This window comes from Enterococcus sp. DIV0703, from assembly GCF_051711065.1.
GTDB lineage: Bacteria > Bacillota > Bacilli > Lactobacillales > Enterococcaceae > Enterococcus_B > Enterococcus_B hirae.
The window spans coordinates 2316615-2374285 of record NZ_JBIOLX010000001.1 but is presented as its reverse complement, the minus strand read 5'-3'; the positions used below and the strand labels follow the sequence as shown (position 1 = coordinate 2374285).

The 57671-nt window shown below is 37.4% G+C and carries 56 protein-coding genes and 1 other annotated feature (2 of these 57 cut by a window edge); of the genes, 43 read left to right on the top strand and 13 right to left on the bottom strand.

Annotated elements, in window-relative coordinates; translation table 11 throughout:
* The 3 genes from IGK81_RS10890 to IGK81_RS10880 all read left to right on the top strand — a co-directional run.
* Window positions 1-260: the final stretch of a hypothetical protein gene (locus IGK81_RS10890; RefSeq protein WP_034699908.1), read on the top strand. The gene continues 487 nt to the left of window position 1, outside the view; 260 of the gene's 747 nt are visible here — the last part of the coding sequence; the start codon falls outside the window, past its left edge; its stop codon occupies window positions 258-260.
* A 24-nt stretch (window positions 261-284) separates the two neighbouring features.
* A complete protein-coding gene (queG, locus tag IGK81_RS10885; RefSeq protein WP_034699906.1) occupies window positions 285-1457 on the top strand; it encodes a tRNA epoxyqueuosine(34) reductase QueG in 1173 nt (390 codons plus the stop codon).
* Window positions 1458-2161: 704 nt separating this feature from the next.
* Window positions 2162-2761 carry a LysM peptidoglycan-binding domain-containing protein gene (locus IGK81_RS10880; RefSeq protein WP_010737115.1) on the top strand — a complete coding sequence of 200 codons (600 nt, stop codon included), beginning with the start codon at window positions 2162-2164 and terminating at the stop codon, window positions 2759-2761.
* A 134-nt stretch (window positions 2762-2895) separates the two neighbouring features.
* Here the strand turns inward: IGK81_RS10880 and IGK81_RS10875 are convergent, their stop codons facing one another.
* Both IGK81_RS10875 and IGK81_RS10870 read right to left on the bottom strand, forming a co-directional pair.
* The gene (locus IGK81_RS10875) at window positions 2896-4002 is read right to left on the bottom strand and encodes an NAD(P)/FAD-dependent oxidoreductase (RefSeq protein WP_034699904.1); all 1107 of its coding nucleotides are present in this window, start codon (window positions 4000-4002) and stop codon (window positions 2896-2898) included.
* A 78-nt stretch (window positions 4003-4080) separates the two neighbouring features.
* Window positions 4081-5454, bottom strand: a complete 1374-nt coding sequence (locus IGK81_RS10870) for an MFS transporter (RefSeq protein WP_010737117.1) — start codon at window positions 5452-5454, stop codon at window positions 4081-4083.
* A 213-nt stretch (window positions 5455-5667) separates the two neighbouring features.
* Here IGK81_RS10870 and IGK81_RS10865 point away from each other — a divergent pair, with 213 nt between their 5' ends.
* The 5 genes from IGK81_RS10865 (at window position 5668) to IGK81_RS10845 (ending at window position 9151) form a co-directional block, all read left to right on the top strand.
* Window positions 5668-6306, top strand: a complete 639-nt coding sequence (locus tag IGK81_RS10865) for a GyrI-like domain-containing protein (RefSeq protein WP_096708744.1) — start codon at window positions 5668-5670, stop codon at window positions 6304-6306.
* 72 nt (window positions 6307-6378) lie between these two features.
* Window positions 6379-6834 (top strand): arginine repressor, encoded by a 456-nt coding sequence (locus tag IGK81_RS10860; RefSeq protein ID WP_010737119.1) that lies wholly within the window; start codon window positions 6379-6381, stop codon window positions 6832-6834.
* Window positions 6835-6852: 18 nt separating this feature from the next.
* Window positions 6853-8388, top strand: a complete 1536-nt coding sequence (locus IGK81_RS10855; protein ID WP_034699900.1) for a phosphoglucomutase — start codon at window positions 6853-6855, stop codon at window positions 8386-8388.
* Window positions 8389-8390: 2 nt separating this feature from the next.
* Window positions 8391-8597, top strand: a complete 207-nt coding sequence (locus IGK81_RS10850; RefSeq protein ID WP_034699898.1) for a hypothetical protein — start codon at window positions 8391-8393, stop codon at window positions 8595-8597.
* 152 nt (window positions 8598-8749) lie between these two features.
* Entirely contained in the window at window positions 8750-9151 is a 402-nt protein-coding gene (locus IGK81_RS10845; RefSeq protein WP_010720840.1) for an organic hydroperoxide resistance protein, read from the top strand.
* Window positions 9152-9432: 281 nt separating this feature from the next.
* Here IGK81_RS10845 and IGK81_RS10840 read toward each other — a convergent pair whose 3' ends face one another.
* A complete protein-coding gene (locus IGK81_RS10840; RefSeq protein ID WP_010720838.1) occupies window positions 9433-10263 on the bottom strand; it encodes a manganese catalase family protein in 831 nt (276 codons plus the stop codon).
* Window positions 10264-10490: 227 nt separating this feature from the next.
* Here IGK81_RS10840 and IGK81_RS10835 point away from each other — a divergent pair, with 227 nt between their 5' ends.
* The 8 genes from IGK81_RS10835 (at window position 10491) to IGK81_RS10800 (ending at window position 18499) form a co-directional block, all read left to right on the top strand.
* Window positions 10491-11816 (top strand): ABC transporter substrate-binding protein, encoded by a 1326-nt coding sequence (locus tag IGK81_RS10835; RefSeq protein WP_034699896.1) that lies wholly within the window; start codon window positions 10491-10493, stop codon window positions 11814-11816.
* A gap of 40 nt (window positions 11817-11856) precedes the next feature.
* Window positions 11857-12768 carry a carbohydrate ABC transporter permease gene (locus IGK81_RS10830; protein ID WP_010737122.1) on the top strand — a complete coding sequence of 304 codons (912 nt, stop codon included), beginning with the start codon at window positions 11857-11859 and terminating at the stop codon, window positions 12766-12768.
* Window positions 12765-13619, top strand: coding sequence for a carbohydrate ABC transporter permease (locus IGK81_RS10825; protein ID WP_034699894.1), 855 nt, complete (start codon window positions 12765-12767; stop codon window positions 13617-13619). The genes IGK81_RS10830 and IGK81_RS10825 overlap by 4 nt, the downstream gene beginning before the upstream one ends.
* Window positions 13620-14234, top strand: a complete 615-nt coding sequence (locus IGK81_RS10820; RefSeq protein WP_034699891.1) for a DUF624 domain-containing protein — start codon at window positions 13620-13622, stop codon at window positions 14232-14234. It abuts the gene before it with no gap.
* 176 nt (window positions 14235-14410) lie between these two features.
* Window positions 14411-15085 (top strand): two-component system response regulator SapR, encoded by a 675-nt coding sequence (sapR, locus tag IGK81_RS10815; protein WP_010720833.1) that lies wholly within the window; start codon window positions 14411-14413, stop codon window positions 15083-15085.
* Between the two features lie 17 nt (window positions 15086-15102).
* The gene (gene sapS / locus IGK81_RS10810; RefSeq protein WP_010720832.1) at window positions 15103-16128 is read left to right on the top strand and encodes a two-component system sensor histidine kinase SapS; all 1026 of its coding nucleotides are present in this window, start codon (window positions 15103-15105) and stop codon (window positions 16126-16128) included.
* A gap of 88 nt (window positions 16129-16216) precedes the next feature.
* The gene (locus IGK81_RS10805) at window positions 16217-17083 is read left to right on the top strand and encodes a GRP family sugar transporter (RefSeq protein WP_034699888.1); all 867 of its coding nucleotides are present in this window, start codon (window positions 16217-16219) and stop codon (window positions 17081-17083) included.
* A gap of 36 nt (window positions 17084-17119) precedes the next feature.
* Window positions 17120-18499, top strand: a complete 1380-nt coding sequence (locus tag IGK81_RS10800; protein WP_010720830.1) for an APC family permease — start codon at window positions 17120-17122, stop codon at window positions 18497-18499.
* A gap of 222 nt (window positions 18500-18721) precedes the next feature.
* Here IGK81_RS10800 and IGK81_RS10795 read toward each other — a convergent pair whose 3' ends face one another.
* Together IGK81_RS10795 and IGK81_RS10790 are read right to left on the bottom strand one after the other, a co-directional pair.
* A complete protein-coding gene (locus IGK81_RS10795; RefSeq protein WP_010720829.1) occupies window positions 18722-19909 on the bottom strand; it encodes a toxic anion resistance protein in 1188 nt (395 codons plus the stop codon).
* Between the two features lie 169 nt (window positions 19910-20078).
* Window positions 20079-20744 carry a 5-bromo-4-chloroindolyl phosphate hydrolysis family protein gene (locus IGK81_RS10790; protein WP_010737126.1) on the bottom strand — a complete coding sequence of 222 codons (666 nt, stop codon included), beginning with the start codon at window positions 20742-20744 and terminating at the stop codon, window positions 20079-20081.
* Window positions 20745-20969: 225 nt separating this feature from the next.
* On the opposite strand from IGK81_RS10790, the gene IGK81_RS10785 reads away from it, so the two are divergent.
* From IGK81_RS10785 to IGK81_RS10770, 4 genes are read left to right on the top strand one after another with little or no spacing between them, the layout of a single operon-like run.
* Window positions 20970-21533 carry an NUDIX hydrolase gene (locus IGK81_RS10785; protein ID WP_010720827.1) on the top strand — a complete coding sequence of 188 codons (564 nt, stop codon included), beginning with the start codon at window positions 20970-20972 and terminating at the stop codon, window positions 21531-21533.
* Window positions 21534-21545: 12 nt separating this feature from the next.
* A complete protein-coding gene (macP, locus tag IGK81_RS10780; RefSeq protein ID WP_010720826.1) occupies window positions 21546-21830 on the top strand; it encodes a cell wall synthase accessory phosphoprotein MacP in 285 nt (94 codons plus the stop codon).
* A gap of 16 nt (window positions 21831-21846) precedes the next feature.
* The gene (locus tag IGK81_RS10775; protein ID WP_010737128.1) at window positions 21847-22539 is read left to right on the top strand and encodes a 5'-methylthioadenosine/adenosylhomocysteine nucleosidase; all 693 of its coding nucleotides are present in this window, start codon (window positions 21847-21849) and stop codon (window positions 22537-22539) included.
* Between the two features lie 11 nt (window positions 22540-22550).
* Window positions 22551-23099, top strand: a complete 549-nt coding sequence (locus IGK81_RS10770) for a cysteine hydrolase family protein (RefSeq protein ID WP_034699886.1) — start codon at window positions 22551-22553, stop codon at window positions 23097-23099.
* Window positions 23100-23347: 248 nt separating this feature from the next.
* On the opposite strand, the gene IGK81_RS10765 is transcribed toward IGK81_RS10770, so the two are convergent.
* Genes IGK81_RS10765 through bioB form a run of 3 tightly spaced genes read right to left on the bottom strand, consistent with a single transcriptional unit; the run spans window position 23348 to window position 25551 of the window.
* Window positions 23348-23932, bottom strand: coding sequence for a biotin transporter BioY (locus tag IGK81_RS10765; protein ID WP_010737130.1), 585 nt, complete (start codon window positions 23930-23932; stop codon window positions 23348-23350).
* The gene (bioD, locus tag IGK81_RS10760; protein WP_034699883.1) at window positions 23919-24596 is read right to left on the bottom strand and encodes a dethiobiotin synthase; all 678 of its coding nucleotides are present in this window, start codon (window positions 24594-24596) and stop codon (window positions 23919-23921) included. The genes IGK81_RS10765 and bioD overlap by 14 nt, the downstream gene beginning before the upstream one ends.
* Window positions 24586-25551, bottom strand: a complete 966-nt coding sequence (gene bioB / locus IGK81_RS10755) for a biotin synthase BioB (protein WP_034699881.1) — start codon at window positions 25549-25551, stop codon at window positions 24586-24588. The genes bioD and bioB overlap by 11 nt, the downstream gene beginning before the upstream one ends.
* 775 nt (window positions 25552-26326) lie before the next feature.
* Between bioB and IGK81_RS10750 the strand changes: the two genes are divergently transcribed.
* Window positions 26327-27010, top strand: coding sequence for a helix-turn-helix domain-containing protein (locus IGK81_RS10750; RefSeq protein WP_034700759.1), 684 nt, complete (start codon window positions 26327-26329; stop codon window positions 27008-27010).
* Window positions 27001-27909: an IS3 family transposase gene (locus tag IGK81_RS10745; protein ID WP_197538272.1), complete on the top strand. Its 909-nt coding sequence runs from the start codon at window positions 27001-27003 to the stop codon at window positions 27907-27909. The genes IGK81_RS10750 and IGK81_RS10745 overlap by 10 nt, the downstream gene beginning before the upstream one ends.
* 309 nt (window positions 27910-28218) lie before the next feature.
* Here the strand turns inward: IGK81_RS10745 and IGK81_RS10740 are convergent, their stop codons facing one another.
* Window positions 28219-30126, bottom strand: coding sequence for a M13 family metallopeptidase (locus IGK81_RS10740; RefSeq protein WP_034700650.1), 1908 nt, complete (start codon window positions 30124-30126; stop codon window positions 28219-28221).
* Between the two features lie 179 nt (window positions 30127-30305).
* Here IGK81_RS10740 and IGK81_RS10735 point away from each other — a divergent pair, with 179 nt between their 5' ends.
* The 4 genes from IGK81_RS10735 to IGK81_RS10720 all read left to right on the top strand — a co-directional run bounded on the left by IGK81_RS10735 (window position 30306) and on the right by IGK81_RS10720 (window position 33934).
* Entirely contained in the window at window positions 30306-31154 is an 849-nt protein-coding gene (locus tag IGK81_RS10735; protein ID WP_010720819.1) for a hypothetical protein, read from the top strand.
* Between the two features lie 81 nt (window positions 31155-31235).
* The gene (locus IGK81_RS10730) at window positions 31236-32210 is read left to right on the top strand and encodes a ribose-phosphate diphosphokinase (RefSeq protein WP_034700648.1); all 975 of its coding nucleotides are present in this window, start codon (window positions 31236-31238) and stop codon (window positions 32208-32210) included.
* A 176-nt stretch (window positions 32211-32386) separates the two neighbouring features.
* On the top strand, window positions 32387-33517 hold the full coding sequence (locus IGK81_RS10725; RefSeq protein ID WP_034700646.1) for a cysteine desulfurase family protein: 1131 nt from the start codon (window positions 32387-32389) through the stop codon (window positions 33515-33517).
* Window positions 33518-33592: 75 nt separating this feature from the next.
* Window positions 33593-33934, top strand: a complete 342-nt coding sequence (locus IGK81_RS10720) for a DUF1831 domain-containing protein (protein ID WP_010720816.1) — start codon at window positions 33593-33595, stop codon at window positions 33932-33934.
* Window positions 33935-34058: 124 nt separating this feature from the next.
* Here the strand turns inward: IGK81_RS10720 and IGK81_RS10715 are convergent, their stop codons facing one another.
* Window positions 34059-34835: a hypothetical protein gene (locus IGK81_RS10715; protein ID WP_034700645.1), complete on the bottom strand. Its 777-nt coding sequence runs from the start codon at window positions 34833-34835 to the stop codon at window positions 34059-34061.
* Window positions 34836-35041: 206 nt separating this feature from the next.
* On the opposite strand from IGK81_RS10715, the gene IGK81_RS10710 reads away from it, so the two are divergent.
* Window positions 35042-35653 (top strand): metallophosphoesterase, encoded by a 612-nt coding sequence (locus tag IGK81_RS10710; protein WP_034700644.1) that lies wholly within the window; start codon window positions 35042-35044, stop codon window positions 35651-35653.
* Between the two features lie 119 nt (window positions 35654-35772).
* On the opposite strand, the gene IGK81_RS10705 is transcribed toward IGK81_RS10710, so the two are convergent.
* Window positions 35773-37713, bottom strand: coding sequence for a YiiX/YebB-like N1pC/P60 family cysteine hydrolase (locus IGK81_RS10705; RefSeq protein ID WP_034700643.1), 1941 nt, complete (start codon window positions 37711-37713; stop codon window positions 35773-35775).
* Between the two features lie 664 nt (window positions 37714-38377).
* Here IGK81_RS10705 and IGK81_RS10700 point away from each other — a divergent pair.
* The 8 genes from IGK81_RS10700 (at window position 38378) to IGK81_RS10665 (ending at window position 46474) form a co-directional block, all read left to right on the top strand.
* Complete coding sequence (locus tag IGK81_RS10700; protein ID WP_034700642.1) at window positions 38378-38998, top strand: hypothetical protein; 621 nt, start codon at window positions 38378-38380, stop codon at window positions 38996-38998.
* A gap of 230 nt (window positions 38999-39228) precedes the next feature.
* Window positions 39229-40008, top strand: coding sequence for a hypothetical protein (locus tag IGK81_RS10695; protein WP_232622383.1), 780 nt, complete (start codon window positions 39229-39231; stop codon window positions 40006-40008).
* Between the two features lie 98 nt (window positions 40009-40106).
* A complete protein-coding gene (locus IGK81_RS10690; protein ID WP_010720808.1) occupies window positions 40107-40391 on the top strand; it encodes a hypothetical protein in 285 nt (94 codons plus the stop codon).
* A gap of 38 nt (window positions 40392-40429) precedes the next feature.
* On the top strand, window positions 40430-40693 hold the full coding sequence (locus IGK81_RS10685; protein ID WP_051641786.1) for a hypothetical protein: 264 nt from the start codon (window positions 40430-40432) through the stop codon (window positions 40691-40693).
* Between the two features lie 127 nt (window positions 40694-40820).
* Complete coding sequence (locus tag IGK81_RS10680; protein ID WP_141639402.1) at window positions 40821-41432, top strand: hypothetical protein; 612 nt, start codon at window positions 40821-40823, stop codon at window positions 41430-41432.
* A 1272-nt stretch (window positions 41433-42704) separates the two neighbouring features.
* Window positions 42705-43826: a tRNA 2-thiouridine(34) synthase MnmA gene (mnmA, locus tag IGK81_RS10675; RefSeq protein ID WP_010720804.1), complete on the top strand. Its 1122-nt coding sequence runs from the start codon at window positions 42705-42707 to the stop codon at window positions 43824-43826.
* Window positions 43827-44264: 438 nt separating this feature from the next.
* Complete coding sequence (locus IGK81_RS10670; protein WP_034700652.1) at window positions 44265-45392, top strand: aminotransferase; 1128 nt, start codon at window positions 44265-44267, stop codon at window positions 45390-45392.
* 380 nt (window positions 45393-45772) lie between these two features.
* Window positions 45773-46474 (top strand): hypothetical protein, encoded by a 702-nt coding sequence (locus tag IGK81_RS10665; protein WP_431393463.1) that lies wholly within the window; start codon window positions 45773-45775, stop codon window positions 46472-46474.
* Window positions 46475-46775: 301 nt separating this feature from the next.
* Here the strand turns inward: IGK81_RS10665 and IGK81_RS10660 are convergent, their stop codons facing one another.
* A complete protein-coding gene (locus tag IGK81_RS10660; RefSeq protein WP_010737145.1) occupies window positions 46776-48077 on the bottom strand; it encodes a multidrug efflux MFS transporter in 1302 nt (433 codons plus the stop codon).
* A 149-nt stretch (window positions 48078-48226) separates the two neighbouring features.
* Here IGK81_RS10660 and IGK81_RS10655 point away from each other — a divergent pair, with 149 nt between their 5' ends.
* The 3 genes from IGK81_RS10655 (at window position 48227) to IGK81_RS10645 (ending at window position 51299) form a co-directional block, all read left to right on the top strand.
* Window positions 48227-48793, top strand: a complete 567-nt coding sequence (locus IGK81_RS10655) for a TetR/AcrR family transcriptional regulator (RefSeq protein ID WP_034700638.1) — start codon at window positions 48227-48229, stop codon at window positions 48791-48793.
* 123 nt (window positions 48794-48916) lie between these two features.
* A complete protein-coding gene (locus IGK81_RS10650; protein WP_010720800.1) occupies window positions 48917-49294 on the top strand; it encodes a DUF1033 family protein in 378 nt (125 codons plus the stop codon).
* Complete coding sequence (locus IGK81_RS10645) at window positions 49227-51299, top strand: DNA topoisomerase III (protein WP_080704624.1); 2073 nt, start codon at window positions 49227-49229, stop codon at window positions 51297-51299. Before IGK81_RS10650 ends, IGK81_RS10645 begins: the two co-directional genes overlap by 68 nt.
* A 230-nt stretch (window positions 51300-51529) precedes the next feature.
* On the opposite strand, the gene IGK81_RS10640 is transcribed toward IGK81_RS10645, so the two are convergent.
* Complete coding sequence (locus IGK81_RS10640; protein WP_034700635.1) at window positions 51530-52015, bottom strand: prolyl-tRNA synthetase associated domain-containing protein; 486 nt, start codon at window positions 52013-52015, stop codon at window positions 51530-51532.
* Window positions 52016-52107: 92 nt separating this feature from the next.
* Window positions 52108-52338: a binding site (T-box leader), on the top strand.
* 203 nt (window positions 52339-52541) lie between these two features.
* On the opposite strand from IGK81_RS10640, the gene IGK81_RS10635 reads away from it, so the two are divergent.
* The 5 genes from IGK81_RS10635 to IGK81_RS10615 form a co-directional block, all read left to right on the top strand.
* Window positions 52542-53183 carry an amino acid ABC transporter permease gene (locus IGK81_RS10635; RefSeq protein WP_010720797.1) on the top strand — a complete coding sequence of 214 codons (642 nt, stop codon included), beginning with the start codon at window positions 52542-52544 and terminating at the stop codon, window positions 53181-53183.
* An 11-nt stretch (window positions 53184-53194) separates the two neighbouring features.
* Window positions 53195-53830 (top strand): amino acid ABC transporter ATP-binding protein, encoded by a 636-nt coding sequence (locus IGK81_RS10630; protein WP_034700633.1) that lies wholly within the window; start codon window positions 53195-53197, stop codon window positions 53828-53830.
* A gap of 16 nt (window positions 53831-53846) precedes the next feature.
* Window positions 53847-54665: an amino acid ABC transporter substrate-binding protein gene (locus IGK81_RS10625; RefSeq protein ID WP_034700631.1), complete on the top strand. Its 819-nt coding sequence runs from the start codon at window positions 53847-53849 to the stop codon at window positions 54663-54665.
* Window positions 54666-54937: 272 nt separating this feature from the next.
* Window positions 54938-56374, top strand: coding sequence for a glycoside hydrolase family 1 protein (locus IGK81_RS10620; RefSeq protein WP_010720794.1), 1437 nt, complete (start codon window positions 54938-54940; stop codon window positions 56372-56374).
* Window positions 56375-56670: 296 nt separating this feature from the next.
* Window positions 56671-57671, top strand: partial view of a DNA translocase FtsK gene (locus IGK81_RS10615; RefSeq protein ID WP_412003980.1) — the 5' end (the start) only. 1441 nt of this gene lie beyond the right edge of the window; 1001 of the gene's 2442 nt are visible here — the first part of the coding sequence; it begins with the start codon at window positions 56671-56673; its stop codon lies off the right edge, out of view.

The following is a 57671-nucleotide window of genomic DNA, read 5'->3' as shown; positions in this document are numbered from 1 at the left end:
AAGAAACATTATATTCCAGAGATTTATCCACTTTTTCCGCAGTAGAACAGGTTCGATTGCATGAATTGTTGCATACTAAGCCAGTATCGCTCAACTTTTTTCAAGCGCTAGATAACCAAAGAAAATGGTTGTCTCTCAACTATTGGGAAATCTTTGCTACTAGAAAAAGATGGATGGAAGAACGAAAGATCGCAGATCAACAGATCCAATTTGTCCAGCTAAAAAGAGATCGGCTTTATTACGGAATTTATAGTCGCTAGCAATTATTTGAATAGGTGGAAAAGATGACAAAAACCTTAAAAGAAGAAATCATTGAAGAAAGCAAACGTTTAGGTATTGATAAAATCGGATTTACGACGGCAGAACCCTTTGATTATTTAAAAGAGTCTTTAGAAGAACAAAAAGCCGCTGGACATACTTCGGGATTTGAACATCCAGTAATTGAAGAACGTTTATATTTAGAAAAAACTTTTGATCGCCCACAATCGATTATCGCTATTGCTTTAGCCTATCCAACCAAGATCCATGAAGAGGTCCCAAAAGATGAAAAAAGAGGACAATTTGCACGGGCATCTTGGGGAATCGATTACCATGATATTTTACGTGACCGTCTCAATCAATTGATTACTTTTATCCAAAGCAGAGCAAGTGTCTGGCAACAAGAAGAAGCTTGGCGGTTTGCCCCACAAGTGGATACTGGAGAATTAGTAGATGTGGCTGTTGCACAAAGAGCAGGACTAGGATTTATTGGTCGAAATGGGTTGCTGATCACAGAAGAATACGGTTCATTCGTGTATCTTGGAGAAATTGTCACCAATATCGTATTTGAACCTGATGAACCAGGTGTTTTTGGCTGCGGTGATTGTTCTCGTTGTGTGACAGCTTGTCCGACAAAAGCTTTGTTAGGCGATGGCAGGATGAATGCACAAAGATGTTTATCTTATCAGACCCAAACCAAAGGGCTAATGCCAAATGAGTATCGGAAAAAAATGCGAAATGTCATTTACGGGTGCGATATCTGTCAGTTAGTCTGTCCTTATAATCAAGGGAAAGATTTCCATTTCCATGAAGAAATGGAACCAAAAGTAGAAGAAGTCTATCCGAAATTAAAACCAATGCTTTCTTTATCAAATAAAGAGTTTAAACAACAGTTTGGGCATTTAGCTGGTTCATGGCGAGGGAAAAAACCATTGCAAAGAAATGCTTTGATTGCTTTAGCAAACCTTGGGGATACTTCGGCTTTACCTGAGATCGAAAGCTGTTTAAGTGATGTTCGACCGGTTATTCGAGCAACCGCTGCTTGGTCTATTGGGCGTTTAGGTAGAAAAGAACCAGAAAAATGGTTGGAAACTTTAGAGCAAATGAAACAACGCGAAGAAGACCAAGAAGTGATCACAGAAATTATAGAAGCGCAAGAAATGTTAGCCAAGAAAACGAAGCGAAAAAAGAGGACATGAAAGAAGCGGTCAGCTCCGAGCGAATAAGAGAAAATTTTATGTACAAGATTCCTTTCACTTCTATAATAAGAAAAAAATAGAGTATTATGTTAAAACAAGCGTAGTACGACAAAGAGACTAGGACAGTTAGTTTGTTCTAGTCTTTTTATTGATTAAAGTAAAATAATGGATCATAACTAAATAATAAAAAGAATCTGTATTAGAAAATTTCAATACTTAGAGTAGTATAATCCACTGAATGTTCGACTTGTTTATAATTGAAGCAGTTCAAAAAATAGAATACTATCGGTTTTTTTAGCAAAAAATCTAGAAATACCAGAAATTTCAAAAATATTAAAAAACTTATCCTAAAATTTTTTAGTAAAGGTTGTAATAATTACTCAATTTTCTGTCGTTTTGACACATAATTACTAAAAAAAGGGATAAATTAAACAAAAAAATCAAAAAAGTTAAAAAAAAATACTAGAAATATTACAAAATATAAGATTTTCTAAACTTTATAAGAAAATGTTAAAAAACGGTTTCTTTCTTATGAGATAAGGGTTCTAGGACTTTAGTCGTACTTTTTTGTCCAGAGTTATGTTACAAATGTTAAAAATTAGGATATTTTGTCATTAAATGTCATATTTCTTTTACCTATGAAATATTTCTAGATGATAAAGTTAATGACGTTGATAAATACATGGAAAAAAAAGGAGATAAACATGAATTCAATTAAGAAGATCGTTTTAGGAACAACTTTTGCTGCTGGTGCAACTGCAATGTTTGTAGGAACAACTGCTCATGCTGACGAAGTCTATACAATTAAATCAGGTGATTCACTATCAAAAATCTCACAAAAATTTGTTGGAGATAACTCATTGATCGATGCAATCGCTGAAAAAAATGGTATCAAAGACATCAACCGCATCTACGTTGGCGAAGAATTAACGATCCCGACTTCAAGTGATGCTTCAGCAAAAACAGTCGAAGCACCAAAAACAACTGAAACAGTAACGGAAGAACATACATATGTTGCTCCAGTTAAAACAGTTGAAGTAACACCTGCTGCTCCAGCTGCTCAAACAGCAACAGCTCCAAGCAATTCAAGTTCTGCAAAAGAATGGATTGCGAATAAAGAATCAGGCGGTTCTTACACAGCAACTAACGGCCGTTACATCGGACGTTACCAATTAGATGCATCATACTTAAATGGTGACTATTCTGCTGCAAACCAAGAACGCGTAGCTGATCAATATGTATCATCACGTTATGGCTCATGGGATGCTGCTCAAGCATTCTGGTTAGCAAACGGCTGGTACTAAGTCGATTATTGAATACTAATAAAAAGACAAAACCAAGAAATCGTGTCATTCGATTTCTTGGTTTTTTTGCTGTTTAGGGATGAGACGGTAATGACGAAAAATAAATGAATGAAATAGTTATCTCTTTGTTCATCTTAGGTTTTCTTGATGTAGTTATGGAGATCTTTTTGATAGTCCGTTCCATGCCACGTACCAGTATTTATAAATTCAGCTAAGAGATAACCGATATAAGGACCAGTCGTCAAACCAGAAGAACCGAGTCCACTTGCGACGATCAGATTTGGTTCATCGAATAAAGGACCAAAAAACGGAGCAAAATCAGACGTATATGCCCTCGTTCCTACTTGTAACTGATAAGGCTGTGAAAGTAATTTTTCTGGTTGTACAAAAAAAGCTTTTGTCTGTTCAGTCAACTGTAAAAACGCTTCATTAGTAGGAGTCAGATCCCATCCTTGTTCATTTTCATGTGTAGCGCCCAATAAGATTTTTCCGTCATTGAAGGGAATGAGGTCTGCTTCTCCATCTAGCATGGCAACAGGCCATTTTTGGCTTTGGAACTGATGAGTAGTAAAAGCGATCAACTGCCCTTTTTGAGGACGAAGATCGACCTGATAGCCTAATGGTTCCAATAAAGGCTTCAAGGAAGGTCCAGGAGTCAAAATGACCCGGTCAAACGGTTCTTCACCAAATTCTCCGAGGATCAGCCAATCATCATTCCTTTTTTGTAGGCGAATCTTATCGTTTATTACTGTTACACCAGCCCTTTTCAAGCGTGCCGTTAAATAATGAAGGTAAGCTTTTCCGTCTAAACGGCCACCACCAGTGATGAATAAAGAGGGGGTCGGTTTTAATAAAGGAAGTAAATCAGCTGTTTGATCCGCTTTTAATAAATGGATTTCTCCGATCTCAGGTGCCTCTTTTTTTCGTTCTTCTGCAAGATCAAGTAATTCTGCTAATTGTTCTTTTTGTCGAAGCAAGAGTGTACCGGAACGAGCATAAATGGTCGGATCAAGTGCGAAATCTTGCACTAATTTTGGGAAAAATGCCGCACCGTCTTTGGCTAAACGATACCATGTTTTATTTCTTCTTTTGGATAACCATGGAGAAATGATTCCCGCACTTGCTTTGGTTGCCTGACCGATTCCATGGTCAAATAAGGTGATGCTGTATTTTGTGGTATCTACATAATTGGCTAATGTCATACCGATGATTCCACCACCGATAATGGCGATTTTTTCCATGTTTGATTCCTCCTTTACTTACAAATTGTATTTTTGCACAAAAAAACGGCAGTTGCAAACGACTGCCGTTTCAATCAATCATGAATGTTTTGTAGTTAAACTATAACGAATAAATAAGATAAAGCTGATAACTAATAGAAGAAGTAATACACCTAAAGCAACTTGTGAACCGAATGTCGTGGCGACTTTATAGCTCAAATCAGCATGCGCTTGAATAAGGTTGATAATGATTGCCACTAATGAAGTAGCAACGGCACCAGAAAATTGTTGTAAGGTATTAAAAACAGCATTGCCATCACTTTGATAGTCATCCGTTAAAGCATTCATCCCAGTGGTCATCATATTGCTATAAGACAAACCAATCCCTATCATATAGATCACGTGGCAAGTAATCAACAATAGCAATGAAACATGTCCTAGAAGAAAGACTAGTGCGGACCAACCAACAAGAGCAAGGAGTAATCCGGCAAAAATCGGTTTTTTGGGACCGTGTTGATCAAGCAGTTTTCCAGAAAAAGGCGATAATACAGCGCCAATCGTAGCTCCTGGCAACATGGCGATTCCAGCGATGAAAGGGCTGTTTCCTTGAACAATCTGAACAAAATTTGGTAAGACAAAAGAAACGCCTAGCAATAAGAACTGGTAGATTAAAAAGCTAAATAAGAATAAACGAAATGTTTTATTAGAAAAAATGGTTAGTTGGATCAATGGATAATCGGCTTTTTTTGTTCGTTGATAAAAAAGGATCCCACCAATAATCGCTATTAGTAACGCAAACCAACTAAGCGGTTGTCCTAGCATACTCAAAAACGTTAAGCTACCGCTAAATAATAAACACAAACTAAATACACTCAACACATCCAAACGTCCACTTTTTTGAACGGGCATTGAAGGAATAGCAACCAAGCCGATGCCAAGAGAAAGAATCAAAATAGGAATCAAGAAAAGAAAGATATGATTCCAAGTGAAATTTGAAGTTAAGATTCCCCCATATGTTGGCCCGATAGCCGGAGCAATTGCTGTGGTCAGTGTTCCCACCCCCATCATCGCTCCGCGGCGGTTCATAGGCGCAAAGGTCAAAATAATATGGAACATTAGTGGTAAAGCAATCCCGGTAGCTGCCCCTTGTAAAAGCCGACCAAGTAATAAAATGAAGAAAGTCGGAGAAAAGAAGTCAACAATGATTCCTGCTAAAAAAAGCAGGTTTGAAAGTAAAAAGAGACTTCTAAGGCTGAAATTTCGTGTTAAATAAGTTGATAATGGCACGATGATCGAGATCATCAGCAGGTAAATCGTTGTCACCCATTGAACTTGTGCAGTCGTTAATTGAAACTGGTTGATCAACGTTGGAAATGTGACGTTCATTGCTGTTTCGATCAACACTCCCGCAAAAGACATCATGCCGGTTGCGATGACTGCAGGTACTAAGAGTAATTGTTTTTGTTTTGTCATATCCTCACCTCAAAAAATTTCGTAAAAAAAGAGAGTGATTTCTATTATAAAAATAGAAACCGCCTCTCTCTCGACACGTAATATACGTGTTATCTGTACGATTTATTTCCATCGCTTATTCTAGCATAGAGGTAAAAAAAGTGTCAACCAGGTTAGCCAAGTCTTTTGAAAAGAGTTATGATAGTAGAGAATAAATCATCGCAGGAGGAAAAAATGGCTACGATTGATTGGAAAAAAACGGAACCAGGTTATAGTAGTAAAAAAAAGCCACAGATCTTAACGTTATCCCCACAGAATTTTTTTAGCATAAAAGGAGTAGGGGATCCAAATGAAGACGATTTTCAGCGACGAGTGGCAGCTTTATATGCTGTTAGTTATGCGATCCGAATGGCCCCAAAGAAAAATTGGCAGATTCCTAACTATCTTCCTTACACTGTTTATCCATTAGAAGGACATTGGGGATTACAAGAAGCTTATTTGCAAGAAAAAGTAATGAAGAAGAGTCATTTTGCTTATCAGATCATGATCAAACAACCTGAATTTGTGACGAAAGAAGTTGCACATGAGGCTCTACTACGTGTAGCGGACAAAATTCCCAATGATTTGTTCGACCAAGTAGTATTTAGTAGCATGGATGAAGGATTAGTCGCTCAGATGCTTCACGTGGGACCGTATGAGGATGAGCCACAAACCTTTGAAAAATTAGCAACGTTTATCGAAGAGCAGGGGTATCAACGGATAGCTAAAGAACATAAAGAAATTTATTTAGGGGATCCGCGCAGAGCCAACCCAGAAAAACTGAGAACGATTTTACGTGTCAAGATTGCGCCAAAAAATCAACTAAAAAAATAAAAGTAAAAAATACCAAAAAAGGCAGAAAAACGATTATTTTTTTGCTATAATCAAAGACAAGAGGTGTCCGCTATGAAAAAAATCCAACGACAAGCATTGATTCGTCAGATCATCACAGAAAAACCAATCAGCACACAAGAAGAACTATTGCTTTGTCTTCAAGACGCAGGGGTGACAGCCACTCAAGCAACTATTTCGCGTGATATCCGTGAGCTGAAGTTAGTGAAGTCTACGGATGAAAATAAGCAAGTTCGTTACAATCTATTCAGTCAGCCTGCTGAAACGTTACATGAAGAACGACTACAAGCAGCTGTTAAAAGAGAAGTCTTGAAAATACAAGTTGTTCAATTTATGATCGTGGTGCTAACAGAAAAAGATGGGGCGGATGTCGTAACCAATTGGTTAGATGAAGTCGCTTATCCAGAAGTTGTTGCAACGATTGCTGGAGTGGATACATTCATTGTGATTTGCCGTTCGGAAGAAGAAGCACAAGATTTTGCAGAAAAATTAGAAAGAATGAGGGAATAAAAGAAGGGAGAATGATTTATGACTTTGTTGAAAGCGCTACAAAACGGATCTGATATTCGAGGGATTGCCATGACGACGGAAACACATTCAGCTAATTTGACACCAGCTGAAATCCAAAAAATAAGTTGTGGCTTGGTTAATTGGTTAAAAAGGGATCATCCACGCAAATATCAAGAAGGTAAATTAACGGTAGGAGTGGGGCGGGATAGTCGAATCAGTGGTCCAACGTTAGAAAAAGCGCTGATTGACGGATTAATCGAACAAGGCATAAATGTTCTTGATTTTGAGTTAGCTACGACACCGGCGATGTTTATGGCTACTCAGTTTTCTCAATTCCAGTGTGATGCAAGTGTGATGCTAACAGCTAGTCATTTGCCGTTTTACTTTAACGGCATGAAGTTTTTTACAGCTAATGGCGGCGCAGAAAAAGAAGATATCGCATTTATTTTATCAGAAACAACACCAAATAAAACCAATCATAAGGGGACAGTCCAAAAAGCTGATCTGTTAACACCTTATGCAGAAGACTTAGTTCAAAAAATCAAAAATGGTATTAGAAAGAAAGGAATGTCTGACACAAAACCGTTAGCTGGCTGGCGGATCATCGTAGATGCAGGAAATGGCTCCGGTGGTTTTTTTGCTGAAAAAGTACTACAACGATTAGGGGCAGATACGACAGGTTCGCAATTTTTAGAGCCAGATGGTCATTTTCCAAACCATATCCCGAATCCAGATAATGCTGAAGCCATGGCAAGTATCAAGCAAGCTGTTTTAGAAAGTCAAGCCGATTTAGGAGTGATCTTTGATACGGATGTTGATCGTTCGGCAGTAGTCAGTGCAAGTGGTCAAGTGATCAATCGTAACAATTTGATCGCCTTATTAAGTACGATCGTGTTAAAAGAATACCCTGGAGCGACGATCGTAACTAATTCACCAACGTCTAATCACCTAGAAATGTTTATTGAAGAAAAAGGTGGCAAACAAGATCGTTACATTTCAGGTTATCGTAATGTCATTAATCGTGCAATTGCATGCAATAAAGAAGGAATCAATGTTCCATTAGCGATTGAAACAAGTGGGCATGCAGCATTCAAGGAAAATTATTTTTTAGATGATGGTGCCTATGTCATTGCAAAAATTTTGATGCTTTTGCCAGAACTAAAACAAACAGAACAAACGTTGGAAGAGATTATCCACGACTTAAAACAGCCACAAGAAGTACAAGAAATTAGGTTAAGGCTTAGTGGAGAGGATCCGAAAAAACAAGGGGCAACAATTATTCAAGGGCTAGCGAACGAATTGAACGAAGAGGGACTGGTATTTCATCCGGAAAATGAAGAAGGAATTCGTTACGATCTAAAAGAACCATATGGGAATGGCTGGTTTTTATTACGAGCAAGTTTGCATGAGCCATTACTGGTGCTCCAGATCGAAAATGATGAAGTTGGAAAAAATCAACACGTTTTACAGCTACTTGCGGAACATTTAAAGAAATACTCAAATGTTGAACCACTGATAGTGGATACTAAGGAAGCGAAGGGAAATGAAAAGTAAAAATGGTTGCGAACATAGTAATTTTTTTGACTATATTAGTTTATGGTGTTAATTTTTTAGTTTTTCTTTATCTTAGAATCAATCATATCAAAAATTGTGTAGAGAAATTAGCTATTTATTTGGGAACAAATATGACTTTATTATTTACGAGTGGTATTTTTCTCTTTTTTGGAAAAATCATTGAAGATGGCATCCTTGTTTTTGAATAAGTAACTTTCATGAGAAAATAAACTAAATGCTCATGTTAATCAAGAAGTCCTCAATCGTTGCAGTATGAATCTAGGAGCAGAATTTTTGAACAAATTGCTAGATATGCTTACACTGGTAATAGACGAAGTGTCATATCGAAAGGAGCAGTACAATGAAAAAATTATACGAAACAGCGATGATTAATCATGGCGGACGAGAAGGCGAAGTAGCAGCACCAAATGGTTCGATGCAAATGAAGATCACTCCTCCAGGCATCCATGCTGAAGGAACAAATCCGGAACAACTATTTGCTGCGGGCTATGCCTCATGTTTCAATGGTGCACTGCAACATATGATCAAAGAAGCAAATTTGTCCGTAGATTCCACAGTTAAAGCACGAGTTTCCCTTTATACCCTTGATGAAGGTGGTTATAAAATCGGTGTGGTCTTAGAAGTACATGTTGACGATGTGAGCGAAGAACAAGCCAAGCAATTAGCGGAAGATGCCCATGATTACTGCCCTTATTCAAAAGCGACAAGAGGAAATATTGATGTTGAGGTAGTGACAGTTTAAACGATTTTTCTATCTAAGGAAGAAGTAAGTACCTTTAGATAACTACTTTTTTTATAAAAAACAGGACCGGTAGAATTTTCTATCGGTCCTAAAAATGATGTTGACGGTCTCAAACTATTCTTAGCTTATAAATGTCAATAGAAGCTAAAAAATGATCGACCAGCAAGCATTTCTACTGTCTTTAGTAGGAAAGTAATAGCTTGCTGGTCGATCATTCTTATTTTTATTCTGTTGAGTGGTAAGGACCCAAAGGATGTTGGACACAACTACTTTTGCATGTTTTATTTTTTACTTGGCGGTGTTCCATACATTTTTGGTGTAACCCGTTGTAATTTTGGTTTATCACCTTCAATTTTTGGTTCTGCTAACCATTGGTATTCGCCTTCACCATCTAAGGCTTCACCACTTGCCCAAGAACCTTTGCTGCTTTCATCACCTTCTGAGAAATTATAAAAGTCATAGGCGATATCTTTTCGTTCGTTTTCACGATTGAACGTACTTGGTACAAGAATGGATCCTTCGTTTTCTTCCAATTCTTTCACGGCACTTGCCCATAAGTTTTGATGATAACTATCTCTTGCAAGCAAGACTGCCAGTAAATCTTTGACACCACGGTCATCGATCATTTCATAGATACGAGCGACTTGTAACCGTCCTTGAGATTCAGCATTTAGATTGGCACGGAAATCAGCTAACAAGTTTCCACTTGCAACGATATAACCGCCGCTCCAAGGATTGCCAACACTATCAGCAGGGCGTGGTCCTAAGCCAGCGACAATTGCATGCTGAGGATTCATACCAGAGATGATTGCACCGATCGTAGGATCTTTCTTCATTGCTTCTTCTTGGTCTTCAACTGGCGCATCTTCTAATAAGCGTGCGACCATCGTTGCTAACATTTCGACATGTCCAAGTTCCTCTGTTGCGATATCCATTAACATGTCTTTATATTTTTCTTCTCCTCGGCAGCTCCAACCTTGAAACAAGTATTGCATTGCCACACTCATTTCTCCGTATTGTCCACCGATAAGCTCTTGTAAATATTTTGCGATTAACGGATTCGGACGATCTGGTTTTGCTTCAAACTGTAATTCCTTTTGGTGTCTGAACATCAAAAATTCCTCCTAATCTTTTATTAATACATTTACATTCTGCGCTTTAAAATGAGAAAACACAAAGGAAATGCTTAGAAAAAATATAGTGGTAGATTTAATCTGATATATGAGTAGACGCGCCTAATAAATTGTTATTTTCTGATTAAAATGATATCGTTATATTAAAATGTTATCGGTTGCAAATGACAAAAGATAACCTTTTTATTAAAAAACGGAGGGATAAAATGAAAAAGTTGTTAGTTACTGGGGTGCTGGCAAGTACAGCATTATTTTTGTTGGGAGGCTGTGGTTCAAGTAGTGCAAAGTCAAACGCAGCTAGTTCATCTGAAAAAACAAGTGACGGGAAGAAAACTATTGATTTCTGGTCATTTTGGGGATCAGGAGCACGTAAAGAAGTGATCGAAGAGATCATTGACGATTACAATCAATCACAAGATCAGATCCAGGTTAATTATAAATACCAACCGTGGGGGGATATTTGGACCAAATCATTGTCAGCGATTACAGCGGGGAATGCACCAGACGTGATTGTTCAAGATATCAATTCAGTTGCTCAAAGAGCTGAAGCGCAACAGGCCACAAACTTATCTAAATATGTAGATGAAGAGACCTCAAAAGATTTTTATCCACAATTGTGGGATACAGTGGAGTACAAAGGTGATCCATATGCGATTCCGTTCAACACAGATACTCAAGTTATTTTTTATAATAAAAAATTATTTAAAGAAGCAGGAATCGCTGAAAAAGATTTACCAACTACATGGGATGAATTAGAAAAAACCGCCCATCAATTGGATAAAAAAGACAAGAAAGAATTCACACGAATTGGATTTTATCCTTTATGGAATTTAGGGGCAGATGTCTGGGCATTAAATGCAGATAATGGGACAAGCTGGTTTGATCAAGACGACAAAATCAAAATCGATACGAAGAATAAAGTTGAAGCATTAGAGTGGATCCAAGATTGGCAAGACTATTATGGGAAAGATACGATCAATAAATTAGAGGCAGAATTTGGCTCAGGTGTTTCTGATCCATTCATCTCAGGTTTAGTCGCAATGCGTGCCCAAAATATCAATTATTATTCGAGCTTGATGGAAAATGCTCCAGAAGATTTTGATTTTGGTGTCATTCCGCTTCCAGAAAAAGAAAAAGGTTCTGGTCATTGGTCATGGGGCGGCGGCTTTGTACTCGAAGTACCTTATGGGGCGAAAGATCCAGAAGCTTCTTATGACTTTATCAAGTATCTTTCTTCACCAGAAGTTCAAGAAAAATTTGGCGAAAAGAGTTTTGATATCATGGCAAGTAAAACAGCCAATGAGAACTTAGTGAAGAATGAACAGCTAAGTGACAAGGGACGAATGATCTATCAAATGGCTGATGAGAATTTCAAAAATACGGTCATTACACCTGTTCCATTAGCGGCACCAGATTATACGACACTAGTGAATGAGCAAATCGATCAAATTCTTTTAGGAACAAAAACACCAAAAGAAGGTTTAGCTGATGCTCAAAAAGCGGTGGAGAATTTAGTAAAACAAAATAACTAATCAACTGTTGACTAATTGAAAGAAAAAAGGAGGCAAGAAAATGAAGCGTTTATCGATCCGAAAGAAAAAAGAGGCAAGATGGGCCTATTTATTTATCTCGCCTTTTATTATTGGCTTTGTCGTCTTTATGTTAGGGCCCATGCTTTTTTCTGTTATCGGAAGTTTCACTGATTATAATTTGACTTCTAAAATGAATTTCATTGGATTAGCTAATTTTAGACGGATGTTTCTACACGATGATCTTTTTTGGAAATCATTATACAATACAGTGTATTTCGTCCTATTCAATGTTCCTTTAACCACAATGTTTAGCGTATTTCTAGCAACGATTTTAAATCAAAAGATCAGAGGAATTAGTATTTTCCGAACGATGTTTTATTTACCCGCAGTCCTATCTGGTGTTGCTGTTTATATTTTATGGATGCAGCTGCTCTCACCTTCTGCCGGGTTGATCAATACGTTTCTAGGTTGGTTCAATATTTCTGGACCAGCCTGGTTGTTTGATCCTAACTGGACAAAGCCAGCTTTGATTTTAATGAAAATCTGGAGTTCTGGCGGAGCAATGCTGCTTTATTTAGCGACTTTGCAAAACGTTCCACGCTCTTTATATGAATCAGCAGCGATCGATGGCGCTGGCGTATGGGGGAAATTTAAAAATATCACGTTGCCGTTGATCACACCAATTATCTTTTATGATGTGATTACTTCAACGATCGGCTCTTTTCAAATTTTCCAAGAGGCTTATGTGATGACTAAAAATGGGACAGGAGGACCAGCTAACTCTTTACTATTTTATAATCTTCACATGTGGAATAAAGCTTTTGTTGCATTTGATATGGGGTATGCGATGGCGATGTCAATGATCCTATTTTTAATTGTGTTAGTGTTGACTTTTATTAATTTGAAACTGGCACCTAGATGGGTCTATTACTCTGGAGGTGATGGCAAATGATGGAATATTTCAAAAGAACAAGTGTTAATCGTCAAACCAAAAAAATCATTAGTTATCTCCTCATGACTGCTATCGGGATCGTATTGATCACACCATTATTGTGGATGGTATTTACTTCTTTAAAACCAATGGAAGAGATCGTACGTTATCCTCCAACCTTTTTTCCAGAAAAAATTGTTTGGCAAAACTATCTGGATACCATTACTGCTTTCCCATTCTGGCGTTATGCAAGGAATACTTTATTGATCACAGTCTTAGTGGTATTCGGCAATGTTCTCTCGAATTCTTTCATTGCTTATGGGTTTGCGAAATTAGATTTTCCAGGAAAAAAGCTAATGTTTGCTTTAGTCCTTTCTACAATGATGATTCCAGGTTTTGTGACCATGATCCCCCAATATGTTCTATTCTCAAAAATAGGCTGGGTAGGAACTTATTTACCATTGATCGTTCCATCATTTTTCGGCAATGCATTTAATATATTTTTGATGCGTCAATTTTATTTATCCATCAATGATGAATTAATTGAAGCGGCAGAAATCGATGGAGCAAATCATTTCTATATTTGGAGCCGTCTGATGCTGCCGCTGACTAAACCAGCGTTAATCACGATTGCGATCAATTCATTCAATGCGGCTTGGAACGATTTTTTAGGGCCGTTATTATACATCCAAGATCAAGAGAAGTATACTTTACAGATTGGGTTGCAAGTTTTCCAAAATCAGGCGACGACTCAATGGAATTATTTGATGGCAGGAGCCACACTTGTTTTGATCCCAACGATTTTGATGTTCTTCTTTGCGCAACGTTACTTTATTGAAGGAATGGATTTGACAGGAGGGTCAAAAGGCTAAATGAATAAAATTCATAGTGAAAAAATCAATCAGCATTTTTTGACAGTCATTGAATGGATTCCGTCATTGCTTATTTTGCAATTCTTATGGCTATTAACTAGCTTACCGCTGTTGACAATCGGCAGTGCTAGTCGTACGGTTATGTCTACCATTTATCACTACCACAAAAACGAAGAGAAAAAGATCCATACGTTGTTTTGGCAAGAACTTCGTCATAATTTTTTGACCTATCGTAAGCAAGACCTCATAGTAAGTTTCTATTTATTGCTTTTACTAATTGATAGTCGTATTTTTCTTTACTGGGGCGGAGCATGGGGATTGATATTGATGTATGCTTCGTTAAGTATCCTTTTTTTAAGTATCGTGATGGTTAGCTACCGTATGTTGCTCCAAATAGAGAGCGCAAACGAAGTCCCTCTTTTTACTGCTTCTATTTTATTTTTTTATCAATGGAAAAACGCTCTCTTACATTTAGGGGGAACCCTGCTACTACTGCTTTTTTTATTCTTCCTGGGACCTATTTATGTGGTTTTAGTCGGAGGAAGTTCATTGCTTTATTTACAAACTTTTTTGTTTTTTGGACGGAAAGAAATAAAGAGCCCTTCAAAAGTTTAAGAATAGTCAAAATATTTGCGATGAAAGAATCAACTACCTGACTAAATATTGAGGAATAAACCCATCGTTTCAGATATAAGGGGTACGAAGAGAGAAATAGTTGAAAATATGGTTACTTGTCACGTTCGGCCTTCTTTGTTATGGTTATAGCAAGAAAGAAGTAGGAGGACAACAAGATGGCAAAAATTATGGTTGTAGAAGATGAAGAAATCATCCGCCAACTCATCATGGAAGAACTGGAAAAGTGGCAGTTTGAAACGTTCGGTACCTCTGATTTTAATCAAGTATTTGCAGACTTTGAAAAAGAAGAACCTCAACTTGTTTTATTAGATATCAATCTTCCGGTCTTTGATGGCTACTACTGGTGTCAAAAAATTCGAGAAGTCTCCAAAGTGCCGATTATTTTCATCTCCAGTCGAAATACCAATATGGATATGATCATGGCGATGAATATGGGCGCAGATGATTTTGTCACCAAGCCTTTTCAAATTGATGTGCTGATTGCCAAAATCAATGCTTTATTGCGACGTTCATACAATTATGGGGAACTGTCGAGTGAAGTCATGAGTCATAACGGGATCACGTTGAATGTTGATAATGGGAGTATGGAAATCAACGGTGAAATCATCGATTTAAGTAAGAACGAATATCGATTACTATTTATCTTGATGAAGCAACATGGGAAAATCCTTAGCAGAGAAAAGTTATTGAGAGCATTATGGGATGATGAGCGGTTTGTTGATGACAATACATTGACAGTCAATATCAATCGTTTACGTCGGAAAATCGAACAAGCAGGGATCAAAGGATATATCGAAACAAAAGTCGGGCAGGGCTATATTGTTCCCTGAAAGGATGAAAATAAATAATGAATTTCTTTAAATACTTAAAGGATCAATGGTCGTTGCTCTTAGGCTGGCTCTTTTTTGTCTTGCTAACGATTTTTGTCATGTGGTTAGCACCTAATATTTTAGTCGACTGGACGATGGTTGGCTATCTGGCACTTATTCAAGCCGTATTTTTGTTTTTTTATTTACTTGTCCGTTATTTAAGCAAACGTCATTGGTGGGAAAAACTTGCCGATCTCAAACAAATATCTCCGCTGCAAAGTTATTTGAGTGGCGGTCATACAGAAGAAGAAAAATTAGTCGAAGATTATATCAATCAATTGATCCGTGAGCACCAAGAAGTTATGCAAGAGGCGATTAGTAACCAACAGGATCAAAAAGATTACATTGATTCGTGGGTCCATGAAATCAAGGTGCCTTTAGCAGCCTCTGAACTCTTGGTGCGTTCGATTGAATTTGATATTGATGATCAAAAATATACCCTACTAGAAAACGAACTAGCCAAAATCGATGAATATGTAGAACAAGTTCTTTATTATGCACGGTTGGATAGTTTTTCGAGAGATTATTTAATCCAAGAGTATGAATTAAAAAGCATCATTCAGCCAGTGATACGCAGTCAGGCGAATTACTTTATTCAAAAAAATCTTCGGTATGAGATTATTGGAGAAGATCAAAGAGTTTTAACAGATGCCAAGTGGGTAGCTTTTATATTCAAACAAATTTTGAGCAATGCGATTAAATATACACCTGACCATCGAGAAATCATTATTTCGATCGAAAAGAACCAACAAGGGATCTCTTTAGCCATCAAAGACTCGGGCATCGGTATTCCTAAAGAAGACTTGTCGCGGATTTTTGACAAAGGATTCACAGGTTCTAATGGACGATTGAGTAAAACACATTCTACTGGTTTAGGGCTTTATTTGGCTAAATCCTTAGCTGAAAAACTTGGGATCCAACTACTTGCTGAATCAATTGTAGGAGAGGGAACAACGATGACCCTGTTTTTCCCAATCTTAAATTTCTATAATGAGAAACGTTAGAAAATAGTTAGAATCGAAAAAAACTTCTTGTGTTGTGAACGTTTTCGCTGATAAGTTTCATATCATGTGAAATAAAAGGAGATTAGTTATGGAAATTTTAATAGCATTAATCCCTATGGTAGCATGGGGAAGTATTGGTTTAGTAAGCGGGAAAATTGGTGGCGATGCCAATCAACAGACATTAGGGATGACGATTGGTGCATTTATCTTTTCATTAGTTGTCTTTTTCATCGTTAGCCCAACAATCACACCATGGATTTTCTTGATTGGATTCCTCTCTGGGTTAGCTTGGAGTGTTGGTCAAAACGGACAGTTCCATGGAATGAAATTTATGGGCGTTTCTGTTGGTTTGCCTTTATCGACTGGTTTTCAATTAATTTTGAATACGATTGCGGGAGCCGTTTTCTTTCATGAATGGACACAAACGAAAGATTATGTATACGGTATCCTAGCTTTAGTACTTCTTGTTAGCGGTGCCTATTTAACAGCACGCCAAGATGATGAAGGAAAAGTTGATACTGACAATAAAATGCTTGATTTTGGTAAAGGGTTTAGAGCATTGATCTATTCAACGATTGGTTATGGTGTTTATACGATCATTGTGAACTGGGCTAACTTGGATGCGATGTCAATCATCTTACCTCAAAGTATCGGAATGATCTTAGGTGCAAGTTTCTTTGCCTTTCGTAAAGTGAAAGTGGATCAATTTGTTTGGAAGAACATGATTTGTGGTTTGCTATGGGGAATTGGGAACGTGTGCATGCTCTTAACTGTTAAATCACTTGGTTTAGCTGTTGGATTTTCATTATCACAGATGGGGATTATCATCTCAACTTTAGGTGGTATTTTCATTTTGGGAGAAAAGAAAACGAAAAAAGAACTTGTTTACGTTATTGTCGGTTGCCTTTTAGTCATTTTAGGTGGTATCATTTTAGGGTATATGAAAACGGCTTAATGGCCGTTTTCCAACCTAAAATAGGGAGGTACTGCCATGGATTTGTTTCGTAAGAAAGAAATCAATCTCAACCACACAAGTGGGATGAAGAAAGATCTGAAAACGTCCGATTTAATTATGCTTGGAATTGGCGCAATTATCGGCACAGGAATATTTGTAGTGACAGGGGTTGCGGCCAATCAAAATGCGGGTCCAGCACTGTCACTTTCATTCGTTTTAGCTGCAATCGTTGTCATTTTATCGGGGTTAAGCTTTGCTGAGTTTGCCTCACGTGTGCCAGTCATTGGTGGCCCGTATGCGTATCTTTATGTTGTTTTTGGTGAATTTGCCGCCTGGTTAACAGGTTGGTTGTTGATTGGCGAATTTCTATTAGCAGTTTCGTCGGTTGCTTCCGGCTGGTCTGGTTATGTTCAAGGGTTCTTGGAAGGATTTGGAGTCCATTTACCACAAGCCTTGACCAGTGGTTATAATCCTGACAATGGCACCTATGTCGATTTGATCGCAGTGTTCGTTGTCATATTTGTGACATACATCGTTTCTTTAGAAGCCAAAAAAGCATTAAGATTGAATAATATCATGGTTTTTGTGAAATTCGGTATTATTGCATTATTTATCGTTGTAGGGATTTTCTTTGTAAAACCTGAAAACTGGCAACCATTTACACCATTTGGTTTTTCAGGCGTTTTAGATGGAGCAGCTCTAGTCTTCTTCGCTTTCTTGGGATTTGATTCAGTTGCAATGGCAGCCGAAGAAGTGAAAGAGCCACAAAAGGACGTTCCTCGAGGGATCATTGGTTCGATCTTGATTGCCACAGCTTTATACATCGTAGTTACCTTGATTTTAACGGGGATTGTTCCGTTTACTGAATTAGGGGTCAGTGACCCAGTTGCCTTTGCGATGCGTTACGTTGGTCATGGAACAATCGGAGCTGTGATTGCAGTCGGTGCCATTTTGACGCTCTTGACCGTAACGATTTCTATGATGTATTCGCTAGCTCGGTTATTGTTTGCTGTAAGTAAAGACGGTCTTTTACCTAAATTTATGACAGAGATCGATGAAAAGCATCGGACGCCTAGAAAGGCGACTTTTGTAGCTGGGGTAGCGGCTTTATTTTTCGCTGGTTTCTTCCCATTGAATATTCTCGCTGAACTAACAAACATCATGGCGTTGACCTATTTGATGTTAGTCAGCTTAGGATTACTTAAACTAAGAAAAATGTTTGGTAAACCAAAAGCCGGTGAATTTAAAGTGCCATTTGTACCGATATTACCGATCATATCTATCGGTACATGCTTGGTATTGATGCTTCGTTTACAACCAGTCACATGGATCGTCTTCGGTATCGTGATGGCGATTGGATTAGTGATTTACTTTGGTTATGGGTACCAACATAGTAAAATGAATCAACAAAATTGATGATTCGTGCTTTTCAAACGACCTAGGTTTAGAACCTATAGCGTAATTTGATAAGACGAGTGTAAGACATCTTGAGTCCTTCGATGAATTGGTTAGCCAAATTCATTTTGAAGGATTTCGAGGTGTCTTTTCTATCCTTTTAAAGCATAAAAAAGATGTTGGCGAATTTCACCAACATCAAAAAGTATAGAGCCTTTTTTGATTGATCCATGCAAAATAGTCTTATTGTGTTAAATCGAGTAATTTTTGTTTCAAGTCGTCTTCCATATGACCAAGTTCGACTTCTGCATGACGACGTTTTTCTTTTCCTTCTTTTTGGATGCGTAATGTTTCTTGGATCGTTTCGATCAAATCATTTTGAGTTGTTTGTAAGGTTTCAATATCAACGATCCCACGTTCATTTTCTTTTGCTGTTTCAATAGCAGAGATTTTCAACATTTCTGAATTTTTCTTCAAAAGGTCATTAGTTGTCTCAGAAACTTGACGTTGGGCGGTTACCGCATCTTTTTGGCGAAGTAACGTCAAGGCGATCACTACTTGGTTTTTCCATAGAGGGATCGCTGTTGCGATTGATGCTTGGATTTTTTCTGCTAACGCTTGGTTAGTATTTTGGATTAAACGGATCTGTGGTGCTTGCTGGATAGTGATCTGTCTTGCCAAACGTAAATCATGTGTTCGTTTGTCCAAACGATCTAGAAATTGAGTATAATCATTTGCAATTTGAACATCCATTTGATCGCCTGTTTCTTCGGCTTTTTTCATTGCTTTAGGAATGATCGTTGTTTGAAGTTCTTCCATTTTCAATTCGCCAGCTGCGATATAAATATTCAGTGCATCAAAATAATCTTTGTTTTTTTGATAGAGTTGTTCGAGCATCAAATTATCTTTTAAAAGCCCGTCTTTTTCTTTTTCTAGTTTAACAGAGATTTTATCGATTTGGGCACCGATCTTTTGATATTTTGCAGTCACTTCATAGATCGATTGTTTTACTTTGCCAAACATCCGTTGGAAAATATTGCCTTCGCCAGCTCGCAATTCATCAGGATTTGCTTCTTGCAGACGATACATCAATTCAGTCAATGAATCTCCGACAGGACCAATATCTTGTGCCTGTACATGATTTAACATGGATTGTGAAAATTCACTTAACTTCGTTTGTGCAGCAGAACCGTAGCTGATCACCGACTGTGCATCTGAAACATCGATTTTAGCTGCTAGCTCTTTGGCTTGCTCTTGTCGTTCAGCAGGTAGTTTATCAATCAAGCGTGCAGCGGTTTGTTGTTCTTGCAAAGCATTGATTTCTGACTGTTGTGTTTGGGTTAATTTATCTGTTGGGGTAGAGAACGGATTATTTAACAAATCATCTAACGTGTCATTTACAGGTGTTACCTCTTTAGGTTTATTATCCATTTAAAACTCCTCCTCGTGGTTCAATGTGATGCGATAGGTTCAATGTTATCATTTTTGTAAAAAAACAGTTGTTCATCTTATTCATCTATTATAAAGGATAAACAAAAGAAAGGATAAGCAAAAGGAGTGTCTAAGAAACAAAACACTCCTTTATGATTCTATTAACCGATCATTGAGATTGATTGTTATCATCAGATAGATTCTCTCGTTTTAAGCTTTGTTTCGCAACTGATATTTCTACATCTAGATCATCTAAATCTTCAGAGACAAATTGTTGATAGTCTTGAGCGATCAGATGTGCTAGTTGATCAATGATTTGTGAACTTTCTTCTAACTTTTCATAAGTCTGTTTGTTTTTGATTTCATGGTCGTTGATCTCAATATATTTATTGGTCAAATCGACTAAGTTTGGTAAGTGAGTATAAAGAAATTGACTTGCTTCGTGTAATCGGTTGGGCTCTTTCACCAATGCTTTGAAGAGTGCTTTGGCCGCCTTCACTGTATCGTGACGAAGATCGACAGCTTTTAGTTTGGCTGTTTGTTGCATGTTTTGTTGCAATTGTTCAATTTCGACTTTCGTTTGATTCATTGTCTGTCTAAAGAAAGTAATCTCACTAGGTGTCATCCCGCTTTTTGTATAATGTGATTCAAGTTCATCAGATAAATCGGGCATTTCATTTTTTGCTGATTTTTTCTTGCCAGAGCCAAAGATTCCCCAAATCACTAAAGCTGCGCCGATAATCAAAATGACTGTTACTAAAGAAAAGTGACCTTGACGAATCAAAAGAAACACCAACAATAGACCTAAGATCCATCGCCAATTTAATTTTCGCATAATAAGCCCTCCATATATATTCCATCCATTTTAAGTAATGAAGCGTTGTTCTCATTTCCACCCTTATTTTAGCACACTCAACCTAAGAAAGAGTATGGGACTAAAGGAGGATTTTGTAGATTTAGAGAATTTCTAAGGTTTAGTTATGGTAAACTAAAAGAAAACTCTAGAAAAATTGAAAAGTAAACGAAAAGCGGGTATTATTACAAAGAAAGTGGGAGAAAGATGCTTGAATATGAGCAATTTGAAGAAAAAACGATCGAACGAAAAGAAATCTATCACGGAGCAATCATCGATGTTGCAGTAGATGACGTCCGCCTGCCAGATGGGAAACTTGCCAAACGTGAATTAGTGTTTCATCCGGGTGGTGTAGGGATCATCGCATTTGATGATCAGGATCGTTTATTATTAGTGAAACAGTTTCGGAAACCATTAGAAAAAGTGATTTTGGAGATCCCTGCTGGGAAAATCGATCCAGAAGAAAGCCAAACACCGGAACGTACCGCTGCAAGAGAACTGGAAGAAGAGACTGGGTATCGGGCAGGAAAGCTCAAACATGTTTCATCTATGTATCTTTCACCAGGATTTGCAAATGAGATCATGCATATTTATCATGCGATTGATTTACAGAAAGTAGAGAATCCGTTGGCTCAAGATGAAGATGAGGTGCTTGAATTATATGCACTGACTTTCGCAGAAGCTAAACAAGCAATAGATGATCAACTGATCTGTGATGCGAAAACCATGTATGCGATCCAATATTGGGAGCTATTGATTAAAGGAAAGTAGAGGGATCGGCTGATGGCCAAAGGACCGCTGATTACGAGAAGTGAATTACGTAAACGACAGCAGGCGCAAGCCCAAGAGTCATTAAAACGGCAAAGAAAAGAAGAGGCTGCTTATCAGCAAGAAGAAAAGAAAATTGCTAGTTTTTATCGAAAGGAACAAAAACGGAACAAACCTATCACAAAAACAAGAATCGGTGAACGTGAAAAAACGACGAAGTGGAATTCATTTTTGATGAAATCCTTGATTATTGTTATTCTATTATTGTGTGTCGTATTTTTTGCGGTCGCATTTATTTAGAAAGAAGGAAAAAGCTATGAAAATCGGTATTATCGGTGCAATGGAAGAAGAAATCAAAATTTTAAGAGAAAAGCTAAGTGAACCCTTGTCATGGGAACGAGCAGGAGCATTGTTCATTTCAGGCTCTTTAGGAAGACATGAAGTAATTGTGGTTCGTTCAGGGATCGGTAAAGTTTTGGCATCAGTCACTACTAGTTTATTGATCCAACAATATGGTGTAAATATGGTCATCAATACAGGTTCAGCGGGTGGTATCGGACAAGGGCTACAAGTAGGCGATATCGTAATCTCTGATAAAGTAGCTTATTTCGATGCAGATGCAACCGGATTTGGCTATAAGCCAGGACAAATACCAGGGATGCCGCTTTATTATGAAGCAAGTACGTATCTTCGCACAGAGATGGCAAGAGCAGCCAAAGCGATAGATCTGAATGTGAAAGAAGGCTTGATCGTTACTGGAGATACGTTTGTTGATTCTTCCGAAAAAGTAGAAGAGATTTTAACAAACTTTCCAGATGCGTTGGCTTGTGAAATGGAAGGAGCGGCTGTTGGACAAACGGCTCGTCAGTTCAATATTCCTTTCTTGATCGTTCGTGCGATGAGTGATACTGCTGATCATGCAGCGACACAAACCTTTGATGAGTTTATTGAAGATGCAGGGAAACGTTCTGCTGAGATGGTAATCGAATTTGTCAAACATCTTGTATAAGGAGCCCATTAATGAAAGCATTGATCTCGATTGATTACACGTATGATTTTGTGGCAGATGACGGGAAATTAACGACAGGTAAAGCTGGGCAAGTGATTGAACAAGCAATGACGACTCACACGAAAAAGTTTATCGAAGAGGGAGACTTTGTGGTGTTTGCGATTGATGCGCATGACCCATCGGATAACTTCCATCCTGAAAATAAACTATTTCCTCCGCATAACGTGATTGGCACCAATGGTCGTGCCCTTTATGGTTCGCTACAAGCTGTTTACGAAAACGCCCAAGAACAAGCCAATGTCTATTGGATTGATAAGCGGCATTACTCTGCTTTTAGTGGAACAGATCTAGATATTCGGCTCCGTGAGCGGGGGATCACTGAACTCTATTTGACTGGCGTATGTACGGACATTTGTGTGTTGCACACAGCTGTTGATGCATATAATTTAGGCTATCAACTGTTTATTTTTGAAGATGCTGTAGCTAGCTTTGATCCAGTCGGTCATGACTGGGCACTACGTCATTTTGAAACAGTCCTCGGGGCAACGTTGATCAAGTAAATATATAATAAGCTTGTTAATGATTTGTGGGCCTAACTGGTTCATGAAGTAACCAGATCGTTCTGTCGTACGATAGAGTAAGTCAATACGGAAAAATAAACCGAAGGGGGACTGGGACAAAGTTGTCTCAACCTCTTCTTCGGTTTATTTTCTTTCATAATTTTGTAAGATTTTTTAAGTCAATCAATCAGTATCCATTTTAAGCCGATGGTTCGATTCTTTTCCAATCGCTGAAATAGCGGCTTTTATTAGGAGATAAAGAGTTGGTTTGCTAGTTTGTGCTTATGAATGAGTGGCAATAACTTATAGGTAAGCAAACTAGCTACGAACACAAGTAAGATATCGCAACTTAAATCAATCAATGTGGAAACTGCTAGCACACTGTAAAGAACATTCGTTTCTTTAAGGTAAAAGAATAAAATCAAGCATTTATACAACAGACCGATTAAATAGAGATAAAGTAATCCTGAATAGTTAATGATCAGGATTTTTTTTAATGGGAGCCATTTTCTGCGCCAGAACAATTTTGACAGTGTAGCTTGAATCAGTGGGAAAGTTGCAAAAGATAGTAGAAAGCCAAAACTAGGTTTAAAAATATAAAAAATACCTCCGCCACTAGCGAAAATCGGTAATCCAATGAGCCCTAGGATCAAATAACTGAATGTGACAATGAGCCCGTATTTTGTTCCTAATAAAGGATAAATCAGATAAATCGTTATAATTTGTAAAGATAAATAATCGAATAGTGGTAACGGAATCACTAGTTTTGCTGTGATGATCAATAAGGCCATCATCATCGCCATCATGGTGATATCTCGCCTATTTGTATACATTTAAATGCCACTCCTTACTAAGTTCTCTTTTTTTTGTTCTCGATTTTAACCAATGAGTTAAATCCTCTAAATAGGGTAATTTGCCAATTTGTGTGATTCCTGTCTTATCTGTCATCCATTGGCTTAAATCTTCCATGTCATTCTTTTCATTTGCTTTACTTGAATTAAAAACCAGACCTGCTATTGGAATGTTTTCGCTTTGTAATAAACTAGTCGTTAGCAACGTATGATTGATTGCACCTAAATAATTATCCGAAACGAGAATAACCGGTAATTGCAAAAGTTTGATCATGTCTAACATGGTTTGCGAGTCATTAATGGGAGAAAGCAGACCCCCTGCTAATTCAAAAATCGTGGGTCGATTTTTTTTCAAGACAACATTTGCTTTTTCCTTCAAGACAAGTAGATCGATCCATTGATGCTCTTTTCTGCTAGCGATATGTGGAGAAGCTTCTAATGACATTGAATAGAAATGAACAATATTTTGTTTCTCAATATGGCATGCTTGATAAAAATCTGTATCAGGAAACGGTCCTGTTTGGATCGGTTTCACGAGTAACGGTTCCTGATTTGTCAGATCACGTAAATATTCATAGAGTAAGACACTGATCACTGATTTTCCACAATCGGTATGAATCCCGCAAATAATATAATTATTCTTCATCACAGACACCAGCCACAACTAAACCTAAACGATCAAGCATTTTTTGATCTTCAGAAATAGGTGCTCCTTTCTCTGTCAAATAGTTGCCTAAAAAAATAGAATCCACGATCAATAAAGCAAATGGTTGGAGTTCTCCTAAATGAAACTCTCTTCCTGCACTTACCCTAAGTTCTGTAGTAGGGAATAGTAACCTCAGCATGGTTAAGATTTTTAAACATTTCATAGGGGTTAATTCATTGTGTTCCTCAAACATTGTTCCAGCAATTGGAAGTAAAAAATTGACTGGAACGGAATAAGGCTCTTGATCTTTTAAGTCAAAAGCCAGATCGACTAATTGTTCATCTGTTTCTCCCATGCCACAAATAAAACCAGAGCAAATATTCATTTTGTGCTGACGAAGTTTGTTTAATGTTTCTAACCGATCATCATAGGAATGGGTCGTTGTGATGTTTGGGTAATTATCTCGACTAGTATTAAGATTATGATTCAACCGATCTACTCCACACGATTTTAAATAATCAATTTGTTCCTCAGTAACTAAGCCAATGGATAAACAAATCTCAATCGACATTATGCTTTTGATCGTTTGAATTGCCTCACCTAAAAGGTGGATTTCTTTTTTTGATGGGCGTGTTCCGCTTAACGCAATGCAAAACACACTGGAATGATTCTTTTTAGCAATCAACGCTTTACGAATGATTTCTTTTTTGGGTAATAATCCATATGTTTCAATCGTTGCAGAACTTTTTTTTGATTGCGCACAATAACCACAATCTTCTCTACACAAGCCGCTCTTAGCATTCAGCAATGTATTCAGACGGATGATATTTTGTGACTTGTTTGTTTTGAGCTGAAGGGCTTGTGCATAATACCCCCATAAATTAGTTTTGTCTTTTAGTATCTCCAGACATGTTGTTTTTGTTAGCGGAACACAAGGTTCGAATAGATTTTCCATAAAAACACCTCTTTACTTTCGTTAACTAATTTTATTACAAAGGTTAACGAAAATAAAGAGGTAAATGAAATGATGCAGTTTTATGACTATTTATGGTCGGAAAGGGTAGATAACAGTAGAGAACAGTGAAGGAAGATGGAAGGATTTATTTTTCTTTATTAAGTGGAGTTGGTTTGTGGGTAGTCAAAATGAGCTTGGTAGAAAAGTAAATGATAATATTAAGAGAGGTTGAGACAAAAGTGTTCAGCATCAAGAAATAAGAAGGAATTTCCGAAAATTGACAAGAAACACAAAAACTCGTTTTTGATGTTGATTGTTACCTACTTGGTGCTTCTCAAATTTTTGGTAAATTTCGACAAATTTTCCGAAGATGCTACTTTTGTCTCACCGTGAACAAGAGGTCGTGAAAAGAGTGTTTTGACCTGAGCGCTCACCAAGTAAAAACTGCGACGAGTAATCGCAGGAGCATTAAGGATGGAAATCTCGAAACAGCTTCCCATGTTTTGAGATTTTTTGACTTATCGCCGAAGATCAGCTCTTTGAACACCGTGAATCAGAGGTCGTGAAAACATCGGGTAGCTCTGATGACAATAAGAAAGAATTTTTTGAAACAGCTCCTCATGTTTTGAAAAATTCAGGCTTATTGTTGAGGATTTGCTTCTTGAACGCCGTTTATCCGTTTTTAGAGATACTAGAAAAGACTGAGACAACTTTTGATATGCTCCCCCTATATAGGACACTGAAATATAAAAGTCCTGTATAGGGGGGATTTTGTATGCCGAAAAGAAAGATGAAACTCACTCCAGAAAAACGAGTAGAACTAGTAGAAAGCTATTTGAATGGTGAAGACAGTATGACCAGCCTAGCTCGCACTGCAGGCATTAGTTGGGCTGCTTTAAGTAACTGGGTTATGCTTTATGAGAATGAGGGGCCTACTGGCTTATTAGCAAGACGAAAGAATACACACTATACGATTGAAACAAAGATTCAGGCTGTAAATGATTACCTAAATGGTTTAGGGAGTCTGTCGGAAATTACTAAGAAATACGGACTAAGACAGTCTAAACAACTACGAAATTGGATAAAGATATATAATACTCATGGAAACTTCAAAACAGAAAGCGGTGGAAGTCAAATGAGTCAATCAAGAAAAACAACCTTCAAAGAACGGGTGGAAATTGTCCACTATTGTATTGTGCATGATCATAACTATGGCAAAACGGCTATCAAGTATCAGGTATCGTACCAACAAGTACGTAATTGGGTACTAAAATATAAGGAAATGGGCGAAGCCGGCTTAAAAGATCGTCGAGGACATCGAGCTGGAACAGAACCCAGTCGGACACCAGAAGAAGAAATGCGTGATCGACTGGCTGAACAAGAACGCAAAATTAAACTGTTAGAAATGGAAAATGACCTCTTAAAAAAAGTCAGGGAGTTAGAAAGGAAGTGGGACTAGACCTCATCCGTCATATCTTTGAATACCAAGCAATTAAGGAACTCCATGATCTCAAAAATTATTCGATAAAATTAATGTGTGATTTTTTACACGTCTCCAGATCAGCGTATTACCGTTGGTTAAAGCAACCAAAATCAGCTCAAACTATCTTTAACGAGCACCTGGCAGACCTAATAAGATACATCTATGAAGCAGATAACGACAAGGGGTATCGGAGAATCCGTGACGATTTGGTTCAAAACTTTGGTTTGCACGTCAATGACAAAAGAGTCTTGCGGATTTGTCGTAGTCTTCAAATTAAATCTACCGTCAAACACCAGCCAAGCGGAATTACTAAAGCGTCCAATAATCCTTATCATATTGCCAAGAACTATCTAAATAGAAATTTCCATGCAGATAAACCAAATGAAAAATGGCTAACTGATATCAGTGAATTCAAGTACACTCTAGGAAACCAAGTAAAAAAAATTTATCTTAGTGCCATTCTAGACTTAGCAGATCGGCGTATTGTTTCTTTCGTCATTAGCGATAGAAATGATAATAAGTTGGTTTTTGATACCTTTGACGAAGCAATTCGACTTGAACCTGTGGCTCATCCGCTATTCCATAGCGATCGAGGGTTTCAGTACACCAGTAAAAACATGAGAAATAAAATCAAAAATCAAGGGATGAAACAAAGCATGTCTCGTGTAGCCCATTGTATTGATAATGGGCCAATGGAAGGGTTCTGGGGAACATTGAAACGTGAAAAATACTATCGTCGTAAATTTACAAGACGCGAAGATCTCGTATCGATGATCGAAGATTACATCAACTACTATAACAATGGCCGTTATCAACGATGCTTGAAATCCAAAACGCCATTACAAGTTCACCAACAGCTTTTAATGGCAGCGTAATAATCGTATCTCTTAGATGGGTGAAATGTCCTTTGTTTCGCACATCTGAGGGATACGCCAACCAAGCGCAGCCGAGGTTTAAACAATGAAAAACAAAAGAACTGTTTGCCACAAAATTAGCAAACAGCTCTCTAAAAATTTTATTATATTTCCGTGTCCACTTGACGGGGAGCCAACCATTTTGTCTCAGTCCCTCGTAAAGAGAAAAATAGTGTTCAAACAACCGCTCCTTGAAATAAGTCAATTTTTTTATATGAGAGGTTGTTTCAAAAAATTTTCTTATTGCCATTGGAGCGTTTTTTAACTGTATTACCAGATATGCACTCGTTTTTCAGGTGGAAGATACATCGCGTCTTTTTCAGTGATCGCAAATGTGTCATAAAATTCCATCAAGTTTTGGGGTTGGATATTGGCACGTAATTTAGCAGGGGCATGAACGTCGATTTGTAACAACAATTGTTGGTATTCTTTTTTTGCTTTTGTCCGCCAAATCGTCGCCCAGCTGACGAAAAAGTCTGCTAGTGAGTGATCTGCTTCGGTTTTTGCTGCTTCTAAAGCACAACTTAGACCGCCCGCATCTGCGATATTTTCTGAAACAGTAAGCTTACCATTAACAGTACCATCAGCAAATGATAAGCCATCAAATTCTTCGATCATTGCTTGGGCTTTTTCTTGGAAGTGCGCTAGATCTTCTTCCGTCCACCAGTTATTTAAATTACCATATTCATCGAATAAGGCACCATTATTATCGAAGGCATGAGAGATTTCATGGGCGATGACAGCGCCGATCCCACCGTAGTTTGCTGAACTTGATTGTTCTAAACTGTAAAATGGTGCTTGTAAAATAGCAGCTGGAAAAACAATGACATTTCTGAAAGGATGGTAATAGGCGTTGACTGTATCAGCACTCATTTCCCATTCCGTCCGATCAACAGGTTGATTCCAGCGACCAAAACGTTCTTTCAATTCGATTTTGCTGAAGGCTAAAGCGTTGGAAAGCAAGGTTCCGCCTTCTTCTTGTGTCACTGTTTGGTACTTCGTATATAACGAAGGGATTTGGTCTGGATAGCCGACCTGAACTCCTAGTTTATCTAATTTGATGATCGCTTTTTTTCGAGTAGTATCGCTTAACCAGTTGTTTTTTTCTAAACGATCTTTATAGACAGAGATCATTTTTTCGATCATATGCTCAACATCTTTTTTGGCCGCTTCACCAAAGTATTTTTTGCCATAATAATCGCCAACGACTTGGTCAAATTGACCTGAAGCTAAGTAATAGGCAGCTTTTTTCTGCGGCATGGCTTCATCTGTGCCTGAGAGTGTCCGTGAGAAGATTCCGCTGATTTGTCTAAAGTCTTCTGATAGATAACTACTCAACGAACGAATCGTTCGGACGATCATCCAGCTTTTGATCAATTGAAAATGTTCTGTGGTTAGTAGTTCGCCTAACTGTTCAAAATAAACAGGATCCGTCACGATTACTTTATCCGGTGTGGTACCAATCAATCCCACTGTCAACTTTTCCAGATCCAGTTTATCGGTATAGTGGATGAAGGTGTCAAATGACCGGGGATTGTACATTTTGCTGTAATCCGCTTTTTCTTCCGCACTTTTAACATGAGGCGCAACCAATCGATCAAATTGGATGGCTTGTTCAACGATTGCCTCTGCTTGGCTTTTTTCTTTTCCGGTTAATTCAACGAGTTGGACCATCATATCAAAGAAAACGCCTAATAGTTGCGCACCATTTGGATGTTCTGCAGTATAGTAAGTTTTGTCAGGTAAAAATAATGAAGGGGGATAAGCAAATAATGCGTTTGTTTGTGCATTTTTCATATCCGCATCGACATCTAAGCTAAACGGTAAAGGTAAACTATCCAATGTCCAAGTAGGAAATTGTTGGTTCAAGTCTTCAAAAGATTCGATTTTTTCAATTCGTTCAATTAAAGGAAGCAACGGTTTAGCAGCTAACTGGTTTCTTCGATCATAATCATTAGCTAATTGATAAAAATGAAGAAAGTGACGCATCATATCTGATTGGACTTTATCAGGTTCAGCCAGCATATGATCAATATCTGTCATCAAAAGATCATCGATACCGTCAACTAAGTCCTGGAAACCGCCAGTGGCTGGTTTATCAGCGGGGATCTTGGCTGTTTTTAGCCATTCTTCATTCACAGCTTCAAAAAAGTCTTGCTTTATAAGTTCTTTGTTCATTCGGTTATCGCTCCTTTTTATCTAATGTTCCTATTATCATATAAAAACAGCGAATAAACAAATAGAAAGAGGAAAGAAGCACTTGTTGGGGTCTTGCCGTAGGCACAGCAGAACTAGTCTATCTGATTTGTTTTTCTCCTTATTTCACTTATAATAAAAAAGACGGAGGTGATTCGTTCTTGAAAACTGTATTTGAACAATCAATCGAATGGAATCTAGATGGTATCAAGAAACGGTTAAGCGCTGTGGAACAGTTGGCGATGAAGGATGAAGAAAAGGGTTACGCTTTAATTTTTGAAGATGGTAGTTATGTCATTCTAGATCAAAACAAACAACCAATAGAATACGGTCCTGCGAGCCACTCCTACCCAGATGCAAGAAAAGCTTATCAACTCGTACCGATGACTGAAGCAGAAGTCACCAATATTTCTCGTTGGCTTGCAGATAATCGTGAAAAAGCTTTGATTGCGCCAAAGGAAAACGGACAAGAACTTTTGGATTGTTGGGTGGGATTGCCTGAACAACGGTTTTTAAACTATAAAAATTGGCGGACACCGTCTGGCTATCTTTGTGGGACCTATGCTGCAACTGTCCTTATTGCTTATTACCAAGATTTTCAAAACGAATTGTTTTTCTCTCCAACGTTACGTGAAAAAGGAACGAAAGACCATGCGCAACTAAGTGAAGCATTACGCCAAGCGATCCAGCCGCTAGGACTTCCGACGGTTCCCGGTCAAGTCAGTCATGGTATCACGAAGTTTTTAAAACATACAGGAAATCGAGTGTCTGCTAGAAGTACGATGCTTGGTTCTTGGCAGCGAGCGACTAAACGGATTCGCCAAGGAAAACCTGTGATCTTAGGGGTGTTGAAAGTATTAGGGAGCACCTATGGCAATCATTGGGTCACTGCATATGCATATTATCAATCCTCTTCTGGAGAACGCTTTTACAAAGTTCATGACAACTGGGGCAACACGGATCAATTGATTCCTGCTAGTTGGTGTAATGGAACTGTTTCGCTGCCTTAAAAATTATTTACAGAAATTACCAGAAAAAATGGAAAAAATATGTTAAACTATCGAAGAAGAGAGAACAATAGGGAGGACAACATGAGTAAAAAGTATCAGGATGACACATTGAAAATCTTTAGCTTGAATGGAAATCGACCACTGGCAGAAAAAATTGCCAAGGTGTTTGGAACGGAGCTAGGAAAAAGTGTCGTAAAACAATTTAGTGATGGAGAGATCTCGATCAATATCGAAGAAAGTATTCGTGGGGATCATGTTTATATCGTGCAATCAACCAATCAGCCAGTTAATGATTATTATATGGAATTATTGATCATGATCGATGCGATGAAACGTGCCAGTGCAAAAACAATCAATGTTGTGTTACCTTATTACGGTTATGCCAGACAAGACCGTACAGCAAAACCACATGAACCGATCACAGCTAAATTGATTGCTAATTTGATCCAAGAAGCTGGCGCAACTCGTGTGCTGACATTGGATTTGCATACAGTTCAAGTCCAAGGATTCTTTGATATCCCTGTAGATAACTTATTCACAATGCCATTGTTTGCTCACTATTACCGAGAACTTGGTTTAACAGGTGACGATATTGTTGTCGTTTCACCAAAAAATAGTGGTGTCCAACGTGCAAGAAGTCTTTCTGAATATTTGAATAGTACATTGGCGATCGTGGATCACGCCGATGATGCAGATGAAAATAGTGGATATGTGATTGGCGATGTCCAGGGAAAAACATGTATCATGGTCGATGACATCTTGAATACTGGTGCAACGCTTGCTCGAGCTGCTAATGTTTTGAAAGAAAACGGAGCAAAAGAGGTTTATGCTTGTGCTTCACACGGCTTGTTGTCTATTCCTGCAAAACAAATTTTAGATGATGCACCGATTAAAGATATCTGCATCACTGATTCTGTATTTACTCAAGAAGAACGTCATCCTAACAATTTAACGATTGTTACTTGTTCAGAGTTGATGGGAGAAGCGGTTAAACGAATTCATGAAAATACACCAATGAGTCCATTGTTCCGTCTAGAAGAAAAAGTATTTGATTAATCATTTTTTGTTATGTGATGAAATAAAATTCGTTCGACAATCGTGGTAGCACGAATTGTGGAACGAATTTTTTTCTAAAAGTTGGGAAACTATCCTGGTTTAGTGATTGTTTCTTTGGTAACTTGCTTATTTTATGCTAGAATGTGCCTAGTTCTATTTGGAAGGGATGAAAGAAGTTGGAAAAAATCTATTTGGATCATGCAGCGACGACGCCCATGCATCCCTACGTCATTCAAGAAATGACCACAATGATGCAAGAAACCTTTGGGAATCCTTCGAGTATCCATGGCTTCGGCCGAATTGCCCATGAAAAGTTAGAAACAGCAAGACAACTTATTGCTGATAGTTTACAAGTCAATGATCATGAAATCATTTTTAATAGTGGAGGGACAGAAGGCGATAATACAGCGATCCTTGAAACGGCTTTTTCACGAAAAAAAGACGGGAATCATTTGATCACTACCGCTATCGAACATCCTGCTGTCTTGAATACAATGAAATATCTGGAAACACAAGGCTTTGAAGTCACGTATTTACCAGTAGATGAAAAAGGCAATATTTCACTAACTGACTTTGATGAAGCATTAAGTGATGAAACGATTTTAGTCTCGATCATGTTTGGGAATAATGAAATCGGGAATTTGATGCCAATCAAAGAAATCGGCGAACGGTTGCGGGAACACCCTGCTTATTTTCATACCGATGCGGTTCAAGCTTATGGGAATCAGACGATTCATCCAAGGGAGTTAGGTGTTGATTTACTTAGCATCTCTGCCCATAAAATCAATGGACCAAAAGGCGTAGGATTTTTATATAAAAAAGATGGCATAAATATTCCTTCACTACTTTTAGGTGGAGAACAGGAAGAAAAGCGGCGAGCAGGTACTGAAAATCTCGCAGGTATCTGGGGAATGGCGCAAGCGGTCAAGCTTCTAACCGCTGAAGAACGTGAAGCTCGAAGTGAAAAATATGCTGGATTCCAAGAATTGATTTTGAATACCTTGGAAAAAGAAGGAATTTCTTATCAAGTCAATGGTGATTTAAACAACAAATTACCACATGTGTTAAACCTTCGATTACTTGGTGTTGCGAATGACTTACTTTTGATGAAGTTGGATCTTAATGGGATTGCGATATCTACTGGGTCAGCATGTACAGCTGGTAATATCGAACCTTCGCATGTGCTGGAGGCAATGTATGGGAAAGATACACCAATCCTTAAAGAATCCATACGAATCAGTTTTGGTTACGGTAATACCAAAGAAGAAGTCCAACGTTTTCTTGATGTATTGATCCAATCAATCTAAGTTGGAAAAAACCTAGTAAATGATGCAAGAAACTTTTATAATAAAAGTAGAAATCAATTTACCGAGGTGAAAATCATGGCATTTGAAAAAACAGCCACAGTTTTAGGAGCAAAAACAAGTTATCGTTTACATCCAGATGCAAAACGTTATACATTGAGAGACAATGGGTTTACCGAAACAAATGGCGGCAACTATCAGTTGATCCGTCCGCTAGATGCAACCCCACAAAGCAAAGAAGGGTTTAAACTAAAAATCACTGTTTCAAAGGATATCCAAACACTAAAAATGTCTATTACGACAGCTAACGGATTGAAAGCAGTCAATATTTTTAAAGACGACCGACAAAAAATGAGTCAAGATAAATTTTATTTTTTGATGGATGGTATGATCAGCCGAGGATTATTTGAAAAAGTCTAAGGAAGTCTAACGTATCTATCATTGTTGCCAGTAAAAAAAGCAAAGAGAACAGCTAGTAAAGCTGATTTCTTTGCTTTTTTACTATCTATTGAAACGGGACAATCGCTAGAGAATAACCATTCCTCTATTCTACTTTTGTCCACTCATCTAAGGATTTACCATTTTCATCAATGATTTCTAACCAGCTGTTTGTTCCACCGAAGTAGAGTAACAGACTTGCTTCATTGACGCTTTTGACGATAATATCTTTGATTGTTTTATTTCCTACAATGCTATCTTTATAATCATCACGTAATTTATCCCCATATTTTGCCGCATAACTGACGGAACCGTCTTTATTTAAAGGAGCTTCCGCTAATAGTATAGCCCCCTTTTTGATCAATAGTTCATTTCGACTGATCCAATAAAGTGTTGCCTGACTGTTTCTAAAATTAACGGTAAAAGGGATCTCACTAACTTCCTTTGTCCAACGATGTCTTGCTTTTGCCGGCTTTTTCTTTTGAGGACTGCTTTTTTCTAAAGAGTAACCAAATACTGCCAAGATTTTTGTGATTTCTTCGACTGGTTCCGCTAACTTTTTGACTTGTACTTGAGGGATCGTTTCTTTTGCGGAATCATCGATTTCTACTGTCAATCCCGTTGATTCTGCCTGTTCTTGAAGTAGGTAGCTTAGATGACTGGCTTCAAGATCCCAAGGAAGTTGAACCAATACGATGTGATCCCAACTTTTAGGTGCCACGGTTTGACCGATTGCGATACATTGTTTGTTTTTGAAAAATAGATAAAGTGAATGATCAGGTAGAGCTGGTTTTTCTTTTGTGATAGTCATCTTCCCATGTTCATTTGGTAACGTAATCTCGATTGCTGAAGGAGTCAGAGTAGTATGAAAGCTGATAGGCATAATCAATACCTCCTGTTTTTCCTTAAGTTTACCATGATTTACTTGTGATTACTTTTTTCTAGCATTGTACACAATAGGCAATGGGAACAATGAATAACCGCTTTTTAGTTAAACAGACAATCACTTTTGCTAGAAAAAGAGCTAACATTTGTTTAATTCTTTGATGTTGTTTACCCTAAAAGAAAAGGAAGTAAGAAGGGATCAGTATGAATTTTTTTATTAGTGATATGCACTTTTTTCATAAAAACTTGTTAGGCAAAAATGATTTTGCCCCTCGTTTATTTGCTAGTGTGGAAGAAATGAATCAGCAACTAATAGATAGTTGGAATAAAGTTGTCAAAGAAACCGATCACGTGTATCACTTAGGCGATCTGGCGATGCACCCACAATATGAAAAAGGTGGCCAAGACATACTGGAGTTGGTGCAACAACTCAATGGGACAATCCATTTGATCAAGGGGAACCATGACAGTCGTGCTTTTTTCAGATATTTAGAAAAACATGATCCAGGAAATAAGACCGGTTCAAAAAAATTTTATTTTTATGATGTCGGAACTATCATCAAATTCAATCATCAGCAATACTATTTGACTCATTATCCAATGTTGTTGGGATCAAACGATAGTATCCGTAATCTTCATGGACATATCCATCATTATAGTGTACCGATCGGTAATGATGTGAATGTCGGTGTAGATGCGCCAGAAAGAGAACTGTTGAAAGTGCAACAACCCTTTGGCACCCCATTATCAGAAGATGACATTGAAGAAATTTACGAAGCCAAACAACAAGAATTAGCACGTCTTCAACAAAAATAAGAACGTAAAACATTTCTGCTAGTCTAGAAAAAATAATCCTCTTAAGTTCGCTGTTAAAGCGACCTTAAGAGGATTTTTAATCATATGATGGATAGTGATTTTTTTGTTCAGTCTAGTCCTTATAAAATGCAATAGACATATTGACCATTGTCATTATACCCTTTAGAGACTGTTGCGGTACCTTGATTTAGTTTGCTCACGTCTTGCGCGATATCTTTTGAATAAACGATCAAAGTTTTTTCTGTCGTATGTTGATTCAACCAATCGATCCCGTAATCAACTGTTTGGTTCTTGATGATATTGTTGTAATATTTGCCGTATTTTTCTTTAGCTTCTGCGGTCATATGGTAATCATAATTCAGACCATAGCCATTTCGGTAAGCGACGGCAGTTGAAAAAGAACCATGGAATCGCAGATACGTCGCATAACGATAGGTGCCATTTTCTAGTTTGACTAAGGCGTAAAAATTGTTGTAGAAATAATACCAGCCACCCGCCATTTTATTATGAGAAACATCGGCATTTAAGGGATTAGGGTTGCTCAATTCATAAAGTTCATAGATCGACAAGTTATCCGTATAATCAAACCGTTGTTGAGTAAAAGCCGGTGGCGTATGAATGATTTGATTGACTTGATAACTATGGATCGGATGAGCTTTTTCGGCGATTTTCGTATAACTAGGATTGTAACTTAAGTGATTAAAATCGGTCGTGATATCTGAAGAATAGACGACCTCAAAGGAACATTCGGTATAAACGTTGATCCAATTCATGACGTAGTTCGCCCTGTCTTCTGGAGTGACCATTTTGGGAATCACAGGGATTTTGGGATCTGCATATTTTTGTTCGGCTTCTTTAGTTAACTGGAAGTTGGCAAAAGCATTTAATTGCGCCACCACTTTCCCAAAAACATTACGACCTAAAGTCAATTCCGTGCTCCGGTAAGGTTTATGGGTGTTTTGGTCGATGGCGATGAAGTAATAGTCATTTCTTAGGTTGTGCATGTTAGAAGTTTCACTAAAAGTAAAATCGGCCAGTTCGCTACCAGATACTCCAATTGGTGAACTGATAATATTTTGCAAGTAATATTGATAATCTACAAAGGAAGGGCTGGTTTCTTTCACTTTATCCGAGTGTTTTATTTCATTGGGAGAAACGATATCTGATTCCAGTATATTTTTAGCTTCTAGATCGATTCCTTGAAACCGACTATCATTTTCATCAGTTATTTCATCGATTCGTCCATCAGGTGTAGCATTCATATAAGCAGCCCAGACTAACATAGAGCAATACCAGTCTTCTCTATTCGATGTTCGATCTCGGTTAATTGTATCTAATCCTAAATGATACGGCTTTCCTAGTTGATCACGCATAAATGTAATTGCCGCTTTTTTCTGTAGAGTGGTAGCTTCCGGGACTCGTAAAATCGTTGCTTCAGTATAATCAAATCGTTGATCATCTAATACTCCATAGACCACTCCTCCTGCCTTATCTGGAAGGCCCTTACTTTTATTAGTTGCTTCGATAGTCCGAATATATCGGAAAGTTTCTGCTTTCCCATTAATCATATGGGTTTCTTCATAAATTCCTTCGACAATCATCACATGATGAAGAAAGTAGAGAGTTGGTAGGATTTCAGCCCGATTTTCCTCAAAAATAATGTCCCCTGGTTGCACGGTATTCAATAAATCATAGGTTCCGTAAGTCGGCTTTTCTTCAAAAGTAATATTGTCTAATGAATTGCCGATATTAAAGGACCACAACGGAGCGATTTTTGCTAAACGTTCTGCTTCTGCTGGTAAATATTGGTCGTTGACGGATTGCAGATACTCTTTTAATTGGTCTTCGTCTGACAAGGTATCTTTCAAGGTGGTTTGCTGATAATAATTAGCGGTGAATTCTTCAAAGGTTTGATCGAAGGAAGCGTATTCATTTTTGAAAAAATCATAGTATTCAGTCAGTTGTTCATCAGTTGTGATATCTCCATGGGCATTGGTGACAGGAACAGCAAACAAAAGTGTCCATAAAAAGGTGACAATAAAAAATAATTTAAATTTCACGGGTATTCCTCCTAATTTTTATGATAAAATAATAACATATAAAAAATAATTTAGCATCTATAAACGCTCGTTAGTTATGTTTTTTATTGACGTGAAATACGAGACATAACAGCTAGAATGGAATAAATTAAAATAAGATTGTAAGCGTTGTTATTTTGTTTTTATGATAATGACGGAGTTTTTTTGTTGTTTTTGTAGCTTTTATTTAGGGTTTTATAGAAGGGGGAATAAAAAAGAATATAACCTAGTTAATGCGTATAATGATTATTTGTTATTAAATTTTAGGTTTTATTTAATTTAAGATAACATTTTTTAAATAAAAAAGTTTAACCTTTTTGCTGAATCTAGATTTTGTAATCGATTATTTCTAGAAAAAATGGTAACAGGGTAGTTTTTTTAATAAATTTTTTTTTCACAGATTATGATAATTCTATTTTACTTTGTTCATTAATATAAAAGGAGAAGATGAGAATGAAGGCTTATCTAGTTGGTTTGGTGCTATCCATGGCGGTGTCTCTTAGGTATGTGACAGCGCTTTACATGTATTATCTTGTTCTTAAAACTTTGGTTCCGTTCTTTCTTATCATGGTGTCAGGATTGGTCGGTTTATTTTTTGCTACATTTTTAAAAAATTAGTTAGGAAAATAAAAAAGGAGTGGTACAAATGCTATCGCTAGACAGTAAAACGTGTATAAAGGTTTCAAGAAATTTCTTAATCGGTAGTTTTTTCTTAATGATGTTGATGATTGTTGGTTTGCTTGGTAAAGTTTATGGATTTATTCCGTTAAGTGATCTTCCAGAAGGAAGTCTGATGATTTTCTATTATCTTAGCTGTTTGCTCAGTGGGCTCAGTTTGATTTTTTCTACAGGTGCGCATTCAAAAATTTTAAAACGGACAGCGGCGATTGTCCATTTTAGTAGTGTTTATTGGTTTTCTCTCTTTATTTTTGCTTTTCTTTTCCATCTACTTTTTTTTATCATTCTTTATTTGTTCCTAGCTATCGTTTTACTGACAGCAAGCAAGCAGAAATGGCTAGCAATCACTTTCTTCGGGATACCGATGATTATTTCAATTGGCTTTTTTATCAAGCTCAATTACGAACTAATCCTTTATGGGGGGGAATGGTCATGGGACACCATTGGATACATAGTCATTCTTCATTTATCAGGTTTAAGTGGTCTGATTCTTTCAACGCAACTCGATAAGGGAAAAGCCAAGTGGGTACTTTTGGGTATTAATTATTTATTTGCAACTTATTACCATATCTACATCTTTCTTCATTGAGACGTCTTACATACATATCGATTACTGGAAAGGAAAGTAGCTTGTTAGAATATAAAAAGGTTTTTTGTTAGAAAGGAGTAGTATGGATGTTGTCGCTAACAAGTAAGACCTGTACGAAGTATTCTATGATTTTCTTCGTCTGTAGCATTTTTCTAGGTACATTATTGGTAATGAGGGGCTCTGTTGGGATAATTGTGAAATCTTTTCACAACCTTTCAGAAGTAAGTTTAGTGTTCATCTATTGTCTTTGCTTTTTACTCAGTGGACTTAGTTTGTTGTTTTCTACCGGAGTGTATGCCACCCCTTTAAAAAAATGGACAGCTATCGTTCATTTTGGCTGTCTTTATTGGGTTTTATATATTTTTATCGGTTTTATTGGCATTCAAAGATATGATTTAATTGCCTATTTGCTACTAACAATTTGGCTACTGAAAAAAAAGGATCAGAAACGCGAGGCGATCATTTGTTTGGGATTGCCAATGGCTTTGTCAGTCGGACTTTTTATAGAGATCAATCTAGTGTTCATCTATTATCTTTGTTGTTTACTCAGTGGACTAAGTTTACTTTTTTCTACTGGTGTGCATTTAAAACTTTTAAAAAGATGGGCAGCTTTCATTCATTTTGCTTGTGTTTTTGGAGTCGTATTTATTTTTATCGGCTTTGTTAGTATTGCAAGATTTGATTGGCTTATTGCGCTAATTGCTTATTTGCTACTATCTATCTGGTTACTGAAAACAAAAGATCAGAAACGAGTAGCGATCATTTGTTTAGGATTACCAATGATCTTGTCAGCTGGCTTTTTTATCAGGGTCCACTACAGTTACCTTACCTCTGGGGATTATTTGCGTACGCTTGGATTTTTGATTTTACTAAGTTTGTCTGGGTTGGTTGGTCTTATTCTTGCGGCGAACCTCAAGAACGAGAATAGAAAAGTCAAGTGGGTTCTCTTAGGGATCAATTATTTTTTTGCAACCTATTTCCATATCGTCGTTTGGATTTTTGGTCTATAACTATCAGGTATTTGACAAAGGCAAGTGTTTAGGAGAGATGGGTATTCTTATTAAAAATACTAAAAAATGTGTTTGAAGAATGAAAAGGAGAGAAGAAAATGATCCCATTAAAAAGTAAAACCTGTACCATCATTTCATTTGTTTTGTTAGCGTTATCTTTTAGTGTTGCTTATGTTGGCTATATCCAAACAGATGAGCTTAATTTTCTATTGTTAGTGAGGATTACGTGTTGGTTATTAGGTGGCGCTAGCCTTTTCTTTGCTACCAAGATCAAATCTAATTATCTAAAAATAGTAGTGATCCTTCTAAATTTTATCAGTCTCTATAATTGGCTGTATAGCTGGCTTGATAATTGGTTTGATATTTGGCGAAGATTTAATTGAATCGGTTTGGCATTTTTAAAATTATTGAAGGAGAAAAGATGAAAAAAATAGTTGACCATAAAGGGCTATGTCTTGCTATGATTCTATCGATTAGTTGTTTCCTAACGCTGTACTATATTTATGATTTTTACTTAGATATCGAAGGGTTATTTTTAGAATTATTGATGATTATTCTTGGTATTACAGGAATTTACTTATCAATGAAGATCCGACAGACACGTTGGCGATGGTTCTTATTAGGGATCAATTATTTTTTTTTGCTACCCATTTGCAAATACTTGTCGTTTTCAATACCTTTGTGAAATTTTTTTGGCAATGAGCGTAAAAATAAGAGCAAACGAACTTAAATGAGTAAGAACCAAGCAATGAACGGTGAGAGAAATGTTTCTATTGAAATTAGATCCAGTCTATAAAAAAGGAGCTGTGTGGATGATTTCAAAAAATAGTAAAACCTGTACGATTGTTTCGTTGGGGGTGTTAGGTAGTTGTATCGCTTTAGGTGTTGTGCCATTCGTTATAAAGGAACAAGCAGCGTGGTTGCTCTTATCCTATTATTCTTGTTGCGTGTTGAGTGGAGTCAGCTTGATTTTTTCGAGAGGTAGCCGGTCTAAGTTCTTAAGAGGATTCGTCGTGATTGTCCATTTTCTTTGTGTCCATGGACTTGCCATTTTTATCGTTTTAGGACTTTTTATTTTTGAACCCTCTGGTTGGTTAATAATTATGGTAGGATTGTGCTATTTATTTGTATCAACGATGCTATTTTTTAGTTCACAAAAAAAATGGGGAAAAATGGTTATAGTTAGTTTACCATTGCTATTTTCACTTGCCTGTTTTATTTGGGGGAATTACTTATTAGCTGGACATTTTTCTTGGGAGATAATTGGGGCGTTGATTTTACTGACTTACTTTGGCTTGATTGGACTTATTCTTTCCGCACAACTCGAGGATGGAAAAATTAAGTGGGTATTAGTAGGCATTAGTTACTTCTTTGCTACTTATTTTCACGTGGTTCTTTTGATTAACGAAATTTTTTGGCTATAAGGAATAAGTTAGGAGTGGGGGAAAAGCAAAAAATTAATTGGCTAACAGGTAGTAATTAGTTCTTCACCACCTACTTTAAGCAATTTATTTATTAATAGAAGGCTATATTTTTTAGGAATATCCCTTGGTTTTATTATGCTTATTGTACAAGATACAACGTTGATTTTCTTATGCGATCGATTGTTTCTTGTTGGAGATGTAGTAGAGGGAGCTTGCTTTTTTTGAAAGTATTGCTTCTCAAGGATTAAAAAGATTAGTGATTATACTTAATCTTATTTGTATCTATGGTTGGATTTGGCTTTATTGTCATAGCGGATGAAAGGAGGAAAAAAGTGAATAAAAAATTTTATTTAATATGTCTAGGTTTGTCTATGTTTTGGTCAATTAGTAGCTTAGTATGTGTGCATTTTTATTATGGAGTAAATAGCCCCCAAGGACTGTTTTTAATCATGAGTATGATTATACCTGGAATAATTGGGCTCTACTGCTCCACCAAGGTTAGCCATCAAAAAATAAGAGGGATCTTACTTTTTACCAACTATCTATTTTTTACATATTTCAATTTTATGCAACTTATGGAAATTATAGGTTATTTACTTAACTTTTTACAAAACAAATAAACAAAAAACATCACTTTTATTTCAAAGGAGAAAAAAGATGCCGTCATTAAAATTAAAAAAAGCTACAATGCTAACATCGTTTTTGTTACTTAGTCCGATTGTTTTGACTAGTTTGTACTTCATTCCACGTATCAACAACTATCATTACGTCTTTTTTATATTCGTGATGATGAGTTGTTGGATCATCGGAGGGGTTAACTTGTTTTTATCCACAAAAATTGAATCCAAATTCTTAAAAAGAATCATTATTTTCCTTAACCTAATCTGTATTTTGGGCTGGCTTTTTTTTGGGGGGTGAAAAAAATGATACAAATTGAAAAGAAGAAAAATCATTTTATTTAATGTATCAGGTATATCTTTTAACAAAGATGGTGCTATTAATCCTCAATTATTTGTTTGCTACTTATATTCTTTCCTTACGCTTATTTTCTTCATGTGGATAGTCTTTAACTATGATCAATCGACTGAACAAAAGCAAATGATAAAAAGACGATTCCAATTTTTTTGAAAGTCATTAAAAGGCTCTACTGATACTTTGATAAATAAGGGATGAAATTTTCAAAAATATATCGTATAATGTAAAGCACTGAAAAGTTGCGACCTTCAACTCGTAGATGATTTCAGAAAATCTAATTGAAATGATGGTGATACCATGAAAGACAACAGCAAGACACGTGTTGTCGTTGGGATGAGTGGCGGTGTCGACTCATCTGTAACAGCACTTTTACTAAAGGAACAAGGCTACGACGTCATTGGGATCTTTATGAAAAACTGGGATGACACGGATGAAAATGGTGTATGTACAGCTACGGAAGATTATAAGGATGTAGCGAAAGTTGCTTCACAAATCGGGATTCCTTATTATTCTGTCAATTTTGAAAAAGAATATTGGGATCGTGTATTTGAATATTTCTTAGCTGAATACCGAGCAGGACGGACACCTAATCCAGATGTGATGTGTAATAAAGAAATCAAATTTAAAGCATTTTTAGATTATGCGATGGATCTAGGTGCTGAATACGTAGCGACTGGGCATTATGCGCAAGTAGTGCGTGACGAAAATGGCGTAGCACATATGCTTCGCGGTGTAGATAACAACAAAGATCAAACTTATTTCTTAAGCCAATTGTCACAAGAACAATTAGCGAAAACAATGTTCCCACTAGGTGGTATGGAAAAAACACAAGTACGTGAAATTGCGGAACGTGCAGGTTTAGCAACTGCTAAAAAGAAAGATTCCACTGGGATTTGTTTTATAGGCGAAAAGAATTTTAAACAATTTTTAAGTAATTATTTACCAGCTAAAAAAGGAAATATGGTGACACTTGATGGAGAAGTCAAAGGTCAACATGCTGGATTGATGTATTACACGATCGGTCAAAGACAAGGCCTAGGGATTGGTGGTGGCGGTGCATCACAAGAACCTTGGTTTGTAGTCGGAAAAGATCTTGCAACGAATACGTTATATGTAGGACAAGGATTTCATCATCCTGCCTTATATGCAACAAGCCTTGATGCGAGCGAAATCCATTTTACAACGAATGAACCAATGCCAAAGGAATTTAAATGTACAGCTAAATTCCGCTACCGCCAACAAGATGTGCCGGTAACGGTTCGGTTATTAGAAGGCGATCGTGCCGAAGTGATTTTTGATGAACCTGTACGGGCGATCACACCAGGTCAAGCTGTCGTCTTTTATGATGGAATGGAGTGCCTTGGTGGTGGCTTGATTGATCATGCCTACAACAAAGAAAAAGTCTTGCAATATGTGTAAATCTTGCTTGCGAACAGCTCTTTGAACAACTTTCTTTTGTTAGAAGAACAAGAAAAGAGTTAAGACAAGTTTAGTTCTGAGAAATAAGCCGAAGAATCCGAAAATAGTTTCGCCTATTTTTGGTATTCCTCGGCTTTTTTTGCTAGAGTGTCTTCTGAAATATCAGTAAGAGGTTTTTGAAGCAAAGAGTTTTCAGATTTTTGTCTAATAATTTTTTCTGAAGAAAACAGTGTCAGGCGACTTTTTCAACAGGCGGTTCTATCTATTTGAAAGCGTTATTTTTAAAAAGAGAGTATAATAAAAAAGGAAACCGACCGTTTATCTCATTTACATGGCATCTAGGATTAGGAGAGACGAATGGTTCTTGGTTTGTTTGAGTATCAACGAATAGAAAGTAGTGAATCAAAAATATTGAAGAAAGCAAAAGGAGCGAAAAAGATGGAAATCACACATTTTGGACTGGAAGAATGGTTGAATAAGTGGGAAAAAGAAGCAGTATATGACCTTGCACAAAGTTCCATCGAAGCACTGACGTTAGAAGAACTGATTGGGTTAGACGGAACGACAGTTACTGATTTTTTTCAATCTTTGAGTAAAACGTCGTTGGATTATGGGTGGAGCGAGGGGACGGCAACTTTCAAAAAAGAAGTCGCTTCTTTGTATCAATCGCTTTCTTCAGAAAACATTATTCAAACCAATGGGGCGACTGGGGCGAACCTTTTGGCGCTGTATGGATTGATTGAACCAGGAGATCATGTGGTCTCCATGTTGCCAACCTATCAGCAATTGTATGACTTACCCAAATCTTTAGGTGCAACTGTTGATTTCGTACCACTCACAGAAGAAGAGGAATGGCGTTTTGATAGTGTGAAATTAGTTGATGTGATCCAACCAAATACTAAAATGATTTGTTTAAACAGTGCCAATAATCCAACAGGTACATTGTTGGATCGCCAAACATTGGAAGAAATTATCGAAATTGCCGAAAAAGTCGATGCGTATATTTTGATGGATGAGGTGTATGCCCCATTAGCAGGGGGAGATTTTGTCTCAATCGTGGATCTGTATGACAAGGGGATTACGACTAATTCATTGTCAAAGACTTATTCTGTTCCTGGTATACGCATCGGCTGGGTAGCAGCGAATCAAGAAATCATTGAGCGTTTAAGAAAATACCATACCTATTTAGTACTTAGCGGTGGTGTTTTGTCAGATGCATTAGCGGTTCACGCACTGAGGAATAAAGAAAAGATCCTTGCACGAAATAAAAAAATCGTTTCGGAGAATTTAGCTATCGTTGAAAAATGGCTGGCTGATGAACCAAATGTCCAATTAGTGTTGCCGAATCACGTGTCAACGTCATTCATTCGCTTGAACATAACAGAAGATGATGAGCAATTTTGTATTGATCTTCTGAGAGAAACTGGTGTCTTACTGGTCCCAGGTAGTGCCTATGGGGTGCCTCAACATGCGCGCTTAGGGTATTGTTGCAGGAAAGAAACATTAGAAAAAGGGTTAGCCTTACTTTCAGAATATCTAAAAGAACGTGGAAATAACAAAGCTTGAGAAATTGAAGAGATCTCCAAACGTTAGATTTTTTGGTCTATCTTTTGGAGGTCTCTTTAATTTAAGGTGTGTTTTTATCAATTTTGTTAGGAATAAAATAATTATTTTTGATGTTGCCAAACACGCTCTTTTTTATTTTTTGTTCTTCAAATTTTTTATAATATAAGTGATAGAGAGGACTACTAAAATAATAACTAAAAATGTAAAAATAAGTCTAAAAGATAACACGAGTTTTATAATTAAATTCCCCATTTTAATTATTCTCCTTTTTATAAAAAAGCTTTATTTTACTACAAGAGAGCGTTTTCTTTGTATATTTTTTAATAAGTGTTATTATAACCTTGTGGAAAATAATATCATATACTATAGGAGGAATGCAAATGTTTTTTAGGAAGATGGTTGGATTAGGAATATTAAGTGTTACAGCTTTAACATGTTTTAATGGTGTTACTAATGTTCATGCTTCAGATATAATTTCATCACAAGCCAATGAACCATTAGAATTAAGTCTTGATAATGTTTATAATTTGGAACAAAAAACTTCAAGAATAAGCAAATATGTGTTTGAAACAAAAAATTATACTAATAACAGAACGACAAGCGCATTTGAAAAGATTCAGGTAGATTTTACGGATGCAGTATTTTATGATGAAGAGGGAAATATAGTCAATAAAAATAGTGTAATAGAAAATATCGCAAAGGATATTGAAGACTCTCAAAATACAAATCAAAAACGTAGTACTTGGAGAGAAGGTGGAAGTTGGACTAGCGGATCTGGGTATTCTATTTGTAAAGGGACAGCTATTCATGGATTTTCATTTGGGTTTGAATTAGTTTTTAAAGCTGATTATACAAGTGTGCAAGGTGGATATGATCAAATTGATAGAATCTATGGTGTAAACTTTGCTGGTTTTGGCTCTTGGTCTCCGATTTCTAGTGGGATATTTAGAAAAAAAGAACAAGCAGGTTATTCAGCATATGGTGGAGTAAAAGGTGCCTTGTCTAGCAATGGGCTCACTAAGTCAATGTACCTTTATCTTCGAGTAGGTAATGATACTGCTTGGATTGACAGTAATATGTAAAATGATCATTCATTTATAACTTAGAAAATATAAAATTTATGAGTGTGGAACAATAATCCTTTCTCAAAAAGAAGATAAGTCTAATTTTGATTTATAACATCAAAATTAGACTTATCTTTCCTATTATTGACACCTTGTCCTTTATTTTCCAAATTTTATCAATCTAAATCGATATCAATCGTTGCTCCTTGTTTCCAAATGTAAATAAAAGCAATGGAACGCCAATTGAGCTTTTGGGGGTCTCTTCAATCTGGAATATGACGATAGTTCTTGTTTATCCAGATTGACTATTAGTAAGCAATCAATGTCCATGAGGTTGTGTGTGTTTGTCTGAAGAAAGGACAGGTGTATCGGATGTTTCTGATGAGTCAACAAGCTCATTGTCATGGATTTCTTGTGTGTTACGACGTACTAGTAAGAAGTTCACTAAAACAAGTAAAGAAGTGGAAAGAAAGACTCCTCGGTAACCAAACACGCTTGAAACGCTCGAACCAATCATTGGACCAACGACATTCCCAGTTGCTTGGAAGGATTGATTGTAGCTAAAAATCCGACCGGCGGCGTGATGTGGGGAATATTTGGTGATCAAAGCTTGGACAGCTGGAAGCAAACAAGCATCTGAAATACCGATCAAAAAACGCAACGCAGCCAGTTCCCAGACATTCGTCACAAAGGCCATTGGGATATAAACTAAAATTGCAAATCCTAAGCCAATGGCTAAAATACGTTCACTCCCGATTTTATCGCCTAAGCGACCAAAACGAGGAGCGGCGATCAATGTGGCAATTCCTGGGATCGAAGCAATGATCCCACTAATCAGCGTGACACTGCCATGTCCATTTAGTAATTGACGAATATATAAACTAATGATTGGGCTAATAGAATTATTCGAAGCTTGAATAATCATTGTTGTGACGAACATACCAATCACGACATGGGGATATTTCAATTCTTTGAATATTTGTTTGGCAGAAGCCATATTTTCCTTTTTAATAGGTACAAATGTTTCATGAACAAAGAAAAGACTTAATAAAAAGACGAAAAATAAAATGATTCCTGTGATGAAGAAAGTTGGACGATAACCAAATGCTGAGGCTGAAATCCCCCCAAGTAAAGGACCAAGCAACGTTCCTGTGACGGAACCAGTAGCCAATGTTCCTAGGACTTGACCACTTTTTTCTTTCGGCGTACCAGTAGCGACAAGGGCAGTAGCATTACTGATGTAACCAGAAAAGATCCCTTGTAACAACCGAAGTGCAACGAGTTGATACACACTGGTCACACAACCCATCAAGGCAATAACGACAGCCATCCCTAAGGAAGCACGCAAGAGCATCAATTTTCTGCCTTTCTGATCGGCTAATTTGCCCCACCAAGGAGAAATCAATGTGGTGACGAAGAACGTAGAAGAAAAGGTCAACCCACTCCAAAAATTCAATTGCGACGTACTATAGTTACCTAACGTATCTATGTATAGTGACATAAACGGCATGACTAAGCTAAACCCAATTCCTGCCATAAAAGTCCCAAACCATAAGACAAATAAGTTTTGTTCCCAAGTTTCTCTTTTCCTAAATAATTTTTCTTTGATGCGTGTGGTCACTGTTATGTCCTTCTTTCTGAAAATTTTCATTTACATTCGCTTATTATAAACTACAATGTGTAGTTTATCAATGGAAGCCTCTTTTTTAAGTTCGTTTTTCATGGTAAACTAAAGTTGTTAAGTAGTTAACATACGAGAGGAACAACGAAATGAAAAAAAGAAATCTATCTCAAGAAAAAATCATCGCTTGCTTTCGTGGACTAGCGGAAGAGATGGATGTTCAACAAGTCACTTTTCAACACCTGGCTAAGGCGCTAGACGTCAAGTCTCCTTCCCTCTATAATCATTTTAAAAATATGCGTGATGTAAAGACCGCATTAACTGCAAAATTATTACAAGAGTTAAACGATGCGTTGCGTCGTTCTTTGGTTGGAAAAAGCGGAGCAGAGGCGCTGCGTGTCTATGCACAAGTCTATCAGTCTTTTGCCTTTGCGAACCAGGCCGTTTACGAGTTACTGATCAGTGTCCCTCACACCAATGAGGAGATTTTGTTAGAAGGAATCTATGAAACGAACCAGATCATTCTACAATTATTTGATGCCTTTGACTTGACCCGAAAAGAAAAAACGCATCGCAGCAGAGAATTGCGAAGTATCATCCATGGCTATTTGTCTTTACGATTTTTAGGCTATTTCACAAAGGAAGCAACTGTGTCTCCTGAAGAGAGTTATTCTTGGATGATCAATGACTTTATTGCCACTTTACCAAGTAAATAAGTAGTACGTTTCTTTAAAATAGACAAATTCATAAAATGTCCCTTTTATAAGAGAAATTTCTTGCAACTTTCTTGAAAAGTGTCTAAGATGAGTCTAGTAAAATCGTAGAGAAGGAGCACGAGTATGTATCAAGTAGTGACAATGTTCGGAGATAATGAGCCTTGGTGGTTCTTTGAGAATTGGGAAGAGGATATCGAAGTAGAAGAAACATTTGATTCTTTTGAAGAAGCACAGGTTAATTATGAACAAAAATGGCTTGCAATCAAAAATAAATACGAATATATCCATGCAAAAAGCAACTTTCTAAGTGCCTTCTGGAATGACGGAGACGAGCGCTGGTGTGAAGAATGTGATGATGATCTTCAACAATATAAAGGGTTAGCCTTATTGAAAAATCATCAGCCAATCACTTTAGAAAGCAGAAAGGAATTTTATGAAACAACTAATTCTAGCGGAAAAACCAAGCGTTGCGAAAGACCTAAGCAAGGTGCTTGGTGCTAATCAAAAACACAAAAATTATTACGAAGGACCCAAGGTGATCGTTACTTGGGCCCTTGGTCATTTGTTAGGGCTGAAAATGCCTGAAGACCTCAATAAAGAATGGCAAAGTTGGCAAATGGAAACGTTGCCGATGATTCCTAAAAATTTAGGAATCAAACCACTGCCTAAAACAGGTCACCAATTAAAAACAATCAAGCAATTGGCGCAACGTAAAGATGTGTCAGAGGCTGTGATCGCTACGGATGCCGGAAGAGAAGGGGAATTGGTTGCTCGGTGGATCTTGGAATATGTCCGCTTCAATAAACCAGTGAAACGTCTTTGGATTTCTTCCCAAACAGATAAAGCAATCAAGACAGGATTCAAACAATTGAAGCCCGCAAAAGACTATGATGCACTTTACTATTCGGCGCTAGCTAGAGCAAAGGCTGACTGGTTAGTAGGATTGAACGTGACACGGGCGCTGACTGTGAAGTATCAAGATAATCTATCTGCTGGTCGAGTTCAAACTCCAACACTCGCATTGGTTAGAACACAAGAACGGAAAATTGAGACATTTAGACCACAAACCTATTTTTCAATTTTATTAGATGTGCAAAAACAACAAGCAAAGATGGTTCAAAAAAATCAATTCGCATTGAAATCTCATGAAGAAGCTCAATCATTAGTGAAAGAGTTAGCTAAAAATAAAGGGACTGTGACAGCCATCCAAGAAAAAGTAAAAGTGGAGCCGGCACCATTACCTTATGATCTAACGGAGATCCAGCGAGAAGCAAACCAACGTTATGGCTACTCTGCTAAAAAAACTTTGGGACTGGTCCAAAGTTTATATGAAACGCATAAAATCGTGACGTACCCTCGTACAGATAGCAAATATCTGACGAGTGATATGAAAAGTACGATGAAAGAGCGTTTACAGGCGGTCAGCGATTTTTCTCCAGAAGTGAAACAGTATTTAAAAAATGGGGCAGTTGTTCGACAAACAAAAGTATTCCAAGACAGTAAAGTCACTGATCACCATGCGTTATTACCAACTGAAAATCGTCCACGCTATGAGAAACTTAGCAACGAAGAACAAAAAATCTATCAGATGATTGTTACTCGATTCTTAGGATTATTCGCTGAACCACACAAAATCAGTCAAACAAAAGTGACTGTGACATTTGGCAAAGAACAATTTGTATTCCATCAAAATCAAGTCCTTCAAGCTGGTTGGAAAGATGTCAGTCAAAAGGAGAGCAATGAAGTGGACTGGATGGAGGGAATGCGTATCCAACCAGAATTTACGATCAAGAAAGAACTATCGGCACCGCCTAAGCCTTTGACAGAGGCGAGTTTACTAGGACTTATGGAAAAACATAGTTTAGGAACACCGGCAACTCGCGCCGAAATCATTGAAAAGTTGATCAAATCGGAATTGATGGAACGAACACCGCAAGGCTTGCAAGTCTCACCAAAAGGGAAGCAATTATTGGAATTAGTCAATCCTTCCTTAGTGACCCCTGATTTAACAGAAAGTTGGGAGAAAGACTTAGAAGCGATTGCAGCGGGGCAAAAACAAGCTAGCCAATTTTTAAGGGGCATTGAAAAAGAAACAAAACGATTGGTACAAGAAATCAAAACAAGTAAACAATCTTACCAAGATTTCTCGATCACACAGAAAAAATGTCCAGACTGCGGTTCCAATCTTAGAGAAAAAAATACTCGAGATGGCAAAATCTATGTCTGCACGAATCAAGATTGTCATTACCGTAGAAGAAAAGATCCAAAAGTCTCGAACCATCGTTGTCCACAATGTCATCGGAAAATGGAGATCATCGAAGGCAAAAATGGCGCTTATTTCCGTTGTAAATATGATGGGACGACCGAAAAAATGTTAGATAAAAAAGAACAAAAGAAAAAAATGACGAAGCACGAAGAACGTCGTTTATTGAAAAAGTACACGCAAGCAGAAGAACCGGAAGAAAGCCCACTTGCTGCAGCTTTAAAAGCAGCAATGAAGAAATAGCGTGTCGTTTGTTGAAAATCAGCAATGGTTTTTGAGACCACTATTGTATGTTAAAAAATGGTGATTGGTTTCAAGTGATTGCTGTTTATATAACATGGTTTAGAATGTGAAAGAAGCTTAGTCTGAGACATAAGTCATGAGGTTCCTCTTAGAAATTGTTGTTTTTACGTACAATTTTAGGAGGAACCTCATTTTTTGTATGTTGGGTTTTTTATCACAAATAGCCGTGCTTATAAATCTTCGTAGATAGGTGGATGTTCAAGGTATTCTAAAATCTTGATGAAATCTAAAAATGATAAGATCAATGTTGTCGTGTTGACATTTGGATGAAATCCTACGGTAGAGGTTTGATCAATGGCTGAGTCAATGACTACTTGAATCGCTTTTTCTTGATCATGCATCAATGCAAAAGGTGTAACAGTACCGGGAGCTACCCCTAATAAATCAAGGAGCTGTTCTTCTGAAAGAAAAGACAAACGCTTCTCATTCAGATGTTCTGCAAGTTGTTTCAAATTTGCCTGCTTTTCATCAGGTAAGATAACAAGATAAATTTGTTTCCCTTTTTTTGCTTTTAACACGAGATTCTTCACTTGAGGTCCTGGTAGTGTAAATGGCAGATTTTTGACAGAAGTAATCGGTGGATGATCCACCTTTTGATAGGAAATGCCTAGTAAATCAAGTAATTGATAGGCTTCTTTTTCAGTAGCAAAAACCATCGATTGATCGCTTCCTTTCTTTTTCTTTCATTCATTATAAAAAAATAATTGACAAAAGAAAAATAATCGTGTAAATTACACGTAAGTTAAAATCAACGACATCGAAAAGAAGAGTAGCGATTAAATGTTTGAAGAGAGTCTCTGGCAGGTGGAAAGAGATAGCAGTTAATGGTGAAACACATCTTGGAGTCGATTTTCTGAAATACAGTAGGAAAATCCGGGAAGCCCGTTACAGCTGCGGTCATTGCTTGATGACCAGATAAGGTTAGTTTCCGTGAGGGACTAGCAAAAAAAGGTGGAACCACGTAATTTACGTCCTTTGGTCATTTGACCGAAGGACGTTTTTTTTTTATTTTCGTGTGAAGTAAATGTCCAACAACAATTACTTTTGTTTTACCTCATTTTCTGGAATGACTGCGTGAGGTTTCTTTTGTGAAAAAGAAACAAACAGAGGTGGGAACACGTGTAATGCGTCCTCTTGACGAGAGTCAAGGGGATTTTTTTATTTAAAAGGAGGAAGAAAAAAATGAATTATTTGCTGGAAGTCATGCCACAACTATTAGTAGGGGCTCTTACAACGTTGAAATTATTTATTTTTACCTTGATTGGTTCATTGCCATTAGGGATCATTTTAGCATTAGGGTTGTCTTTACATTTTAAACCAATTCGTTATATCTTGCAGACCTATGTCTGGGTCATGCGTGGTACACCGTTATTACTACAATTGATTTTTGTTTTTTATGGATTGCCAACGATCGGGATCGTCTTTGACCGTTTTGAGGCAGCATTATTGGCTTTTGTTTTAAATTATGCCGCTTATTTTGCTGAGATTTTTCGTGGGGGGATTCAATCGATTCCCCAAGGACAATATGAAGCTGCGCAAGTGTTACAGTTGAGTCCTTTTCAAACCGTCACAAAAATCATTATCCCACAAGTGACAAAAATCGTTTTACCATCGGTTGGGAACGAAGTGATTAACTTAGTGAAAGACTCTTCATTGATCTATATCTTAGGACTAGGAGACGTTATGCGAGCAGGGAAGATTGCGATGGAACGTGATGCAACATTGCTACCATTACTAGGTGTGGCTTTCATCTATCTAGCACTAACCGGGATCTTAACGATCATCATGAAACAAGTAGAAGGAAAATTAAACTATTATCGCTAGGAGGAATGGACATGATTGAATTAAAGAAAGTAAATAAAGCATTTGGAGAAAAGAAAGTAATCAACGCGTTAGATCTAGTCATTCCAGATGGTCAAACCATGGCGATCGTCGGTCCTTCTGGTGGAGGGAAAACGACACTTTTGAGAATCTTAGCAGGATTGGAAAAAGCAGACAGTGGGGAATTTTATCTGGATGGTGTAGCCTTTGACCCATTTGAATTGAAAACGAAAGAGCAAGTCGTAGGTGTTGTTTTCCAAGATTTTCAACTGTTTCCACACTTAAGTATTTTTGACAATATCACTTTAGCGCCTAAAATGGTGTTGAAGCAATCGAAAGAAACGTATACGAAAAAAGCACAGGAATTAGCCGATTCACTTGGGATCAGTGATTTACTCAACAACTATCCTTATCAATTATCTGGCGGTCAAAAACAACGGGTAGCGATCGCACGTGCCTTGGCAATGAATCCTCGAGTTCTTGCTTATGATGAACCGACAAGTGCCTTAGACCCTGAGCTGCGACAACAAGTAGAAAACTTGATCGTCTCATTGAAGGCAGAAGGTGTGACACAAATCATCGTAACCCATGATTTGGTGTTTGCGGAAAATGTGGGAGATCAACTCGTGAAGGTCATCCCAAACAAGTAAGAAGGAGGGACACTTGATGAAAAAAATCAGTTTGCTACTTGCGATAGTTGCAGGGATCGTCTTTCTTTCTGGTTGTAGGAATGAAAAGACAGATAAAGACAATTGGTCAACGATTCAATCAGAAAAAAAGATCATCATCGGGTTAGATGACACCTTTGTACCGATGGGGTTTCGTGATAAAGAAGGAAAACTAACAGGTTTTGATATTGACCTTGCTAGAGCAGTTTTTAGAGAATATGACATCAAAGTCGTTTTCCAACCCATTGACTGGTCCATGAAAGAGTTTGAATTGAATAATGGGACGATTGATCTCATTTGGAATGGGTATACTAAAACAGCTGAAAGAGCAAAAAAAGTCCAATTTTCCAAACCTTATATGCAAAACGAACAAGTCCTGATCACTACGAAAAAATCAGGGATCACCAGCTTTGCTCAAATGAAGGACAAAATCCTAGGAGCTCAAAATGGTTCTTCTGGTTATGATGCCTTTATCAAACAACCAAAAATATTAAAAGATATTGTAAAAAATCAGGATGCTGTTTTATATGATAGCTTTAATGAAGCATTGATCGATTTGAAGAGTGGACGGATCGATGGGTTATTGATGGATAAAGTATATGCTGGTTTTTACTTGAAGCAAAAAAATGAGTTGGATCAGTTCAATATGATCAAAGGGGATTATCAAAGCGAAGATTTTGTCGTGGGTGCCCGAAAGAAAGACAAGGAATTAGTGAAGAAAATCAATGAAGGGATTGCGGAATTAGAAAAAACAGGAGAATTCCAACAAATCTCAGACAAATGGTTTGGTGAAGATGTGACACCCGTTCAGAAGTAAACAGGCAATCTAACATCATTGAGTGTCTTAAAAAGAAGCGTGGTAATTTGAGTGTCTCTTAGTTCACACGATAAAACCTATGAAATTAACCTGGGCCAAATGAATAAGCAAGAATTTTTGAAACACATATTTTAAAAAATTCTTGCTTATTTTTTGTCTGAAAAATTCCAATGATCATAAAATTGTTCAATGATTGATTTCTCCTTTTGTATTGAAAGGGGTTTCGTGTTATCCTTTTTTAGTAAGGATTGAAGCAAGAAAGGAAGAGATTGATGGAACACCAAAAATTAACTGAATTTCCCCAAGACTTTCTTTGGGGATCAGCCTCAGCGGCTTATCAAGTTGAAGGAGCCTGGCAAGAAGACGGCAAAGGAGAATCGGTATGGGATCGTTTTGTCCGTATTCCAGGGAAAACTTTTAAAGGAACAAACGGCGATCTAGCGGTTGATCACTATCATCGCTTTAAAGAAGATATTGCTTTAATGAAAGAACAAGGATTGAAAGCGTATCGTTTTTCAGTTGCTTGGACTCGCATTTTTCCTAATGGTCGTGGGGAAATCAATCAAGCAGGGTTAGCTTTTTATGAAGAGCTGATCGACGAGTTGATTGAAAACGGGATTGAACCAATGTTGACATTGTATCATTGGGATCTTCCACAAGCCTTGCAAGATGAGTATGCAGGTTGGGAATCACGCCAAATCATTGAAGATTTCACTAATTATGCTGAAACATTATTTAATGCTTTTCGAGGAAAAGTCCATTATTGGATCAGCTTGAATGAACAAAATATTTTTACTTCACTAGGCTATTTATTAGCTGCTCATCCACCAGGTGTTACTGATCCGAAACGGATGTATCAAGTGAACCATATTGCTAACTTAGCAAATGCAGCAGTGATCAATAAGTTTCATGAATTAGGAATGCCAGGTAAAATCGGTCCAAGTTTTGCTTACACACCTAATTATCCGATCAACAGCGATCCTAAAAATATTTTAGCTGCAGAAAATGCGGAAGATTTGATGGCTCATTACTGGATGGATGTCTACATGTGGGGCAAGTACCCGATCGCCGCTATGAAATTTTTAGAAGAACGTGGCTGGGCACCTGAAATGGTTGAAGGAGACGCAGAACTGCTTGAATCTGCTAAACCAGACTTCTTGGGGATCAACTATTATCAAACAGCGACTAATGCCTTTAATCCGTTGGATGGTGTAGGAGCTGGCAAAATGAATACGACTGGGAAAAAAGGATCTTCTGAAGAAACAGGCGTCCCAGGAATGTACAAAAAAGTCGACAATCCTTTCGTTGAACGTACGAATTGGGATTGGGAGATCGACCCAGAAGGATTGAGGATCGCTTTAAGACGGATTACGAGTCGCTACCGGATGCCTGTATTGATTACTGAAAATGGTTTAGGGGAATACGATGAATTGACAGAGGATAAAAAGATCCACGATGAGTATCGTATCGCTTACCTTTCAAGTCATGTCAAAGCGATTAAAGAAGCGATCTCAGATGGTGCTGAAGTCCTTGGCTATTGTACGTGGTCTTACACTGATCTGTTAAGTTGGTTGAATGGCTACCAAAAACGTTATGGATTTGTTTATGTCGATCAAGATGAAACTCAAGCAGGATCATTGGATCGCTACAAGAAAGATAGTTACTATTGGTACCAACAAGTGATCAAAGAAAATGGCTCAACGATCTGACCTTTTTGATAGTAAACGTTCAGGGAAATAAAGCGTGATCGCTTTTATCTAAAAATAGAAGCAGTGAGGATAAAACTTTCCAGCTTCATTGAGTTCACTGAATGAACCAAATGAATTTCGGTTTTTTTATCATAGTTTCTCGATAGGGGTGCAGGATCTAGCCATTGGTTATTTGAAAAAGTTTCTTAAAGTATATAAATACAGTGTTCGAAAAGAAAAACTTTAAACTTAGAAACAAAACTTTTGTTCCCTCGCTTTTTTTTGTATAATGGAACTTGATGAAATGAGGGATAAAAATGGCAAAGAAAAAACGTCCTGCAAAGAAAAAGAAAAAGACGAAAAAGCAACAACAGCAGCAGGAACAACTTCTTGCGATCAGTATCGGATTTGCATTGATCTTATTTGCCGTATTTGGCTTTTTAAAACTAGGTTTTTTAGGTATTTTAGTGGCAAATGGTTTTCGGATCATTGCAGGGAACACTTATCAGCTTCTCTGTATATTATTAGCTATTTTAGGTTTTTGGGTCGTTGTAAAAAATACCGATTTTAAAATCGGTAAAAGCCGTCGGTGGTTTGGAGGCATTCTTTTTTACTTAGGAATTCTTCTCTTTTTACATGCCCATCTATTCGGAAAACTCCATAGTGGCGAACCAAACATTCTAGGAACCACTTGGGATCTGTTAGCAAGTGACATCCAGCATGCTCGAGTCAGCAGTAATGTTGGTGGTGGGATGGTTGGAGCAGCACTCTATAATTTTACGTATTTCTTGATTGCTCAACCTGGTAGTTACTTTGTTGCCATTTTATTATTAATAAGTGGTGCAATTTTATTTAGCAATATCGAAGGCTATCAATTAGTCAATAGCTTGCAAGTGATGGGAGAACGAATGCAAGCACTGCTGGAAGGAGATCCTGCAAAGCAAGCGAAGAAACAAGCGGCGAAAGAAGAACGGCAAAAGCAACGAGCGAAAGCACGAGAAGAGAAAAAATTAGCAGCAAAAGAAGCGGCAGAAGCTGAGATCGCTGAGCTGGAAAAACGTCGTTCCGCTGAACAACAAGCAAAGTCTGCGCCTTCTTATGAAAAAATAGCAGATGATGAACCAGAACAACTCAGTTTTGTACCGATCGATAGTTTTCAAGGAACTGTCCCATCTGCGACAATGGATATGCCAAAAGCAGAGCCAACGGTCACAACGCCTACTGCATCTGAACCGTTAGAAGCAGAGAGCTTAGAAGATGATGGGACAGCATTAGAATTTGAAATCGAAGCAGAGCAGGAAAATCAAGATTATGAATT

Bases quoted from the DNA above. Each gene is read 5' to 3' on its own strand.
- IGK81_RS10640 (WP_034700635.1), bottom strand. From the start codon at position 52,015: ATGGTTTTTGCTACTGAAAAAGAAGCCTATCAATTACTTGATTTACTA.
- IGK81_RS10855 (WP_034699900.1), top strand. From the start codon at position 6,853: ATGACTTTGTTGAAAGCGCTACAAAACGGATCTGATATTCGAGGGATT.
- IGK81_RS10880 (WP_010737115.1), top strand. From the start codon at position 2,162: ATGAATTCAATTAAGAAGATCGTTTTAGGAACAACTTTTGCTGCTGGT.
- IGK81_RS10690 (WP_010720808.1), top strand. From the start codon at position 40,107: ATGATCCCATTAAAAAGTAAAACCTGTACCATCATTTCATTTGTTTTG.
- IGK81_RS10785 (WP_010720827.1), top strand. From the start codon at position 20,970: ATGCTTGAATATGAGCAATTTGAAGAAAAAACGATCGAACGAAAAGAA.
- sapS (WP_010720832.1), top strand. From the start codon at position 15,103: ATGAATTTCTTTAAATACTTAAAGGATCAATGGTCGTTGCTCTTAGGC.
- IGK81_RS10740 (WP_034700650.1), bottom strand. From the start codon at position 30,126: ATGAACAAAGAACTTATAAAGCAAGACTTTTTTGAAGCTGTGAATGAA.
- macP (WP_010720826.1), top strand. From the start codon at position 21,546: ATGGCCAAAGGACCGCTGATTACGAGAAGTGAATTACGTAAACGACAG.
- IGK81_RS10685 (WP_051641786.1), top strand. From the start codon at position 40,430: ATGAAAAAAATAGTTGACCATAAAGGGCTATGTCTTGCTATGATTCTA.
- IGK81_RS10620 (WP_010720794.1), top strand. From the start codon at position 54,938: ATGGAACACCAAAAATTAACTGAATTTCCCCAAGACTTTCTTTGGGGA.
- queG (WP_034699906.1), top strand. From the start codon at position 285: ATGACAAAAACCTTAAAAGAAGAAATCATTGAAGAAAGCAAACGTTTA.
- IGK81_RS10840 (WP_010720838.1), bottom strand. From the start codon at position 10,263: ATGTTCAGACACCAAAAGGAATTACAGTTTGAAGCAAAACCAGATCGT.
- IGK81_RS10655 (WP_034700638.1), top strand. From the start codon at position 48,227: ATGAAAAAAAGAAATCTATCTCAAGAAAAAATCATCGCTTGCTTTCGT.
- IGK81_RS10870 (WP_010737117.1), bottom strand. From the start codon at position 5,454: ATGACAAAACAAAAACAATTACTCTTAGTACCTGCAGTCATCGCAACC.
- IGK81_RS10850 (WP_034699898.1), top strand. From the start codon at position 8,391: ATGGTTGCGAACATAGTAATTTTTTTGACTATATTAGTTTATGGTGTT.
- IGK81_RS10710 (WP_034700644.1), top strand. From the start codon at position 35,042: ATGAATTTTTTTATTAGTGATATGCACTTTTTTCATAAAAACTTGTTA.
- IGK81_RS10650 (WP_010720800.1), top strand. From the start codon at position 48,917: ATGTATCAAGTAGTGACAATGTTCGGAGATAATGAGCCTTGGTGGTTC.
- IGK81_RS10820 (WP_034699891.1), top strand. From the start codon at position 13,620: ATGAATAAAATTCATAGTGAAAAAATCAATCAGCATTTTTTGACAGTC.
- IGK81_RS10630 (WP_034700633.1), top strand. From the start codon at position 53,195: ATGATTGAATTAAAGAAAGTAAATAAAGCATTTGGAGAAAAGAAAGTA.
- IGK81_RS10800 (WP_010720830.1), top strand. From the start codon at position 17,120: ATGGATTTGTTTCGTAAGAAAGAAATCAATCTCAACCACACAAGTGGG.
- IGK81_RS10700 (WP_034700642.1), top strand. From the start codon at position 38,378: ATGCTATCGCTAGACAGTAAAACGTGTATAAAGGTTTCAAGAAATTTC.
- IGK81_RS10795 (WP_010720829.1), bottom strand. From the start codon at position 19,909: ATGGATAATAAACCTAAAGAGGTAACACCTGTAAATGACACGTTAGAT.
- IGK81_RS10830 (WP_010737122.1), top strand. From the start codon at position 11,857: ATGAAGCGTTTATCGATCCGAAAGAAAAAAGAGGCAAGATGGGCCTAT.
- IGK81_RS10665 (WP_431393463.1), top strand. From the start codon at position 45,773: ATGTTTTTTAGGAAGATGGTTGGATTAGGAATATTAAGTGTTACAGCT.
- IGK81_RS10865 (WP_096708744.1), top strand. From the start codon at position 5,668: ATGGCTACGATTGATTGGAAAAAAACGGAACCAGGTTATAGTAGTAAA.
- bioD (WP_034699883.1), bottom strand. From the start codon at position 24,596: ATGAAGAATAATTATATTATTTGCGGGATTCATACCGATTGTGGAAAA.
- IGK81_RS10845 (WP_010720840.1), top strand. From the start codon at position 8,750: ATGAAAAAATTATACGAAACAGCGATGATTAATCATGGCGGACGAGAA.
- mnmA (WP_010720804.1), top strand. From the start codon at position 42,705: ATGAAAGACAACAGCAAGACACGTGTTGTCGTTGGGATGAGTGGCGGT.
- IGK81_RS10715 (WP_034700645.1), bottom strand. From the start codon at position 34,835: ATGCCTATCAGCTTTCATACTACTCTGACTCCTTCAGCAATCGAGATT.
- IGK81_RS10645 (WP_080704624.1), top strand. From the start codon at position 49,227: ATGAAACAACTAATTCTAGCGGAAAAACCAAGCGTTGCGAAAGACCTA.
- IGK81_RS10765 (WP_010737130.1), bottom strand. From the start codon at position 23,932: ATGTATACAAATAGGCGAGATATCACCATGATGGCGATGATGATGGCC.
- IGK81_RS10635 (WP_010720797.1), top strand. From the start codon at position 52,542: ATGAATTATTTGCTGGAAGTCATGCCACAACTATTAGTAGGGGCTCTT.
- IGK81_RS10720 (WP_010720816.1), top strand. From the start codon at position 33,593: ATGGCATTTGAAAAAACAGCCACAGTTTTAGGAGCAAAAACAAGTTAT.
- bioB (WP_034699881.1), bottom strand. From the start codon at position 25,551: ATGGAAAATCTATTCGAACCTTGTGTTCCGCTAACAAAAACAACATGT.
- IGK81_RS10860 (WP_010737119.1), top strand. From the start codon at position 6,379: ATGAAAAAAATCCAACGACAAGCATTGATTCGTCAGATCATCACAGAA.
- IGK81_RS10805 (WP_034699888.1), top strand. From the start codon at position 16,217: ATGGAAATTTTAATAGCATTAATCCCTATGGTAGCATGGGGAAGTATT.
- IGK81_RS10790 (WP_010737126.1), bottom strand. From the start codon at position 20,744: ATGCGAAAATTAAATTGGCGATGGATCTTAGGTCTATTGTTGGTGTTT.
- IGK81_RS10750 (WP_034700759.1), top strand. From the start codon at position 26,327: ATGCCGAAAAGAAAGATGAAACTCACTCCAGAAAAACGAGTAGAACTA.
- IGK81_RS10825 (WP_034699894.1), top strand. From the start codon at position 12,765: ATGATGGAATATTTCAAAAGAACAAGTGTTAATCGTCAAACCAAAAAA.
- IGK81_RS10730 (WP_034700648.1), top strand. From the start codon at position 31,236: ATGAGTAAAAAGTATCAGGATGACACATTGAAAATCTTTAGCTTGAAT.
- IGK81_RS10775 (WP_010737128.1), top strand. From the start codon at position 21,847: ATGAAAATCGGTATTATCGGTGCAATGGAAGAAGAAATCAAAATTTTA.
- sapR (WP_010720833.1), top strand. From the start codon at position 14,411: ATGGCAAAAATTATGGTTGTAGAAGATGAAGAAATCATCCGCCAACTC.
- IGK81_RS10680 (WP_141639402.1), top strand. From the start codon at position 40,821: ATGATTTCAAAAAATAGTAAAACCTGTACGATTGTTTCGTTGGGGGTG.
- IGK81_RS10625 (WP_034700631.1), top strand. From the start codon at position 53,847: ATGAAAAAAATCAGTTTGCTACTTGCGATAGTTGCAGGGATCGTCTTT.
- IGK81_RS10875 (WP_034699904.1), bottom strand. From the start codon at position 4,002: ATGGAAAAAATCGCCATTATCGGTGGTGGAATCATCGGTATGACATTA.
- IGK81_RS10835 (WP_034699896.1), top strand. From the start codon at position 10,491: ATGAAAAAGTTGTTAGTTACTGGGGTGCTGGCAAGTACAGCATTATTT.
- IGK81_RS10670 (WP_034700652.1), top strand. From the start codon at position 44,265: ATGGAAATCACACATTTTGGACTGGAAGAATGGTTGAATAAGTGGGAA.
- IGK81_RS10770 (WP_034699886.1), top strand. From the start codon at position 22,551: ATGAAAGCATTGATCTCGATTGATTACACGTATGATTTTGTGGCAGAT.